Genomic DNA, 57,671 nt, shown 5'->3' on the forward strand with positions numbered 1-57,671 from the left:
AGCAGAAACCGCTCTCGTTACTCGTCGTATATAGTACTCTTTCAAATAAAGAGTCAATATCATTTTTTACTTTTTTTTTAAAATAAAATAGCGCAAACATCTGGTTGTATTTCAATACATTACACTAAAATAAAAAGCATATAAAAGTTCCTTGCTAGATAACAGCGGCTTTCAGATTATAATACCCCTCCCCTCACAACGATTGCAACTTTTCTTACATATCACAATGATGTCATGTAAAAGGCTAAAGATAGAGTACATATTCTATAATCACCATTGCATAAACCTCTTACACGCTTTATGCTTTGCCATGAGAGCAAAAGGAAGATGTCAATGTCATCTAAACTGACGCGTAACCAAACATTGGTTTTAAACACTTTAAAAAATGCAAAAGGGCCTTTAAGTGCTTATGCGATTCTCAATCACTTACGCGAAGAAGGTTTTCGTGCACCTCTCCAAGTTTATCGTGCGTTAGAAAAACTCGTACAGTTAAAGTGTATTCATCGTCTTGAAAGTGTAAATGCCTTTATGGTCTGTTTACACCCTGAAAACTGTCAACATGAACTTACAACGTTTATAATTTGCGAAAACTGTGGTACAGTCAATGAAATACAAAATCAAACGATTGTATCGAGTTTAAAACAGATGGTTCAAGCTGTTGACTTCCAAGCCCACAAAAGCACCCTAGAAGTACGAGGTCTTTGTAAAAAATGCGTAACAGAATAAGACCTTGAACTTGCAAGTTCATATTTTTAGCATTATGTTTCGAAAATTATCTTATTGTTTGAAAAGCTCTTATCGTCCTTGCATGTATATCACCCTAATCTATAGTGATAGGTTTATTATACTCAGTGGAACATAAATATTGAAAGTATAAAATCATGTCCGTAGCTGAGACAATTTTTTCGACCAAAAATTTCAATAAAACGCAACAAAAGAAAGCAATTAAGGCTCTTCTTATTATCTTTGCACTTTTTGTTCTTTGGTTTAGCTATAAGTGGGTAACGCAATGGCGTTATATACTCACAACAGATGACGCCTATGTGCAAGGAGATATAGCAGCTATTGCGACTAAATTAAATGGATATATTGAAAAAATTGCCATTAAAGCCAACCAAGTTGTAAAAAAGGACGATGTTTTATTTTACCTAGACAATGGTGATTATCAAATAGCCTTGGATCAAACAGAAGCGCATCTTAACACACAGAAAAAAACACTTCTACGCATTGATGCGCAAATTACAGCAGCTCGTAGTGCTTTAGATGATGCGCAAGCACAAAAAGCCGCTGCTTCAGCCATAGCAACCAATGCACAACTCAGCTTAAAACGTGTAACAGAACTGAAAAAAAATCGTTATGCTCCTCAATCCGATGTTGATGATGCCAAATCAGCTTATGAACAAGCCATTGCAAATGTTAACAGAGCGGATGCACAAATAGCTGCAGCACGTGCAAATATCCGAGTGCTAGAAGCGCAACGAAGTGAAACGGAAAGCCAAACAAAGAGTTTAGAGCTCACGCGTGAAAAAGCACAACGTGATCTTGATTCGACCATTATACGAGCCCCATTTGATGGAGTTGTAGGAAATTTAACAGCAAAAACAGGAGATTTTGTTGTAAATGGCCAACGTCTTGCGGCGTTAGTCCCCATACATGCACTTTATATTGAAGCAAACTATAAAGAAACACAGTTGCAAAATATTCACCCAGGACAAAAGGCTTATATTGCTATTGATGCCTTCAAAAAGGAGTTTTTTACAGGAAAAGTGCTTTCTATTTCGCCCGCAACAGGCGCTGTTTTTTCTCTTTTGCCTCCACAAAATGCTACTGGTAACTTTACAAAGATTGTCCAGCGCATTCCCGTACGTATTTCTATTCCAGAAGAAGTCTTAAAAAACGGACATATCCGAGCAGGAATGAGTGTTTCAGTGAAAGTTGATACACGTACAAAGCCACAAGATAAAAGTCTCTTATAACAAAAAAGTAGAAGATCTTACGATGACATCTTCCATACCAGAGCCCATACAGTCTCAAGAACGCATCGGATTGCACAAAATTGTAGTTTTTATTGCTATGTCTTTTGGCATGTTTATGGCAATCTTAGATATCCAAATCGTTTCCTCTTCTTTAGCTGAAATTCAAGCGGGGCTTGCAGCAAGCTCTGAAGAAATTTCATGGGTTCAAACCTCCTACCTTATCGCTGAAGTCATCATGTTGCCGCTTTCTGGATTTTTAGGACGATTGCTTTCAACACGTGTTTTCTTTACCTTATCAGCTATCGGTTTTACGATTACTTCTGTTCTTTGTGCAACGGCAACATCTATTGGAGAGATGATTGTGTATCGCGCGCTACAAGGTTTTATTGGTGGTGGAATTATCCCTAGTGTTTTTGTTGCCTCCTATGTCCTTTTTCCTCCTTCCAAACGTCCTATTGTCACCCCTATTGTCGGACTGGTCGCAACATTAGCCCCTACCATTGGTCCAACCGTGGGAGGCTATATTTGTCATCTCTCATCATGGCATTGGCTCTTTCTCATCAATGTACCCTTCGGGATTATCATCTCAATTCTCGCTTGGAAATTAATTGATTTTGATAAAGCTGATCCCTCTTTAATGAAGAAATTTGATTGGTTAGGCCTCATTTCTATGGCTACTTTCTTGGGAACTTTAGAGTATATTCTAGAAGAAGGAGCTCGTCATGATTGGCTGAGTGATAGGCTGATTCGAGATTTTTTCATTATCATGATTCTTGCTGCAGCCTTATTCTTCTGGCGTGCTTTTACAGCAAAAGAACCCATTGTAGATCTCTCTACTTTTTCTAATTTTAATTTTTCAGCTGCATCCATTTTTTCCTTTGCACTGGGAATAGGTCTTTATGGACTCACATATCTCTATCCTGTCTATTTAAGCCAAATCCGCCATTATGATGCCCTCATGATTGGAGAAACATTGTTTCTTTCAGGATTCGCCATGTTATTAACTGCTCCGCTTGCTGGATTTCTTTCAGCACGAATCGATGCACGTTTAATGATGGCAATAGGACTTTTGGGTTTTGCAATAGGCACTTGGATGGCGAGCTCTATCACAGATAACTGGGATTTTTGGCAGCTCTTTTGGCCGCAAATTTTCCGTGGTGCTTCTGTGATGTTATGTATGGTTCCTGTTAATAATATTGCCTTGGGAACACTCCCGCCAGAACGAATGCAAAATGCTTCTGGACTCTTTAATCTCACACGGAATCTAGGTGGTGCTGTAGGGCTTGCCATTATCAGCACTCTCATGACAAAACGCACAGACTTCCATTATGAACGAATAGCCGAAACGCTTAACCACGCAAACAGACAAGCAACTGAAATGCTTTCAAAGCTTACTTTATTTTTCAAAACAGAAACCTTTGATTCGTATACTCTTGCTCTTTCTCAATTGTTTGGTATGGTACGCATACAAGCAACGATTATGGCTTTTAGTGATATTTTCTTTATCATAACCATTATCTTTGGTACTTTGACTTTTATGACCATTTTTCTTAAAAAAATACCACCTCTCATGGATTCACCACCAAGTCACTAAACTTAATTAAAATTGAGAAATATTTTTCATCCTTATGACTTTAGAGCTTCCTATGCACTTTATCTCTTCTCAAGAGACAGTATAAATTAACTTGTGATTCTAAATGATTCTTCTGATGAAAATTCTTTTCAATGCGAGCTCTTTATGCATTTAAAAATAACTTCTCGCATACAAAAATTATCTTAGATGATAATAAACAAAGAGCTTATCTAAAGTGCTCCAAACCATAAAGATAAAGCAGCTATTTCTATAAGATTTCTGATTTATGACCGTAGAGAAAAAAACGTTAAAACAATATTTGCGCCTGTCATTAAATCTCTCATCTATCTCCCCCTTTTTACGCTATTATCCTCATAAAAACTATTCTGTAAGATTCTTTGTCCTTCACTCTTTTGATGCTTACAAGAATATGCATAAAAGATTTATGATTCTTGTGATTTTTATTCACGCATCTATTTCCCTTATAATGTGTAGGATAACGTTTTTTTGATTCTGAATGCAAAATTTTACATGAGAAAATCATTTTGTATTTGATACTTTCATGCCAATTGCAAAACGATTAACCTTTATAGCAAAAAAGTAATGATCTATTTTTTTTCAAAAAAGCTGCCTTTGAACATGTAATTTTATTTTTTACACTCTTTTAAAAAAGCTGATACTTACAATTTTGATTCTACTGCTGCATATTTTTCTTTCTTAAGCCCTTCTTTTTCAACAAGCGCTAAAATTGTATAAAATTTCTCAAAATGTCTCTCTATTGAACCAATAAAAATTATTCGCTTGTACATAAAAAGCAAAGAGATAAAAACTGTTTAAGAAAAAAGTAAAATATCCAACCGTTTTGATGCAAGATTTACCAACGATATTGAAAACTGTATGATGATACCGGCTTTAAAAGAATACAAGATCACTCAAAAATCCGGTTCCTTTAATATTATAAAATAGGACGCTATTCCAAAAAAATGAGCTTTAAATATATTCCTACTCACTTAACTGAAATTATCAAAAATAAGAAATCAACCCCATAAAGAAAAAGTCATATAGTAAAATCGCAATACAACTCCCCAAAAACTTTGTACCGCTAAATACTTTGGCACTCGTCAAAACAGTATGCTCTCCTCAATGCCAGCTGTTGAAAAACAAAATAAACACGATCCTCAAGCCACTTTATGATGCTGAAAACGATTTGAAACTTCTCGTTCTCCACTAGGAACTAAAGTGCCATAACAGCCAGAAAGATAATGTGGTATCAGTTCCAACGCTTGAAAGCGATGCTTTTCATAAGGACCAGGCATTGCCAAATTTTCTGTTAAACTATTTGAAAAGCCAAAACGTTGATAAAATTCACAATCCCCTACCAGCAAAATGGCGCCATATCCTAATTTTTTTGCTGTTTCAATTGCATGGCGGACTAAAATTGATCCTATTCCCAGACCAGCACATTCAGATGCAACAGCCAAGGGGCCCAAAAGTAAAGCATGTTGTGTTTTATTTTTTCCTTTAGAAAAAGAAACATGCCAAAGACGGACACTTCCCACAAGCTCTCCAAGCGCATTTTTAACCACAAAAGAAAGTCCTTGAGCAGCTAACCGACCACGACGTAAAGCCTCTGATGATTTACGTTTACGTCCATACCCCATCGTTGAATCAAGCAAAATTTCTCGATAAGGCTTATCTGCTTCTTGCTCCAATAAAAGTGTAAAACATGCCCCATCTTTTGTTTGAAAATTCATCATGTTCATCTCAATGACCGCCCTCTTATAGCGCCATGACGAGCATAGCAAAAAGTCTAAAAAACCTATAGTTAAAAGGAAACCTCAGATCACATATGATCGTAAAGGCTCAAAACCATTAAAAGCAACCGATGCGTAAGTTGTTGTGTAAGCACCGGTTCCATGAATCAATATTTCATCTCCTATCGTTAGGGATAGAGGAAGCGGATAAGGTGTTTTTTCATAGAGAACATCTGCCGAATCGCATGTTGGTCCAGCCAAAATACAAGGCTCCATAACCTTATCATCATGAGGTGTCTCAATAGGATAACGAATGGCTTCATCCATAGTCTCAGCAAGACCATTAAATTTTCCAATATCAAGATAAACCCATCGTACATTATCATTATCAGCTTTTTTGGATATCAGAACCACTTCTGTACGAATAACACCAGCATTGCCAACCATCGCACGCCCAGGCTCAATAATCGTCTCAGGAATACGATTACCAAAATGCTTTTTCAATGAATCAAAAACTGCTGTACCATAAGCTTGCTCTGTAGGGACATCTTTCAAATAACGCGTTGGAAAACCGCCCCCCATATTCACCAACCTCAGCGAAATGCCTTCTTGTTCCAAACGCTTAAAAACTGTAGCAGCATCCGATAAAGCACGATCCCACGCACTCAGATCAACCTGCTGAGACCCAACATGAAAAGAAACACCATAGGCTTGTAAACCTAATTGGTGTGCCCGTCTTAGAACATCAACCGCCATAGCAGGGACACAACCGAATTTGCGTGACAATGGCCACTCTGCACCTTTTCCATCAGTCAGAACACGGCAAAAAACACGTGCTCCTGGAGCAACCCGCGCAATTTTTTCCACTTCTTCAACACAATCAACTGCATAAAGTGAAACACCCAATGCATATGCTCGTGCAATATCGCGTTCTTTTTTAATCGTATTCCCAAAAGAAATACGCTCTGACGTTGCTCCTACTTTTAAAGCCATTTCAATTTCTGCAACAGAAGCCGCATCAAAAGAAGATCCTAAAGAACTCAGCAAACGCAAGATTTCAGGTGCTGGATTTGCCTTTATTGCGTAAAAAATACGCGACTGCGGCAGAGCTTTTTCAAAATTTAAATAGTTGTCACGAACAACATCAAGGTCAACAATTAAGCATGGACCTTCAGAACGATGTGTTGCAAGAAAATCGCGAATACGTTGCGTTGCCATCTGCAATTCTCCTTGAGGGAAAGCTCCCCCACTCTATGCTTGGACAGCCAAAGCTGCCAAAAGCTAAAGGACAAAAAACACACAACAACTATCCCCATTCTGATTACAAAAAACCAGAAATTAGCATTGTATGCAGCGAAAGAACAGCGCGAAGCCGCGTCATTCTATTTTATCTGCCTTTTTGATTGGAGTTGAGAAAACCACTTCCGCACTGAAGGCAATGAGGTGTGCCTCTATAGTTATCCCAGTATTTAAAACTGGAAGACACCAGAAAGGCCCGCACCGTCGTTGCTTCAAGATGTCCTCATTCTTGCAATTGGCTGTAAGAATGACTGGAGCGGTTAGTTCCAGGTACCGTACCGGTTAATCTCACCATTTGAGAACCAGCGGACACCCACAGGCACGTGCGACTTTGGGCAATGCATCCTATAAAACGAATTCTTGCTCATTTCAATCATTTTTTTAAGTTTAAACATTTTTTAATTCTTAAAGATAAAATGATGCGAAAAAACAACACTCTCCCCCACCAGACAAAACTATCCATCCGCTTTCATGAGATCACACCCCTTACATTATCCGTGCAACATAAATCGCTGTCTTGCTTTTAAAGCCCCTCGTTTCTTTGCCCCATTCTATCTCCTAATATCCGCAGCAGAAAATAACGCAAAATAAATTACTCAACACATTAATTTATAATGATAATTTATTATTTTGCCCTTAAACAAAAATCTCATCATAAAATTCTCTTATTTCACCCCTCTTACAATGAATCAATTAAGATCATTCTTTTGCGCATCACAAATAAAAAACAACTGAAAAAAGAGGACCTCTTATATATCCTCTCAAATGCAAAGATGACTAACATTGAAAACTGGGGATAGTAACGACTGAAGCACTATCATCTTTAAAGATAACGATGTCCTTCCTCCAACAAATACCATTATCTTTCTTATTTACATCCTAAAAAAACATCCCTGTTTCCACATTCATTTCACAGCATCGCTTAAGCAAAATATCATGCAAATTCCCCGTATAATATAACCTGTGTAGTATAGATTAACTACATCTCACCCTCTTTATACTTATGAAATTACAAACCTGTACCCCTATTCTATCTGCCAACTTCCAATATTGCAAAAACTCCTACATTGAAATGTTTCATAACACCTTATCTAAAATGATTTTTGTCCACACGTTTCCCCATTTGTAACGTACAAGTGAATGAGTTTTACATGATTCGTTCTCATCTAATCTGAAAGCAATAAAGTTCATAATATTGAACTCTTTTATTCAAATCAAAAATAAATTATCATTATAAATCAATGCATTATATTAAATTCTGGAATCATAAACTCCTATTATCATTTTATTTTTTCCACCTAGTATCTTCTTTTTCATCTCCTCTTATTAATCACATCTTATTCATACGCTTTTCTCTTAAGCTATAATTCTCCCTCCCCTGCACTGTTGGTGAAGAGAGTTTCTATTTTAAAATGAAAAGTATTTAAATACTCAATCCTATAAAATGTAAGGAGAGCAAACGATCTATAATGATTATTTATAAATCAAATAATTTAACATAGACAAAAAGACCGAATAATATCCGGTCTTATAAAATATTTTCTACCAATATCAAAAAAACTCTTCTCTCTTAAATTTAAGAGAAAAACGCTAAAATTTACAGCCCTACACTGCGCTATCCTTATGTCCCTTGATGAGAATCAATTGCACGCAACTTCAACAATTGAAACTGCCTATGGCGCTCACGAAAGCGCTCTCTATCGGCTTCACTACGCGTGTTATAACAAGCATCACAGGAAACACCTTCCTCATAATGAGGCGATAATTTGCTTTCAGCATTGATAGGGGAACGACACGCGCGACATAATTCGCGTCCACATTCTTCAAGACCATGTTGAACAGAAACACGCTCATCAAAAACAAAACACTCACCCCACCATAAACTTTCCTCTTTTGGAATTTTTTCTAAATATTTTAGAATACCTCCTTTTAAATGGTACACCTGATCATAACCAAGCTCACGAACATAAGCTGTTGATTTTTCACACCGAATACCGCCTGTACAAAACATAGCAATTTTCTTTTTCTTCTTTAAATCAGCTTCATGTTGACGCACCCATTCAGGAAATTCGCGAAATGTTTTAATCTGTGGATCAATCGCTCCTTGAAAACTTCCAATCGCATATTCATAATCATTACGCGTATCGATCAAAATTGTCTCTTCATCTTGAATAAGAGCATTCCAATCTTCAGGGTCCACATAAGTACCAACAACTTTTAGCGGATCAACACCTTCAACCCCCATTGTCACAATCTCTTTTTTCAACCGCACTTTCATGCGATGAAAAGGCATTTTTGATGCCCATGAATATTTAATCTCCGGCGTTTGAAACGCTGGCTCAGCGGTAATAAAATCCACCAATGCCTCAATCGCAGCACAAGAACCAGCAACCGTTCCATTAATTCCCTCTTGTGCTAAAAGCAAAGTGCCTTTGATATCCTTTGCTTGACATAAATCCTGCAAAGGTTTTTGTAATTGATGATAATGCTTCAAATCTGCAAAGCAATAAAGTGCAGCAACTTTAAAATTCTTTTCCATGTGTTTTGCCATAACGCGCGTTTCATTCAATTTCAAGATTTATTCATGTACTCTTTAACATATTGTGCTTAATCAAACGATACAAATAATATCATCTCCAAGAAGAAAAAATATCATGTGCCAAAAAAGAGAAAAGCTTTTACTATATCTCCAAGGACAAACTGTTATACCTGTTTTGCTCATTGACAATCTACAAAGTGCTGTACCCTTAACACGCGCTCTTGTCAAAGGCGGATTAAAAACAATTGAGATCACCTTGCGAACACCAAATGCCCTCAAAGCAATTCAGAAAATTACACAAGAAGTCCCTGAAGCAATTGTTGGAGCCGGAACAATTCTCAACACAACACATTACGAAAAAGCCGAACAAGCGGGAGCCAAGTTTATTGTAAGCCCCGGATTATCAAATGAATTAATCAATTGTGCAAAAAATAGTGAAATTCCCCTTCTTCCCGCTGCAATGACCCCAAGTGAACTCATGCAAGCATTAAACAAAGGCTATTCATATCTCAAATTTTTCCCAGCTGAAGCCGCTGGAGGTATTGCCTTCATCGAAGCTTTAGCATCTCCCTTCTCTGATATCCGGTTTTGCCCAACAGGCGGTATTACACAAAAAAGTGCAACACAATGGCTCCAACTACCTAACGTCTTCTGCGTTGGCGGTTCTTGGATAGCGCCCCAACAACTCATTGCAATAAATGATTGGGATTCGATTACTGCATTAGCATATACTGCATCGCAACTTCCCTCTCCCTCGAAAAAAGCTCTTTCTACAATATAATGTAAAATGCAAGAACATCAGCCCCTTCAACAAAACCAAAGCTTTCACACATCCTTGCGCAATCTTTAACATTGTCATAAAACCACAAATCATCACCCGATCTTCATCGAGATGAATTTAGGAGAGTGCTATTGTTTCAAAGCCGCTTGTTTCAAAAAAGCATCCACTCTCCATAACAGTCGTAGTACGCCCCATATGCTCAGAAAGCTCACGCGTGGTCATAAAATAAAATTTCAACTGTTGTGCATATGCTCCAATGAGTAGATCTTGTTGCAAAGAGGAAAAAAGATCTTTTGCATAAATTAACTCATTCTGCTCACGCATTATTTAAAGTAAGGACAACTTCTGAAAATTTTTCATAAGTATCAGGATCCCGAATAAAGCTTGCAAAAGAAAAAAAAACCGTACCGGTTTGAAAGAAGATAAAGCATCAACTTCCCCACTCATTATCCCACAAAAGCGCGCTCTACAACATAAGTAGCAGGAGCATTATTGGCCCCTTCAACAAGACCAAAACTTTCACACATCCTTGCACAATCTTTTAACATTGCCATGGAACCACAAATCATCACCCGATCTTCATCAGGATGAATTTTAGGAAGGCCAGTTGTTTCAAAAAAGTCCCCACTTTCCATAACAGTCGTAATACGGCCCATATGCTCAGAAGGTTCACGAGTAGTCATAGGATAAAATCTCAACTGTTGTGCATACTCTCCAATGAGTGGATCTTGTTGCAAAGAGAAAACAAGATCTTTTGCATAAACTAACTCACTCTGCTCACGCGTTGTTTGAATAAGGACAACTTCTGAAAATTTTTCATAAGTTTCAGGATCACGAATAAGGCTTGCAAAAGGAGCAACCCCCGTCCCAGTTGAAAGAAGATAAAGACGTTTTCCAGGAATAAGAGCATCAAGAACCAGTGTTCCTGTAGATTTTTTACGCATGAGAACTGTATCACCAATTTTAATTTTTTGGAGATGCTCGGTTAAAGGTCCCCCTGGAACTTTTATCGAAAAAAACTCAAGCTGTTCATCCCAAAAAGGACTTGCAATCGAATAAGCGCGATAAATCGGCTTTTCTGCATTTGGCAAACCGATCATAACAAACTCACCCGAACGAAAACGAAAACTATCCGGACGATTCAAACGGAATTTAAATAACCGATCTGTATAGTGACAAACCTCTTGGACAGTAAGGGCGAACACATTCTCAGGAATCGGAAAATCTGCAACGCTGCTGATGTTTGACGGAACATTGGTAGCAGACGTATTCATACTCTTCCCCATATCTTTATTGAACGTTAAATTTCGAATCCTTGACGTGATATAGTACTTGCATAACCATCTGCCAACAATTTTCTTAAAACAAAAATCTCAAGATTAACACTTTATTAAACGAATGAGGAAAATACGAATACAAATCACATTCAAAGAAAAACAAAAACATTGAGTATTAAACAATCACGGTACTCTTTTCCCCTTTAACACATAATGCATATTTCCATTGTAACGCTATAACACTCTCTCGCTTAACAAAACTTATGACCTAAAACCTTCAAATAAGAGAGATAAAATTTTTGTTGATTGAACGATAACCACACGAATCTCCAACAAGATTTCCGGCATTACATCTATTGTTTTCGTTACTGACCTTTTTACACTGCGCTTTCCATAAATATCCATAAATAAATGAGTCTAAAGCGCTCTATAAGCAACAAAATTGATTTCACTAAAAACCAATCAAACAATAGAAAGTAAGTATTGGATACCCAATCCATCTTGAAAACCAACAACATCCAAATCAACGGGCTTTCTAAATCAACAGTTTTTAATGTATCAGAAAGTGTTTACACACTGTTTTCCATTTAACAAAAATAACTTTAAGTGCATGAGACGACATCCAAAATTGCACAGATAAGTGATCTTTCCCCCATGATAGAAAACTTGTAATGCATTGATTTAGAGTAATTAATTTAATCATTTTACCTTCTCTGAATAAGCAGCCCATGCAATGTTTAATCAAAACAATCGCACCAGCAACAACAGCCTAATCTTGCACTCTTCAAAATGATACAATACAATAAACTATGTTTTATTTTTTTATATGCCTCAACTAAGGAAAATAAGTAAAAAAACAAAAGTCTATGTTTTACAAATTATTAGAAGATACCGTGTTGCTAACAACACAAAGAAAACTAAAATATCTCTTATATCCAGAGTACCATTTTACATAAAAAAACGACTTTAATGGTACATAATTCAGTATAAGCTCCTTATGATTTTGACCATAGAAAATAGTGTCTTTCCCTATATCGTAAAGAACCTCAATGAAATAACCAAAAAACTCCGTATTTCACGAACACAGATAAGCTCTTAAAATGAAAAAATCCATTAATGATGAAATCAATACATCACTCTATGTAGCTGTAGCAACCATCGATGTCAGTGCCATTGTTGCCAATTATATCACTTTAGCCAAACGTGTAGCTCCAACACAATGTTCAGCAGTTGTAAAGGCAAACGCCTATGGATTAGGAGCTCACAAAATTGCTCCTGCCCTTTATCAAGCTGGTTGTCGCACTTTCTTTGTCGCCCAAATCATAGAAGCACTCCAATTAAAAAGCATTTTACCATCAAATGTCACGATTGCCCTTCTAAATGGACTTCCACACTTAGCAGAAGAGTTTGTCGCACAATCTGGTATTGTTCCTGTTCTAAACTCTTGGAATGCCATTGAAAATTGGCAAAAAATTTGTCAAAAAAAAGATAAAAAATTTCCAGCAATTGTTCAAATCGATACCCATATGAACCGATTAGGACTGGATAAAAAAGAATTACAAAAACTCATCAAACACCCTACAATTTTCGAAAAAGCAGAAATAAAATATATTCTCAGTCATCTTTCTAACGGAGAAGATGATACCCACCCATCCAATTATGCCCAATTGGCTACTTTCAAAACTGTCCTTGCGCAATTACCTGCTTGCAAAGTTTCCTTTGCCAATTCTGGAGGTATCTTTCTAGGATCAGATTTTTATTTTGATCTTGTTCGTCCAGGCATTGCACTTTACGGAGTTGATCCGCGGGGGAAACACCCATCACCTCTGAAACCTGTTTTAAAACTTGAAGCCCAAGTCATTCAAAACCGCGTTGTTGATATAGGTACACCTGTTGGTTATGGAGAAAGCTTTATAACCAACAGATCAAGCACTCTTGCAACCATTTCTATAGGCTACGCAGACGGCTGGCTCCGTGCTCTTTCGAATAAAGGAACAGTTTATTTCAACGGGTACAAACTTCCCATGGTTGGGCGGGTTTCTATGGATTCCATTATTGTAGATACGACCGATCTTGATCAAAAACCTCAAACAGGTGACTGGGTAGAACTCATTGGCCCCCATCAAACACTTGAAAAAGTATCTATAGATGCCGATACCCTTCCCAATGAAATTCTAACATCTCTTGGCTCCCGCTATAAATACATTTACACATAAAAACTCTTTAAAGAAATAAATTGATAAAAATCATCATGTTAGAAAATTGAGGGGTTTTTACGAAAGATTTTACAACAATCAATCATATAGAATGATCATAGACACCGCACATTCACAGAAATCTCAAAATAGACAAATTGATGAACTGTTTTATGGAAGTAGCTTTCACCCAAAATATAAAAGCTTAGCCTTTTCCCTATAAATTGACAAAAAAGAATCTACTGCAAAGTTTTTAAAATTAATTGCCCAATTAAACCAAAATATTAATTCTCTAGATATCAAACAAAACATCCAGTCTTGTAAGTTTCTCTTATTTTCAGCTTTGTTCATATTAAAGCAATCAAAATCATTCGCTTGCATACCACAAACTGGACTATGTGTAGATAAAAATGATTTAAGAAAAGAATACCTCTTATGAACCATCTCAAGTGCCAATGGCTATAACATTAAGCGGCTGAAAAAGTGTATGATAGTGCCAACTTCTTCCTTCATAGAGCGTAAAGATTGGGGGGCTCTCAATAGATTTATCATTGCACCATTCACGAGCGACGTCGCGAAATGGGATTGGGAGCGAAATGTCTCTTTAAAACAAACACGTGAATTAACAACCAAAGTATATTCTTTTTGGAGTGTTCTGTTTTACATGAGGGGGTCCCCATTAAAGAACACAATAAATAAAAGCATGGGACAATATGTAATCCCCATTATAAAAAAACATTGCTTTAGATGCTTCTGAAAGCCGTAAAGCTGAAAGGGAGATGACAAACTGAGGATTGAGTTTCACCTTTACGGCTTTATATTTCTCTGAAATTAGATTGTCTTTCAGTTTCAAAAATTACATCAACAGAAATACGCAATCCCCTCACCATCATCTGCATACAAAAGCTTGAACTACTCATAAAGCTCTTTTTTGTCTCAATCTCTGACTTAAAATATGTCGCTGCGTTAAGTTTGGATGTGGATTTACAGGCAACAGCTAAAACACACGGGCTCTTAGGAAAACAACACCGTAAAGTCACAAACTGACTTACAATGGATTGGAAAGATGTGCCGGCTTTTTATAAGACACCCTTAAAAAAAACAACCATAATACATTTGGTTTTGCATTTACTCATTCTGACAGGTGTTCTTGCATATTTTTGCGTCATATTTATAAAAAGCAGATTAAAGAGAAATATTTAGACAATTCTTGACTTAAGAAGATGCAACAACAGAGTTTCGCAGGGCTTTATCATCAAAAGCACTAAATTTGATTTTATTCTTTCTGCAACCGGTCGTAGTCACCTTAGTGAGAGTCGTATGTCACAACACATGCAACAGACTGGACCCTATCCCCTGTAGGTTTCACTCTCGTTTACGTGAATTAGCTGGCTAGACCGATGCGCCTAGTCACTAAAACCATGTCATACGGTAGAAGGCAAAGGAGAGCATGCCTATTACCCACAAAACACAGTTTTTTTGTCGACTTTTCCGATTTTTCTCATGTTATAAAAAACTATGCAAAATTCTAGAAAATAGACAAATAACTCCATAACAACATGATCAATAAGTAAAAAACCCACACAAAATGTGTGGGCTTTTTTGTTTATGTAAATAAACAAAGTAAATACATATTTGTTATTTAATAGGTATTTCCCAATGGCGGACACGAACAAATGAGCATTCTGTCTCCCGCAACATTATCAATACGCGATACAGGAGGCCAATATTTATTCGCTGGATCAAGAGAACTGTTGGGAAAAGCAGCTTCTTGTCGCGAATAGGGTCGTTCCCAAGCATCATCTAAAGTATCTGCCACTGTATGAGGAGCATTCACCAATGGATTATTGTCTTTTGGCCAAACCCCACGACCAACTTTCTTTGCTTCTTCAGCAATAGAGAGTAAAGCATCACAGAAACGATCAATTTCTGCTTTTGGTTCTGATTCCGTTGGCTCAATCATCAAAGTTCCCGGAACAGGGAATGACATCGTGGGCGCGTGGAATCCATAATCAATGAGACGTTTTGCAATATCATCAACACTCACCCCATACTGCTCTTTCAACACACGTGTATCCACAATACATTCATGAGCAACACGTCCATGCTTGCCCCGATAAAGAATGGAATAAGCGGGTGAAAGACGTGCAGCAATATAATTGGCATTTAAAATGGCTATTTGTGTTGCATATTTTAAACCATCAGCCCCCATCATTCGAATATACATCCATGTAATCGCAAGAATAGACGCACTTCCATAAGGAGCTGCCGAAACTGCATGTGTTGTCCCATCCTGTTCATGCCCTGGTAAGAATGGTTTGAGATGCGCTGCAACTCCAATTGGTCCCATACCAGGACCACCACCTCCGTGGGGAATGGCAAATGTTTTATGAAGATTCATATGACAAACATCAGCGCCAATATCTGCAGGACGAGCAAGCCCCACAAGCGCATTGAGATTAGCGCCATCGAAATAAACTTGTCCACCATTTTCATGAATAATAGAACAAATCTCCTTAATGCTTTCCTCATAAACACCATGTGTTGAAGGATAAGTAATCATGAGAGCAGCCAATTTATCCTTATGCAATTGCGCTTTCATTTTGAGATCATCTACATCAACATCACCATCGCTTAAACATTTTACCACAACGACTTCCATACCTGCCATATGTGCCGAAGCTGGATTGGTACCATGCGCAGATGCAGGAATAAGACAAACTGTACGTTGATGTTCTCCCCGTGATTGGTAATATCGTCGGATAGCCAAAAGCCCCGCATATTCACCTTGAGCACCAGAATTTGGCTGAAAAGAAACTTGTGCAAATCCTGTAATTTCGCACAACCACGCATTTAACTGATCGATCATCTCCAAATAACCCGCTGCATCCTCTTGTGAAACAAAGGGGTGTATATTGGCCATACTAGCCCAACTTACAGGCATCAGTTCAGCCGCCGCATTAAGCTTCATTGTACAAGAGCCAAGAGGAATCATAGCACGATCCAGTGCCAAATCCTTATCCGCCAAACGACGCAAAAAGCGCATCATATCTGTCTCTGAATGCACCGCATGAAAAAAAGGTTGGGAAAGAAAAGCAGCATCCCGTTTTTTGCCAAAGAGCTGTGGAGAAACCTGATCACCTAATTGTGCCCCAAAAAGCTGTGCTAAAGCACAAGCATCTTCTTCTGTCGATAACTCATCAAAATTGATTGCAATGGTGTCATCATCGAGAACACGAATAAGGCGTCCACTCATTTTGGCTTGATGTGCAATCTCTTTCGCTTTTCCCTTCACAACAATGCTTACACAATCAAAAAAAGATTCTCCTTCACAAAAAACACCTGCAGCCTCTAAACCAGCAACAAAACGACATGTTAAATGATGAATTCGCTGCGCAATTTCTTGTAAACCTTTCGGCCCATGCCAAACAGCATAAGCGGTTGCCATATTAGCCAACAAAGCCTGAGCTGTACAAATATTTGACGTCGCTTTATCGCGCCGAATATGTTGTTCACGTGTTTGCAAAGCTAAACGAAAACCAACACGCCCTCTCGTATCCACGGACTGACCAACAATACGCCCTGGAATAAGACGCGTTAACGCATCACTCACCGCAAGGTAACCAGCATGTGGACCACCAAAGCCCATTGGAACGCCATAACGCTGCATAGAGCCAACAACGATATCTGCCCCCCATTGAGCAGGTGGCTCCATAAGAGTAAGTGCTAAAGGATCAGCCACAACGATAACTAAAGCTCCCTTTTCCTTTGCCTCTTTTATGATCTCACTGTAATCATGAAAAGCACCTTTTGTATCTGGCCAAGATAAAACAATTGCCGCTGTATTAGAACAAATTTTCCTCTCTTGACTGATACAAATACCTTGTGTTTCAGCACGCGTTTGCGCAACACTTAAAGTCTGAGGATGTAAAAGACTCTGAAGAGAAATTTTTGTTTTTTTCTCACGAGAAAAGCGAAAAGCGAGGGCATTGGCTTCAGCTAAAGCGGTTGCTTCATCAAGAAGGGAGGCAGCAGCAACAGGCAAACCTGTGAGTTCACTCACCAATGTCTGAAAATAAAACAAAAGTTCTAAACGACCCTGACTAATTTCTGCTTGATAAGGCGTATAAGCAGTATACCAAGCAGGATTTTCAAACAGATTTCGTAAAATAACTGGGGGGACATGAGTTCCATGATATCCTTGCCCAATAAAACTTTTGTGCACACAATTACGCTCCATCATCTTGGAGAGTTCTTCCAAGGCTTGTCCTTCACTAGCAGCCTTTGGTAAATTAAGTGAACGTCCCAAATGGATAGAATGTGGAACAGCTTGAGAAATGAGTGTATCAACACAATCAAGCTCTAAAACATCAAGCATTTTTTGTGTTTCATCAGGACGCAGCCCAATATGTCGAGAAGAAAAAGAACGCTCGATCATGATACTCATCCAATCAAAGCCTTATAAGCATCTTTATCCAACAGCCCTTCCAGTTGTGTCTCATCCTGCAATGTCATTTTCCATAACCAGCCTTCTGTTTCGGCTTTCTGATTTACCAATTCAGGATGATCAGCCAATGCTTCATTTATTTCGACCACTTCACCATCAAGAGGAGCATAAACATCTGAAGCGGCTTTCACCGATTCCACAACAGCAGCTGCCTCTCCTTTGGAAAGTTTTGTCCCACTTTGTGGTAAATCAACAAAAACCAAATCTCCTAATTGCTCTTGCGCATAATGCGTAACCCCAACAGTCACCACTTTTCCTTCAACGCTAAGCCATTCATGGTCTTGTGTAAAATAAGTTTTAGACATAAAAAATCATCCTTTAAAATAACGTTGTTCAACAAAGGGAAGTGAATGAACTGATAATACAATCTTTTTGCCTCGCAGTTCTGTAAAGACTTGTGTCCCTTCAACTTTACAATCAACAGGAACATAACCCATCGCGACAGGACCATCAAAAGAAGGACCAAAACCACCTGATGTTACAACTCCAATCTCATTACCTTGATCATCAAGAAGCACCGCACCAGCACGAATAGGTTGGCGCGTTTGGGGTTTTAATCCAACACGACAACGAGCAGGTCCTTTTTGCAGCGCTTCAAGAAAAGCCTTCGCGCCATAAAATTGTGCTTTTTCTCGAACACTTTTAGGAACAGCCCATGTTAGAGCCGCATCAATAGGTGTCGTATCAGGGGTAATGTCATTTCCATGCAAACACAACCCTGCTTCTAACCGCAAGCTATCGCGTGCTGCAAGTCCAATCCACTCAACACGAGAATCACTCAGCAATTTTTCAGCCAACATATGCGCATGCCCTATAGGCAAAGCAATTTCAAAACCATCCTCTCCCGTATATCCAGAACGCGTTATAAACCAATCTTGTTGTGGTTCGAATCCTTGCATAAAGAACAATTCATTCCCTGGTAAATCAGCATCAGCAAGAACAGCAGCCGCTTCAGGACCTTGAAGAGCAAGCAATACCCTTTCAAGAGCAATCACTTGACATTCAAAATCAACCGCACGCTTTTCCAATTCTACAAAATCAGCCTGTGCATTCCCAGCATTGGCGACCAACATAAAACGGCTCTCTTCCAAACGGGTAATGATAAGATCATCAAGAATACCAGCCTGCTCATTAAGCAAGTAATTATACCGTGAGTGCCCAATCTTTAAAGCTGCTGCATCAATGGGAAAAGCATAGGACAAAAATTCCACGGCTTGTGCCCCTTCAACAGCAATCAATTTCATATGAGAAATATCAAACAATCCCGCATGTGCACGCGTATGAAGATGCTCTTTCAAAACGCCAAGAGGATACGTTAAAGGCATGTTCCACCCCGCAAAAGCGCCAAATTTTGCTCCTGCTTTTTCATGCATATCATATAAAGGAAGTGTTTTTAAAGAAGATGTTTCTTGTGCTGTGCCCATAATAACTCCAAAGCTGCGCTAACGCCCACAGAATATGGACGTCTCTGCACCCCTCTGTCATCAACCTGAGAGACTCGCGAAAAAATTTTTCGCTTACACCTTCGGCGCGGGCTCTCCCGACTTTCCAGATCTGCCTTCTTCCTTTTACGGTCCTTAAAGCCTGAGAGATTATGGGCTATTTCCCCTTCGGCGGCAATGCGAAAACTCGCAATCTGCACTCTCCCGCAAAAGAATGAAAGAAACAATAACGCTCTTTCCAGCATGTTCTAATCTATAACCCATCTTTATCACACTGTCATTAGTAAAGTGATGAAAATGTTCTCATTTTAAAACTTGCATAAGCTGCTTCAAAAGATTTATAATAGTATCTTTTTGAACCTTACAAAAATTGCAAGGAACACATTTTAGGAAATTTAAGACAAAAATCAAAAGCTATAAACAAAAATACCTCTTGAAAATCATGCAAAACGTCACACACTAACAAGATCGCAAAGCAATATTCTTTCTCGCGCAGTTCAACCTTAAATATAGGGTTTCATATTCTTTTTTTAGAATAAGGACTTCAAGTATTTTATAAGTATGATTTTAATGCACAAGAAGTGGGTTTTTTTCTTTCTCAATAGTGTCATAAATTGCGACTATTTACAGACTAAACTACCGAACAAAGGTGACAAAATACTCATGAAAGCTGGTAATATCTCTTACAATTGCGAAAATGATCTTCCAAAGCAAATTGCCCTTTTTCCTTTAGAAGGTGCACTCTTACTACCCGGCGGTTTTTTATCACTCAACATTTTTGAACCAGAATCACTTGAAATGATTGAAAACGTAATGGTAACCGATCGTCTATTGGGCATTATTCAACCACTTTCATCGGATACAGACCGCTTCTCTACACAACTTTATAAAACAGGCTGTATAGGGCGCATTACAAACTACAGTGAAACAGGAAATGGACAACTATTCATTATCTTACAAGGTATTTGCCGCTTCACCTTAGAACAAGAATTGACAAACACAAAATCCTATCGAACAGCTCTCATCCAATCAAACATAAAAGACTTGCAAGAATTTGATGTTGAAGAAAGCATTAACCGAGAGAGCTTACTCGACGTTGTAGAAAAATATCTAACCATACATGAAATGGAATATAATTGGAGCAGTATCATAGAAGCCCCTACACCTATATTGGTTAATGCTTTTTCAGCTCTTATCCCCTTTACACCAGCAGAAAAGCAAGCTCTCCTTGAAGCTCCAGATATCGAAAGCCGTGCCCAAACTCTTCTTGCATTAACAGAACGCTCACTCATGAAACAAACAGGTACAGATTACCGTTTAAACTAATAAACGTCAAAACATGAAAAAAATGACCACAGATCCCAAAATGCTCGAATTACTCGTTTGTCCAATAACGAGAAGCACACTCTCTTACAACCGAGAAACACAAGAGCTCATTTCTCTCAAAGCCAAACTTGCCTATCCTATTCGTGATGGCGTCCCCATTATGCTTGCCTCAGAAGCGCGCCCTTTGCAAAACGATGAAAAAATAACCTATAAAAAATAAGAAAATTTCGTTCATTTTTTCTGGAGAAAGCTGTTATCAATCACTGCTCTATGAAAAGCTCTCTTTTGCTTGTGCAATCTTTTTAATATTGGTGCTAATCCACCACACGCCAGCACCAGCATTCTCTTTACCAACTCCCCTCTTTACCAACTTCCAATGTTATACTTACTCTAAAAAGTCTTTTGCTTCTAAATGCGAAAAGACGCTTCCGTTTTTATACAAAATAAATGGATAAAGTCATATAGTTACAATTTTAAACATACCCCATAATGATCACCAAGAAATTGTCCTACATTTCATCAAAATAAAGGGATGCATTGCAACAGTTGCATGTAAACTTTGCAAAAAACAACCAAAACAACTGCTGTCACTCTGGTTGACGATTTAAAGAAATTACCCTATGAATGAGACTTGTGTTTTTGGTCGTATACGCGACGATCAAATAGGGTCTGGAAGCCCGAAAAACTCAAACTAGAAATAAAACCGCTTTTTGCGGATATCCCGGAATTTCCGGGGGCTCTTGTTATGTCCAAGTGCTCTCAGCACTAAAAGCAAGAGGCTGTTTTGAGTCAGCACTTCCAGACCCCGGAATACTAATGCGAGGGCGCTCGCAACCGGAGGGGGAGCAAAGTGCGAGCCAAAAATTTACATTTTTATGACATTTCTTTAGGCAAAAAAATTCGCTTTAGAAGAAACCTCATGGGTTTTTCTCAAAAACAATTAGGGAGTCATTTGGGCGTAACATTTCAACAAATTCAAAAGTATGAGAAAGGTTTAAATCGCGTAAGTGCAAGACGTTTACAAGAAATTGCTCATATATTAGATGTTCCCGTTTCCTTCTTTTATGCTGATAACACAAAAAAAGAAGATCCCTTCTATCATTGTGATGACAGAGTAGAAAGCAAAGCAGAATATTTACTTTTGCAAAGTTTTAGAATGCTGACCCGCAAAAAACAAAGGGCTATTTTGCAGTTGATTTCTGGTGAAAAAAATGACCCCTTATTTTCATAAGTTCACTGAAAGAACAATCAACATCCTTAATAACATTGAAAAGAATTTTGACTGTCTCCCCACACCTCATGAGAACGAAATTTCTTAAATCTAATCTGGTCTGTAAATAGTCCGAATTCTAACGAGTTTAACTTAGCTATAGCGCTTTGATTCATAATGATATATCTAACGTTATGTATATTGAATGAGTGTCTCGAATATCGTAAAATTCTTTCATTTCAAACTTGTTCTATATTGAATCAATCAAAATCACTTATTTGCACACTACAAGCAGAGTTAGCGTGTGAGTAAAAATGTACAAAAAAGGCATACCTCTTAATTGAATCGTCTCACATACCAAGAACTGTAGCCACATTGAGTGCTGGAAAAATGTATGATGATGCTAACTTACTCTTTTTTTAAACATTAAACATGGAGGTGTTCAACGGCTTTCCACTCATATAATCCACTTGAAACAAAAGGCTCGCCAAACAAGCCTAAGAATATTCCCACACACTTAAATATATCAAGAAAGCTTAAAGATCTTATACCACCATACTTCAAATGACGATATTTTATAGCATAACAGGATTAAAGTAAAAAACAGACACGAAAAAACTATATGTATAGCTTTCATAAGAATTTATTTATATAATGGATACTTAAGTTTATCTTGTTGTGCCATAAATTCTATCATTTAAGGTATGAGAATATGAAGCATGCATACCTCTTTGAAACATTCAAATGTTTTTTAGGTGCCAAATGTTTTTTTAAATATTTTTAGGCTTGCTTGTTGAGCCTTAAGTTTCAAGTGAAAAATGGGAAGCCGCTAAAAGTACCGCCAGAATCTGGCTGTTTACAGACTGAATAGGAAGCTTCGCTTTTAAGGGCATAGGGAGAAGATCAAATACTTCAACACTTAAATTCCCCCAACGCGATACGTAATAGCATCCTTAAAAAATTCAAAATAGTGAAGGTAAACAATTGACAGAAGATACGGAATTCACTTAATTAAAGTGCTCTCTAAAAGAGATAACAGTTTAGCGTACAATATTCAATTTTTCAATTCTGAAAGATTAAAAAGACGTATCATTTGAAATAAAACAACTTATTGTGCTGATGATGATTGATGTGTACAAAATTGAGTTGTTGAAAATCAAAAATATAATTTAATGATGTTCCTTGACCAACTCACTCTCTCCTGAGTATAGCACGGGGAATAAACGTGGAGAGACATGAGGAGTATATAGAAAATGAGTTTTAAAGTTGCAATTGTCGGCGCAACCGGAAATGTTGGTCGTGAAATGCTTACAATTTTAGAGGAACGTGGTTTTCCTGCGCATGAAATTGTCCCTCTAGCATCACGACGCTCATTAGGACAAGAAGTTTCTTATGGAGATAAAACTTTAAAAGTAAAAGCACTGGATACTTACGATTTTTCTGACACAGATTTTTGTCTGATGTCCGCGGGAGGAAGCATTTCCAAAGAATATGCTCCTAAAATCGCTGCCGCTGGCTGTGTCGTCATCGATAATTCCTCCACGTGGCGCTATGATTCCAATGTTCCGTTGATCGTCCCTGAAGTCAATGCCGAAGCTATAAATGCCTTTTCTAAGCGTAATATTATAGCAAATCCTAATTGTTCAACAATTCAACTGGTCTTAGCTTTAAAACCTCTCCATGATGCTGCAATCATTAAACGTGTTGTTGTCTCTACATATCAGTCGGTTTCTGGAGCTGGTAAAGAAGGAATGGACGAACTTTTCGAACAATCACGTGCTGTTTTTGTTGCTGACCCAATTACATCAAAAAAATTCACTAAACGCATTGCCTTTAATGTCATTCCTCATATCGATGTTTTCATGGAAGATGGTTATACAAAAGAAGAATGGAAAATGACTGCTGAGACAAAGAAAATTCTCGATCCGAAGATTAAATTAACAGCCACTGCTGTTCGTGTCCCTGTCTTTATCGGTCATGCCGAAGCTGTCCATGTTGAATTTGAAAAACCACTAAGCGTATCTGAAGCACAAGCGCTTCTTCGCGATGCTCCCGGTTGTCAGCTTATCGATAAACACGAAGATGGTGGCTATACCACACCTTATGAATGTACCGGAGAAGATGACACCTTTATTAGCCGTGTTCGTGAAGATATCACCGTTGAAAATGGTTTAGCTTTCTGGGTTGTCGCCGATAATTTAAGAAAAGGAGCAGCATTGAACGCAGTTCAAATTGCTGAATTGCTCATTTCTCGTAATTTGATAAAGCCTAAGTCCGTAAATTAACGCCCTGTCCGAAAGGATGAAGAGCCCTAGCCGGTCTGTCAAAAGTCCGGCTTCTCTTCAGCAGGATCTTCCCCTGCTGGGGATTCATACCGCCAGTCTAAAGGACTGTAATTCGGGGTATTGAAAAATTTTACTCTGAATATCCATGAATACCTCGCCACCTTAATTAATCATCGCCGCCCTAATGCCATTTTACGGTACAATAGGATCAGCAGCATAAGCGTTTTTTGCTTCATGCTGCTGATCCTTTTTATCATTCCGGTTGTGAAATTAACTTACCCTTATCGAGCAGGATAAGTCACAACACGGTAACGTGTTTCATTACGTTCAAAGTTTTTATAATTGACATTATCAGGAAAGAAGGGATTATAAGCATTTACGCGCTTTACAGAAACTCTTTGTGCTTTGGGCGAAGGATTTAAAATTGTCCGTTCATCTCTTTTTTTGACACCTGTAGAATCGATAATCATATCTGTTCTGTAGAGTTTTTGTATGTTTTTCCGTGTTTTTTGAATCGCCGGAAGAGCTTTAAAACCAGAAACAACCTGTTTTACTTTTTCTTTTTTTACTTTTGGCGATTTTCTCATAGCATTTGGCTTTACTGGCATCTTTGTAAAAGCAACGGTAGGAACATTGTTGACATTGACATAACGTGCAGATGCCCAACCAACCTTTCCGTGATAACCAAGAGAACACCAAGTTTTATTGGACAGACAGCCATAAATTTGCACTTTTGCTCCCATTGGAACCATTGTGATTACTTTATAAGCTGTCGCAGGACCTGTGCGTAAAGATACCTGACCTGATGCAACACGAGCAACTGTTCCTGCAATGGTTCCAGCTTCCGCGTGAGAAGCAGTCACAGCCACCCCCGACGCTCCCAAAGCCCATAAAATCATTGTTGTTGATAAAAATTTCTTTCTTAACATTATTTTTCTTCCTCTCTCAAAACATGTGAAGGGCAAAATTTCGCCTTTGCAAAAATTTGCCGCGGTTAAATCCAATGATCAGCAACCTTTATTTCCCGCCCAAAAGCCCCCTCAACATTGCAACAAAATCTCTCTTTATTCCCCTTATTCCCCCTCTACACGAACACGGCCTTTTGATCTTGATTGCGCAGTATGCTCCTCATAAATTTACAGCTAAAGCATCATTTGATTATCTGGTCCTTCAACCAATCGTCCCTTAAAGAAGTTTTTAAAGTGTTATTGGTTCCCTCAACAAATGATTGCAATAAAAGAATTGATTGCCTGAATTTCAGAGAATGAATGATGATAAGCCCCCAAAATACTAAAAATAGGAGGAAAAATAATACTCTTTTAAAAATAAAAGTGATTGAATATTCTCTAAAGCTTGTATAACTTTAAATCTTCCTAAAAAATACAGAGTATAAAAATACAGAGTATATTGAAACTTCCCTCAAAAAAGCTCTTGGAAAAGAAAGTTAAAAGTACATGACATTAAAAATTTTTTCTCGTAGTCGGATTATAGGATTATTCCTCTCTCTCTTTGCACTTTTTTTATCTACGGTTTTTGTCATGGCTACAGACAAATCAAAAATCAAACTTGGTATTATGGAAGGACGGGATGCGATTATTTGGAAAACTGCTGCTGAACAGGCTAAAAAAGCTGGTTTAGATATTGAACTCGTTTATTTTTCTGATTACGCTTTGCCTAATGACGCTGTTAACGCAGGAGAGATCGATGCGAATGCTTTTCAGCACGCTCCTTATCTTAATGAACAAATGAAACAACGTGGCTATAAACTTTCAATTGTCGGCTATACATTTATTGCTCCAATCGGTGTTTATTCGCACAAAATAAAAGACTTAAAAGATCTACGTGATGGTGCACATGTTGGTATTCCAAACGACCCATCTAATGGTGGAAGAGCCTTACTTCTTCTCAATTCTTTAGGTCTCATTAAGTTAAAAGATCCTCATAATATTCTTGCATCTCCACTTGATATTATCGAAAATCCTAAAAACCTGCAAATTCGTGAGCTCGATGCTGGTATGTTAGGGCGAGCTATTGACGATTTTGATCTTGCAATTATAAACACGAACTGGGCTATTGTTTCCGGATTAAACTTCGAAAAAGATGTCGTCGCATGGGAGAGTGCAAAAAACAATCCTTATGATAATATCATCGTTGTACGCACGAGCGAAAAAGATGAGCCATGGGTTAAAAAATTAGTTGCCGCTTACAACAACGATCTCATCCGTGCAAAAATAAAAGAGATTTTTGGCAAAACCGCCCAAACTTCTTGGTAATTGTGCCAAATATCCGAGTAATTGTGAATGGAAAAACCTACTCTTATCTCCTTAAAAAACATCAGCCGTTGTTTTAACAAAACGGCTGGTGTTCCGGTAATTAATAATCTCTCTTTAAATATCCATGCTGGTGAAATCCTTGGGATTATTGGGCGCAGTGGAGCAGGAAAATCAACACTTATCCGCTGTTTAAATGGGTTAGAGAAGATTGATGCCGGGTCCATTTTTTTTGAAGGTGTTGATATTTCAAATCTATCAGAGATAGAGTGGGCACCTTACCGTCAACGAATTGGGATGATTTTTCAACATTTCAACCTTCTCTCATCGCAAAATATTCTTGATAACATTGCATTGCCGCTTAAATTAAGTGGTGTAAGTAAAAAACAACGCCACAAACGTGCCCTTGAACTGATTGAATTGGTTGGGTTATATGGAAAAGAATATTGCTATCCGGCACAATTGTCAGGGGGGCAAAAACAACGCGTTGGCATTGCTCGTGCGCTCGCTGCTAATCCTAAAATATTGTTATCAGATGAAGCCACCTCTGCTCTTGACCCTGAAACAACACAATCTATTCTAGAGCTCCTTGCTGATATTAATAAACACCTCAATCTCACGATTGTGCTCATCACCCATGAAATGGAAGTTGTGCGCACCATAGCGCATCGCGTTGTTGTTCTTAATCAGGGGAACATCGTAGAAGAAGGACGTGTGAAAGACATCTTTACATCACCGCAAGACGATACAACCATAGCCATGCTCAAGCTTGTCACCCCGCAACTTCCTGAAAAATTTGCGAAAAATCTCAAACCAATCGGGCGAGAAGCTGTCATTGAAATCAATATTGCCGGTGAAATTGCCCAGCAGCCTTTTCTTCATCTTCTAGAAAATGAGAGTGGTTTAAAAGCACGTATTTTGCATGGTGGCATTGATACAGTTCAAGATGAAACCATCGGGCGACTCTTCTTGGCTCTTCCTGGAGAAGATAAAGAAGCTTTAGAAAAAGCTGTTCAATGGTTAACGAAAAAAGGACGATATTGTGAGGTCTTAGGCTATGTTTAATGTTTTGTCTCATGAACTTCCCCAAGCTGTTATTGATACAATATTGATGACACTTAGTGCTTCTTTTATGGCATTTATTATAGGACTTCCCCTTGGTCTTCTTCTTCACACAACAGCACGCGGGGGGATTTTTTCCTCATCTCTCATCAATCGCCCTTTAAGCATGATCATTGACAGTATTCGTGCCATTCCCTTTATTATTCTTGCATTTTATCTTCTTCCCGTTACGCGTATCGTTGTAGGAAGAGGGATAGGAATGCCTGCTGTAATTTTTATACTGACCATTTCAGCTATTCCTTTTTATGCACGCATGGCGGAACTCTCTTTTAAAACCGTTGAAAACGGTCTCATTGAAGCGATCCGCTCTATGGGTGCAAGCCGTCTTCAAATTATCAGACATGTTCTTATTCCTGAAGCTCTCCCTAGCCTGATTACAGGTTTTACAGTTATGATCATTTCTCTCATAGGAGCGACCTCACTTGCTGGATATCTTGGTGGAGGCGGTTTAGGAGATATGGCAATCCGCTATGGCTATCAACGCTATAATACCTTCATCATGACCATTGTCATCATTCTTTTGATCATGCTCAATATTATAACCCAATGGACTTCTGATAAAATCGTACAAAAACTTGATAAAACAAAACATTAAAAGACTTAGAATTTCACATACCAATATCATCATCCTCTTTGCCACTTTCCAAGTGCAACAACCCTTGCCTATCGAAAACGCTCATAAGAGATTAGGAACTTTTTTCTTAAACAGTTTTTATCTCTCCCCATCCGTTTGTAACATGAAAGAAAATAGTTTTAACTGATTGAATATAAAAGAGAATGAAATAAGAGATCTCACAGTATGTGAGACTCTCTCTTAACATAAAAATGATAAATTATCATGTCAAATTAAGACATTGGTCACAACCTTTCCCAACCTTAGATAACATATTGAATTTATAATGATAATATGGCGTTATTCATATTGGATGAGAACTCTGAATCCCGTAAAGTCCTCTCATTCCCAATTTGTTCCATATCGAATTAATCAAAATCTCTCGCTTGCATGTTACAAGCAGGAAGAGCCGTGTGAGTAAAAACTATACAAGCAAGGGAGGCGTGCCTCTTATGAATTATCTCAAGCACCAAGACCTGTCTTAACATTGGGTGCTAGCATATAATATGATAGTACCGGTTTTCTTCTTCACAGGCATAAAGACATGGGGATGCTCAATGGCTTTATCGTTATACTCTTCACAGGCGCCATTGCGAAATGGGTGTGACGAGCGTTGAGAGATGTTTCTTTAAAATAAGTCCGTGAATTGGCAACGCAAGTATATTCCATTTGAAACATTCTGTTTTATGTGAGAGCTGTGACCCCATTAAAGAATGCTATAAACAAAAGCGTGAGGCAATGCACTATCTTCACCAAGAAACTCCTCTTCAAAACGATCTAGGAAAGATAGCAATCTGCTATAGCTATCAACGCTATGATAGCTCCAGCATATCTATCACCCTATAGATTATTCTCAATATTATCATTGAAGAAACTTCTCATAGAATTGTACAAAAATTTTATAAAATAAAGTACTCAAACTAATCTAGATATTGGAAGATTTTTCCCCCATCACTGCCACAATAAGCCATTGAGCCGTAAGAGCTGGTTTTTTTAACTGTTCAATTTCCACCGTAACCCCATAATGGAAAACCACTCGACCAGAAGGGCGAATTTCTGCATCATCTAACACAAAACGCGCACGTACCCGTACCCCTGTTTTCACAGGACTCATGAAGCGTACTTTATCGAAACCATAATTAATCCCCATTGTGCTCCCCTCCAACTCTGGAAGCGCCTCATAAGCGAGCGTAGACAAAAGCGATAATGTTAAAAACCCATGAGCAATTGTGCCCCCAAAAGGTGTCTTTTTAGCCTTTTCCTCATCAACGTGTATCCATTGATGATCATCTGTAGCGCATGCAAACTGATTAATCATATCCTGTGTAACAAGACGCCACCCCGATAATCCCACTTCTTTCCCAATAAAACTGGTAACATCTTGTATTGCTATTTTTTGCTGCATAACGCTATTCCTATTTTATTTGATAAAAACGACCACCCCTCTTGCTTTTATAAAATCCATTGATTAGAGCATCAAGAATAAAAGATTAATTGTCTTAAAAACAAATGCACCTTATGAATGAGAAAAGTTCTTTAGCAGAATAGTTTTCAAATGGGAAAAAAGAATGGCAAGCAATGTGAACCTAACAGGTTTAGCGCATGATTTAAAACAACGTGCAGAAAAGCATCCCCCCATCCGTATTGGACTGATTGGTTGTGGTGAAATGGGCACAGATTTATTATCAAGTATCGCGCATATGGATGGTATAACAGTTGCTGCAGTAGCCACTAGGACGCCGTCACGTATTTTTGATGCCGCTACAATAGCCTATGGCGAAGATGGACATGTCTGTGAAGTTGAAAATACTTATGCTCTCACGCAAAGCATTGAAAAAAATTTGATTGCAGCAACAGATGATATTGACCTTGTTTTACGTCATGAACAAATTGATATTATCGTTGATGCAACAGGCTATCCCGAAGCAGGAGCAGAAATTGGTATCAAAGCGCTTGAGAATAACAAACATCTTGTCATGATGAATGTTGAAGCAGATGTTACAATTGGCGCTTATCTCAAACATGAAGCAGAAAAACGAGGACTCATTTATACACTTGGTGCCGGAGATGAACCAACTTCTTGTATGGAACTTATAGAATTTGTTTCAGCCCTTGGACATAAGATTGTTGCAGCGGGTAAAGGAAAAAATAATCCTCTACGCTTTGATGCTACACCTGATGCTTACGAAGAAGAAGCATTCCGGCGTAATATGAATGTGCGCATGTTGGTTGAATTTATTGATGGTTCCAAAACGATGGTTGAAATGGCAGCAATTGCCAATGCCACTGGGCTTCTCCCCGATTGCCCAGGAATGCATGGACCACAAGCGGCGCTGCAAGATTTAAACAAAGTGCTTATTCCAAAACAAGATGGAGGCATTTTACAGCGATATGGTATTGTAGATTATTCAACAGGCCAAGGTGTTTCCCCAGGTGTTTTTGTCATTGCAGAAATAGCACACCCACGTTTACGTGAACGTATGGAAGATTTAAAAATTGGTCAGGGGCCTTATTTCACCTTTCACCGCCCCTATCATTTAACAGCAATGGAAGTTCCCCTCACCTGCGCACGCGTTATGCTTTATGGCAAAAAAGATATGGTTCCTCTTAGCCATCCCGTAGTAGAAGTCTGTGCTGTTGCTAAAAAAGATTTACATCCAGGTGATCAGCTAGACTTTATCGGTCTTTATACTTATCGTGCTTGGATAATGAACATCGCAGAAGCACGCGCTCACCACGCCATTCCTTGTGGTCTTTTAGAAAAAGCAACAGTAACAGCTGCAATTAAAAAAAACGAACTCATTACAACACATAATACTGCTATTCGTGAAGATCAATGGATTGCGCGTCTTCGTGCTAAACAAGACCTTTTACTTCATAACCCTTCTTCCGCTAAGCTATAAACACTCCTTAATTACCTTACTTAACAGCATCTTTCCCTTACACAACGAAACAACCCAGAATACACTTGTATCGCAAATACAAGTGTTTATGTTTTAATAAAGGCATTTTCAACGATGCATATTACCACTTCTCTCTCACAATATGGCGCGTAAATGCTACAATATAAACCACCCCATGATATGACATAAGATTCATTGTGTATCACTATCTTTACTCTATAAAGATACAAACCGGCATCACCATTTATTTGTCAATATTACGACAGCCCTTGAGCCTTAGAGATGATTCATGAGAAGAATTTTTACTCTTTTTTTTAATAATTTTATCCATACACGAACGCAACTTGTGATACGTAAAAAATACTTTTGATGGATTTAACATAAACAACTTTGAAATGATAATTTATCATTTTTCTTATTGCATAAGAGCTATGAATACAGGGATCTTTTTATTTTATCCTCTTATAAAAAATAAAAAAATTTAAAAAGGATAAAATATTCCTTTGATGAATAATCTTCATATGAGAGAAGATAGACAATATTAAAAAGCTGATAAAGATAATGAGTATACTAGCCTTATTACTAGGGAATAAACATAAACTGTAAAAAATCAGGTTACACTATTTTGTAAAAAACCATAAATGTAGGACCTTGAACTTTAATAATGTTAATAAAAGCTATATTTAGTATTAAGAATAGTGATTTTTATCCAATACAGTATAAATAAGTTCAAATATTTATTTTTTCAAAATCATGAAGCGAACAAAAAAATCATCGACTTTGTCGATGATCTTTCTGCTAAAGTGTAGTGAATATTCCCCAAAGAGATACAACAGCACCTAATACATCCCCAACACATAAAGAAGCAAGAAGTGATAAAATACCTATTCCCCCCCAAAAGGCTGCACCTGAAAAAGCAGCAGTTTTTTCAACTTTCCCCAAAGCAATGCCATCTTGTTCCTCAACGCCTTGAATAACAGCTCTATCCACAGCTTTAATAGCTACATTTTTTTCTAGTGTAGAAATAGTAACTGCCACTCTCTCTTGAAATTGATTTTTTACAAAACTTGCATTTCCCTCTATAGTTTGTACAAAAAAGAGAATAAATAGTGTAAAAGTAAATGAACATACACGATTTTTAAATATTTTAAACATAGCTTTCTTTGCTCCTCTTTTCTTCACTGAAAAAATGAAAGAATATTCACATATATAAAAACCAAAACTTATATTTAATCATTTATATAATTACACATAATAAAATATTATATGTAATTATATTTTATATATAACACATTGTGTATTGCATGTAAAGACACAAAAACAACAAATGATAAAAATAATTTATTCCTTTTACACTATAATAACTAAGATCCTAACAGTAATATATTGTCATTGTTATTTATCTACTTCAAGATAATAAAAATTTATCAAATTGCTTATTATAGTAAAGATTAAAAAATAAATTGATTTGAAAATTTATATAATAGAACTTTTATAAATAATTTAAAATGTAATTAAATTTTAAAGAACTATAACATTAAAAACTGTCAACCTAATGATAATTATTCTCTATTATTTCAATAAATATAAAAATGAAATAGTACTTAATGAATTTTTATTATATCGCTCATCAATAAACTTTAAAATAAAATTGATAGCGAAAAAACTCGATCTAAAACAAATCTATCCTAATAAGCAAACCTTAAAATAGTATATTATTTTTCTATAAAACAGTTATAAAATGTAAAAAGAAATTAAGATCTCTATTTTCAAATAGAAAAGACATTAATAAAATGATTCTCAACTTTTACTGATATATAAAGAAAATAGTGCATAGCATCTTCAAAAAGGTAATTTAGCTCCTTTATCTCATACAGCATAAAAAACTCAAAATATTGACTTTCAAACCTAACAAAACAAACGCATAAAATAAATAAATCTATCAGATTTACAAAAATATTATAAGCAACACTAGAGCACCAACAAACTACCTAAAATTACATAAAAAGAGAATCATGAAAAATGAGATGATCCCCCAAAATACTGAAAAATTTTTCTTTCTTAATTTTCATAAAAGTTATTCCATATTTTTCGTCAATATTGTAGAGCGCAGCCCTATTTATATTTTGAATAATTCTATTTACTCTGTATTAGTAAAAATAATTCTCTTTTAAATAAGTTTTTGGCAATATTCACATAACTGTATGCAATTTGTACAAAGTAAATAATAATAAAGAATTGATAAAATACTTGAAAGAAAACTGATATTAAATGATAAATTTATCAACTGATCATTTTAATAGCAGGATAATAATCTATAATAATCATTTATTGTTTTGCATGTTTAATGAGAGAACTAACTATTGTAGGATTCTCTTAATTTTAATGCTGTTTATATTGAATTAATCAAAATTCTTCGCTTTCAAAGCACAAAAGAAAACGATGTGTCTGTGTAAAAAAACTTGAAGAAAGGAAAATATCACTTATGAGATATTTTAACTATCAAGCGCTGTTAACACAGTATTGAAAACTGGCAAAGTGAATGGTGGAGCCCCTTTTTACTTTAAAAATATAAATATAGTATAGTGAATTACAATATATTTTATATTATGAGGCTTTACCATTATACCATTCACGAACAGTGTCGCAAAATAGGCTTGGATACCTTGAGAAAGGTTTCTTTAAAACAAGCGTATCAATGTGCAACACAATAGCGTTCTGTTTATCATGTATCCAACGGTATTTCTTCTTGAATCATCTTATAAACTCATCGAGCTCTCTGAGATTCAAGTTCATCTTACGTGAATTTTTCCCTTTATATTCATTTTTTCTCATGAACACTAAAGTCTGTTAAGATACGATCCAAAGTAAAATCAATCAAAAAACATTTCTATTCTTTTGTACTATACAGATACTTGAATTAAGAATTTAGAACTCCTGATTGCAACCAAAGTCTGTACTATTGCAACAATAGAAATAGTTTTGTTATCCTCGCTCCATAGTAAAAAGAAGAATATGCAACTTACAGAAAAAATTGTGCTTTCAATAAACAATGAAAAAATTATTTTTCATTACATGATGTGAAGTATTTAATCTGTATGAATATTTACTTATTAAAAATGAGAATATGCATCAGAAAGTCTTACCAAAGATAGCTATCTTTAGAAAGCTCGCCTCATATTACAAAAAAATTGAGTTGGCTTTGCTCAATAAAATCTTCACTATTGTTTGACAAAGCTCTCATTTTTATAGCATCCATATGTGATGTAAAAAGACGCCTATTTGCGTTTCTCTTATAGATAGATTAAATAGTGACAGCACTTTTGATCATTTTTTCTGTGTTAACTTCTCTTTTGGGCAATAATTTATGGTATCTGACACGCCTTTTCTCGCTCTTTTACCTTTGGGCGCACACGAATATCACGGAGAGCACCTTCCCTTCGAAACCGACTGGATCATTGCTGAAGCTTTTGCAAAAGCCCTCACTTTACAAACAAAAGAACAATTTCATATCGCACTTTTACCGGTTGAAAAGATTGGCTATTCTATAGAACATATGGATGTTACAGGCACACAAACGCTCACCTTTTCCGACGCTATTGAGCGATGGATAGAGATTGGTGAAAACTGCTATCGCAAAGGAATAAAGCGTTTTCTTCTTCTCAATGCCCATGGAGGCAACTCACCCTTAATGAGCATTGTTATCACCGAATTACGGAGGCGTTTTTCAATGCTTGCGGTAGCAACAAGTTGGAGTCGTTTTGGTTTGCCACAAGGTTTAATGGCACCGTCTCAACAGCATCTTGATATCCATGGAGGATTTATCGAAACCTCTTTAATGCTCTATTTAGCACCGGAAAAAGTTCATATGGAAAAGGCAACAAATTTTCATAATAAACAAGCGGATATGATTGCCAACTATCAGTATTTACGCGCTTATGGTCCTCATGCCTTTGGCTGGACAATGCGAGATCTAAATACGCAAGGTGCAGCAGGAAACGCAAGCAAAGCAACACCACAAGCCGGTGAAGCAATATTTTCTCATGTTCTGTCTCAGCTTCGTGATTTACTTGATGATATCAATCGATTTAACATAAACACATGGCAATAAAGAACAATAAAAGGTCTCTCCATGGAAACGACACACCCAAAAAAACTTCCCGTTACGGTTCTCACAGGCTATCTTGGTGCAGGAAAAACCACCCTTCTCAACCGCATTCTCAGTGAAAATCATGGCAACCGTTATGCCGTCATTGTCAATGAATTTGGTGAAATTGGTATTGATAATGACCTGATCATTGAATCAGATGAAGAAATTTATGAAATGAATAATGGCTGTGTTTGCTGCACCGTGCGTGGTGATCTCATTCGTATTCTGGAAAGTTTGATGAAACGTTCTCATCGATTTGATGCGATCATTATAGAAACGACAGGGCTTGCAGATCCCGTTCCCGTAGCACAGACCTTTTTCATGGATGATACGGTCCATGAAAAAACAGCTCTCGACAGTGTCATCGCGGTCGTTGATGCAAAGCATTTGCCCTCTCAACTGAAAAAAAGTCGTGAAGTTGAAGAACAAATTGCTTTCTCTGATATTGTTCTCTTAAATAAAATTGATCTTGTCAGCGAAGAAGAACGTGCACACGCGCAATCGCTCATTCTTGCAATTAATCCCAGAGCCATAATTTACGCAACAGAGCGCGCTAACATCCCTCTTGATAAACTCCTCAATCGAGGTTTCTTTGATCTCCAACGCACTTTAGATAATGATCCCCATTTTCTTGACCATCAGCACGCAGACCATGTCTGTGGTCCCGATTGTAATCATGATCATGCACATCACCACAAATCCACCATTCATGATATTACAATAACCTCTGTAAGTTTAAAAACAGGTGCTCTACAACCAGAAAAGTTTTTCCCTTGGATCCAACAGATTACGCAGCAACAGGGACCTGATATCTTACGTCTCAAAGGCATTATCGCCTTTCAAAGAGACGATGATCGTTATGTCATTCAAGGTATACACATGCTTCTTGAGGGACAACATCAACGCCCATGGCGTGAAGATGAAAAACGAGAAAGTCGCCTTGTTTTTATAGGACGCTCTCTTGATGCTGAAAAATTAAAAACTGGTTTTGAAAATTGCGCATAAGTGAGTGATAATGCCAAATATTACCCATTATGATCTCAAAAGTTACTGCCTTTCTTGCGGTTTTATAGGCAATAAACCAGCTTTTGTTTCCGTAGAAGGTTTCATTGTTTTGTTTAATCCAACCCCACAAATCTTTGAAGTTCACAAAGGAATAATTTCAAGCCATTTTTCCCATGACAATACCGCGATCATCACAGGTGGAGAAGATGGAAAAGTCTGTCAAACAACCGCAGCGGGACATACAGAAGTGCTAAGCCAAAAAGAACGCAAATGGATAAACAACGTTGCTTTTGGTCCACAAAAAGCTTTTGCTTTTTCCTCCTCACGTTTCGCATTTGTGCATGTTGGAAAAGAACGACAAGAGCTTACACATGAACGCAGTGTAGAAGGCCTCGCTTTTGCCCCAAAAGGTTTACGACTTGCCGTTGCCCATTACAATGGAGTTACTCTTCATTGGTTATCAACGCAAATATCTCCCACCACATTGGTATGGAAAGGAGCTCATTGTGGCGTCACCTTCTCGCCAGACAACCGCTATGTCATTTCTACCATGCAAGAAAACGCCCTCCATGGCTGGCGTCTCACTGATAATCAGCATCTCCGCATGAGTGGCTACCCAAGCAAAGTCAAAAGCTGGTCTTGGAGCGTGAAGGGAAAATGGTTAGCAACATCCGGTGCATCAGCAGCCATTGTCTGGCCCTTTCATACAAAAGATGGCCCCATGGGAAAAACACCACTAGAACTAGGAACACGAGCAAATGCGCTTGTTAGCACCGTTGCATGCCACCCACGCAAAGAAATTGTAGCAATAGGCTTCAATGATGGAATGATTTTGTGTGCACATTTTCATGATGGAAAAGAAGTCCTTCTAAAAGGTTATGGGAAAAGTGCTATCTCAGCACTCAACTGGGATCAGACAGGGTACAACCTCACCTTTGGTAGCGAAAATGGTGAATGTGGTATAATCAATATCACTGATTAAACCAAGCACCAACAAGCGCAACCATCGCTGATAAAAAATGCCTACGCAATCCCCCAGAAGCAATTGCGCATGAAACCCATCTTCCTCTCTAAAAAAATAAACACACTTACGAGGCGTTTTCAATCACAAACCAAAGAAATCATATATTGTGGACCTTTTTCATCAAGACAAAAGAACCATTTAGAAAAGATAAGAGAAGATTTTAATAAAGTAAAAGGCAGCATTTTCTACTGCCTTTTTTATAAAATGACATATCATACTTTGTCAAAAAAGGTGGCGCAAACCAGCAGAGAAACTTGCTCCAGAAAACCCTGCTTTTGTCAGTTTATGCTGATAATTTATATCTCCATAAAGAGAAAGTTTTGAAGAAAGACGCGCATTAAAACCAAGCCCTGCTTCCAAAGAAGAACCAAAAAAACCTAATTGGAAATCGTTTTTAAAAGAAACAAATTGCTTATCTTCAAAACTATGCAAATAAGAAAGCTTACTATAAAAAGAAACGACACGTCCCTCTTCAGAAACATTAAGTGTCTTGCTTAAACGCCCACCAACACGCCCCACCCATTGATGAAATTTTCCTAAATCAACATCAATATTATCAACATCATGTGCCGGATTAAACTGAAGACGCTGATAAACAACCTGAATCTGCGGATCAAAAATAACACCTTTATACCCTGTTGCAAACGTTCTGCCACTTGTTAAAGAACCGCTAAACTGTTTACCCTTTAACGCTACAACCTTGCCCCGTGCTAGTGTCAAAATATCTCCCTTAAAAAGTCCATACGATAATACTCCATCGATATAAAAACCCGTATCATGCTGTAAACTTCCATAGGCTCCAACAGACCATTTATCAAATGCGCTTTTTTTGCTTTGTTCAACATCCTGTGGGTTTAGAGAGAAGTTTCCATAGTTCCCCAAAGCCCCAAAGAATGTACGACTGTATAAACTCTCAGTCTCGTTTAACAAAACACCTGCTTCCAATGCACTATAATCGAGTTCTGCTCCATAGCCATATTCAAAAGCAGATAAATTGGAAGCATAATGATGACTACCACCATAAGCATGCAGAAAAAAGGCTGGCTTTTCATCATCCTTCCAAGAGGAATGAAAAGCATTCCGCATTGTCTCTACCGTCTTATTTTGCGTGGTCATATCCACTAAACCAGCATGAAATAAGGTATTTGGCAAAAGAAGATAAGTTGGCAATTGAGGAACAACAGCTCTAATTTGGAGATTAGACTGAACATTAAGCGACATAGGAAGATTGGATGAAGGTTCAACAGGGTCAGAAGATGTAGAAGGCTTTTGTTCAATAGGAGCAGAAGCAGGAGAAACAGAATCTGCAGATGAAGGAGGTGCCAAAACAGAAGGCGAGTCAGACATCAACAAGGTAGGAAGTGGATCGGGTGGCGAAGGGGGAGGATCAACAGGATCAGAAGATGTAGAAGAAGAAGCTGTGGCAGATGTCAATGACGTAGGAAGTGGATTGGGGGGAGAAGGTGGAGGATCAACAGGATCAGAAGATGTAGAAGAAGAAGGTATGGCAGATGTCAATGACGTAGGAAGTGGATTGGGGGGCGGAGAATTTAAAGGACGAGACAATGAAAACGAAGCCGGTTTAATAAATGGACCATTATAAGTACCTATTCTAGAAGAAATATAGATACCTTCAAGACGGAAATCCCAAAAATCCCCCTCACCTTCCACTAATCTTTGCCTAGCATCCGCTTTTCCAAAGGGCGAATTTGGACCATAACCACGAATACGATATTGATAAGGAAAACCTTTCACTGTAGTATAACTATCATAACCATTGGCGAGTTGAAAAGAACCTGCCTGCGCGGTTCCAGCAACTTGAATAAGTGAAATGCTTTGATCTCTTCCATCATGGACTTCTTTATTTGCAGCTTTTGGAAAATTTAGCACATGAACGAATGTCGTTCCCGAGACATCACCAGAAATCAATATACGATCGGTTTTTTGAGGATCAAACAAACCCTCATCACTCAAAAATGCACTCAACTTAATCTGAGCATTTCCCTCAGCACTGTAAACTTTTTTATCTTTTGATGCGAGAATTCTATCTCCTGCGTCTATATCCGCCCTTTTTCCAATGTGTAGCGTTTGATAACCATTCGATATATCTTCATCATTAAAGAACAGTGTACTATTGGAAAGACTTAGAGAAGAAAGTGATGAAACAGATTCCCGTAAACCATTGTATTTACTTTTAGTAAGATACCATGTTGAATAACGGGTTAACTCTAAATCAATAGTTGATTTATCGTCAACACGCGTACCTCCTGTAAGAGAAGAAGCGCTTGCTTTCACCAATAGAGAAGAGTTATTTTTAGCTTTTAGCAACAAATCACCAGAAATCTTTGTTTCATCAGATAATTCAAGAATACCTTCAGCCCTATAGCCTCTATTCCCCTTCGCATAAATCGCAATACCATCTAGAACTGTCATATTTGTCTGTGATAAATAAACAAATGCCTTCCCCGTGAGAAATTTTTGGGTTTCTAAAACTTTTTCATCATCTCGTTGCCTAACCATCTTAGCAATCTCTTCTGGAGCTAAAACATTAAAATACAGACCATGTGCTCCATCCCCTTTCACAGAAATATCGTTTTTTTCTATCTTAATACTTGTATTCTTAAAGCCATCTGACGAAACATACTTCTGAATTAATTTGCCATTATCGTCTACATAACCTGAAAAATTTTTAATCACGAGTGCATGCATATTATTAAGATGAATAAAAACGTTTTTCAAATAAACATCACCCCCTTGAAAAACCTCAAAAGCTTCAGGCAATCCCCCCATAGCGCCATCACCATCTGTTCTAGCTTCCTCCCTCCTTCCTTGCCCCGTAATACACATAGTATCAAAAATATAGCGCCCCCCAAACCGAGTTGAAAATGAGCCAATCTTATTAAAATTAACGGTACCTCCTGACATTCTAACCATTGCATCAAAACCACTCATAATACCGATCCCTTTTACATTCAAATTATCTGGCTCAATATCGATATTCACACTCTCTAAAGAAATATCCGTTTCTCTCCCCCATGCATAAATAGCATGTGAAGCACCCTTAATTTCCCCTACTGTCATGCTAATAACTGCATTTTGAGCACGAAGAGCAGGTATGTCCTTGAAATCTGCAGCTGTTAGATTAAGTTTTCCACCATTTCTTACATACGCCCCATAGGCAGATATTTTATCTGAATTATCGCCATAAACTGTTATCTGAGAGGCATTAACAACAGTGCCATCTTTTTCTACATATATAGCTGCAATAGGCGCAACCTCCTGAGAATTTTTTAAGTAATAAACTTTATCTGCGAGAAAGTGTGTTTTTCTATCATCGCATTTATAAAATGCTTCTCCTGCATCACTTGAAGATCCTGCAGCATTAACATAAGTAACCTGAAAAAAATAAAGAATAGCTGTTGTAAAGTTGCACAAAAATACATGTTTTTTAAATACATAAACCATAACTCTTCCCGACTCCTATTCCCTTATTTGTATTCATTTAAGAATAATATCTATATTTAAACTAACAAACTTCTTAAAATACAATAAATATAAAACTAAAGAGCTACTTTTAATACTTAATATAACAATATATACTTATATATAAGTTACTATATAGTTTATGTATAGCTAAAAATGATAATGTAACCCGCCTGAAAAAATGGTCTCTGAAAAACCATCTTTGCTAATTTGCTAAGACAATGTTGATAAGTTACATCTCCATGCAATGCAAAATGTGAAGACAACTGAGTATTCGACCCAACTCCAGTTTCTAGAAAAAAACCAAAAGCCTCTCATTGGAATTCATCTCCAAACTGTACACGTTGTTTTCCTCCAAAACTATTGGCAAGATGAAGCTTGCCATTGAAAAAAACAGTAATCCCCTCTTCAGAAACAGAAAGCATCTTTCTTAAAGACCCACCAACACGCATCCCCCACAAAACAAGTTTTCCATTTCAATATTAAAACCATCAATATCAGACACCTTATCAAACCGCACATTTTGATAAATAACCTAAACCTGCGGATCAAAAATAACCCCTAACTATAATTGTAATTGTAACAAATATGAGTGTTCAGAAGAATCTGAACACATTTAAATTAACGACATGAACTTGGGTCATGAAAAAAAGGCTTATGAAAAAATAGAGAAAGGCAGAAACGAACTATCCCCTTTATGTCCTGTCATAAATGACTTACCCGCAATCAATGAAGCACTCAAAGGTGTTCCTCTTCAATGTTGTTGTCTTGCCTCTTGCTTTCGTGAGAATATCCCCCTTAAATAAACCATAGGAAAAAAGGACATCTATATAAAAGCCTGTGTCATGCTGCATACTGCTATATGCTGTAATAGACCATTTATCAAATGTACTTTTTTGCTTTCTTCAATATCTTGAGGTTCTAGAGAATTTTTTCCATCATTCCCCATTATTCCAAAGCTCAAAGTGTGATGTATATCCTCAATCGCATTGAGCAAGACACTTGCCTCTATAGCGTTATAATTCAAATTTCCGCCATAGCCATATTGAAGCTCAGGTGGTCAAAAACATAATGATAACTTCCACCGTAACCTCGCGCAAAAAGTGCAGGATTTTTTTACCATTTTCCCCTAAAGCCCCAGCAGCGATACGCAATGTTTCCAGCTGTTTGTTGTGATTGTTCATATCCATCAAACCAATATGAAACAAAGCATGGGGCATCGACAGATATGTTGAAACTTGCGGGACCACCGCTTTAACGCCCTCTTCAGAATAAAGAACAAAAGCATCATGATCAGCGAAAACATTATTATGATGAGTATAAGTGCTTAAAGAACGAGACACATCATTTTCCAACCGAATATGACGCAGATGAGAAAGTTTCTGAACATATTCAACTTCAAGTCGATAATTCCAAAATTTCCATTATACTCAATATTTTTCTCTTTAACGGATCCATTCCCACCTTTTACCTATCTATGAGAAGAATTTGGACCATTAGCACGAAAACACTATATCGATAAAGTGCTCCTCTTAAAGCAACATAATCTGTTGCCAGTTTAAAGGGATCCTCCGCAGCCTTTCCATAAACCTGAGCAATTGAAACACTGAGGCTATCTTTTTATCGTCTTTTTGCTTACCTTTGCTATGGTTCTTTATCTTTTTGAAGCCACTAAACCATCGACAATATGCACCTTAGTTTTTCCATAAACATCACCATAGATTAAGAAGTTTATCAGCTTTTATTCTCTTGCTTTTACCATTTACAGCAAGATGTGCATTAACATATAAGCGCGCGTCCCCTCCTGCAACGTAAGCATAATCTAAACCATGATCATCATCCAATCTCCTAATACGAAGTGTCTGAAAAAAATCATTTCTTGGTTTTCTGAAAAAAATAGAAATATCAATAAGCCTTAAAAAGGAAAGAAATGAATCTACAAAATATGGAACTTTTTTATGATTATTTTTAAGCGCATTTTTATTTGCTCTTACAGTCCATTGAGATTGATTGAACAACGCAACACTACCATAAGAACCTTTCTCAACATGTGCTCCTCCTACAAGAAAAGACGCATAGGCATCAAGTGCGACAAACGAATTATTTTTGACATCTAATAACCGATCAGCAAAAAATACGCGAACCCTCTAATATCGTAATATAAGGAGACCTCCTAGCATCGTTACTATAAATAGCCGTATCATCGGGAACGTGAAGAACAGTCTTTTTAAACCGAAATTCACCTAAACTTGTAAGAAGCTCTCCCCCTTGATATTCATATTGCGAAGGAACTCCTCTAAAATACAAACCGTGACCCCCTTGTCCTTTAAGAAGGATCTCTGTGTTTTCAAAAAAATCTCAGACACAAGACCATCCTGCAACTCATATGATCTTTCCTTAAAAACAGGCTCGGCACTTTCAACCGCTATACCGTGAACATCAGAAACCTAAATCTTACCTTCATCAAAGGAAAAAAATCGCCCTGCTTCACGCCAAACACAGATTGAGATAACATGGCATTTCTACCACTTTTCTTTTCGCCATTTCCTGTAATAGAACTCTTTTTTAAAAGAAGTTTTATTACCTTTTGACGCAATCACTGCTGATTAATTTTCTCAAATCTATTTAATTCTAAAATTCCACCAGTTCCTGAAACGCCTTTTTCCCTTTTACTTTTTTTCAGCAAAATAACTATGTTATGGGATTGTATTGTAAAAATAACATCTGTAGTTTTCCTATCCAATCCACTCATATATAACTTACCACTACTTCCAAAAGTACAAGCAGCATCAACTGTATCACACGAATACGATTTAAAAAGAGAATGACATGAGGGTTTATAATCTTCTGCACTCACATCTATATTGTGCGCGAAGAAAAAATAGAGGTCGAAAGAGAACACGCACATGGCATTTTAATACTTGAATTATAATTTAGTCTAAACTTTCTTTATTTTATCTTCATAAAAAACCGAAACGACACATCTAGTTCATCCACTGATTATTCTTATTATGTGTCATCCACATAATTTTCTTTATATTATATATGAAAATCAGAAATCAGAAAAAATAATACAATAAAACTATGTTTTGTGCTTATAATTTTCACAAAGGATGTATTAAAGAAAATAACAATTAAAAATGATAGCTTAATCCACCAGAAAAATGCGTTCCAGAAAAGCCGGAATTCGTAAATTTATGCTGATAAATCAGATCACTATGAAAAATAATTTTTGGAGATAGTTGCGAAAAAACACCAAATCCAGCCTCTAACGAAGACCCAAAGGAACCAAGCTGGAAGGCATCTTTAAAATACACAAATTGTTTATCATCAAAACTACGAATGAAATGAAGCTTTCCATAGAATGAAAGGACATGTGCATCTTTAGTAAATGTAAGTGCCTTCGTTAAATACCCACCAATACGCATTCCCCAATGATCTGGGCTTTGCATATCAATATTAAAATTATCAATATCACGAGTCTTATGAAACTGGAGATTTTGATAAACAAACTGAACCTGCGGTTCAAAAATAAAATATCGGCTGCCTATCATAAACGTTTTACCAGCAGTTAAGGAAACACTTAGGGGCTTACCTCTCAATGCAGCCGTTTTACCTCGCTCAAGTGTGAGAACATTTCCATTAAACAAGCCATAAGAGAAGAGACCATCCATATAAAGACCCGTATCATGCTGCATGCTTCCATATGCTGTGATTGTCCATTTATCAAATATACTTTCTTGACTTTGTTTAATCTTTCGAGGCTGCAAAGAAAGCTTGCCATAATTTCCCATAATTCCAAAGGATGTCGTACTATATGCACTTTCGATTTTCTTGAGTAAAATACTTGCCTCTAGTGCATTATAATCAAGCTCACCGCCATAATCACCATATTTAAGTGCAGATAAATTTGAAGTATAACGATGATGTCCACTGTAACCGCGCAAAAACAAAGCGGAATTTTCGTCATTTTTCAACAACCGACCAGAAACAGTTCGCAGCGCTTGCAACTGCTTGTTTTGATTACTGATATCCATCAATCCAGCATAAAATAAGGTATTTGGCACAAGAATATAAGTCAGAACCTGTGGAACAATGACTCTCACATTTGGTTCAAAATGAGAAGAAGGCTCAAAAACAGATGGCGGAACAGGTGAACCAGATGAAACTGGGGCAACAACAGAAGTGGGGCGAGAAACAGGTGGCGGAACAAGTGAACCAGACGCAACTGGGGCAACAACAGAAGTGGGGCGAGAAACAGGCGGCGGAACAGGTGAAGCAGACGCAACTGGGGCAACAACTACAGAAGTGGGGCGAGAAACAGGCGGTGGAACAGGTGAACCAGACGCAACTGGGGCAACAACTACAGAAGTGGGGCGGGAAACAGGCGGCGGAACAGAAGGACCAGATGAAACTGGGGAAACTGGTTTAGATTCAGCAATAGCGGGAACAACAGGTGCAAGAGAGGAAGGAGGATTGGGGATCTCAAGCACAACAACATCAGGTACATTAGGTGTGGTAGTAAGATGAAAGTCCCTATCAGGAGAATCTACAGGAGAAGAAAGACTTGGCTCCTGAGGTTTTTGCTGAGAGTTAGAAGCAATAGAACCATCCTCACCTCCAGTCATATTAGGATGAATTTTAGGAAAAGAAGGAATATCGTCAGAAGAAGGAGGGACAACCAAATCAAGAACAGGAAAAACTTTAGTGGAATCGAGAGAAGTAGAATCAACAAATTGACTTTCGAGGCGAAAATCCCAAAATGTTTCAGTATTTTTAAGCACTCTTTGATTGGAATCTGCCGCCCCTAAAGCAGAGCTTGGACCATAACTCTTAAGATGATACTGATAGGGAGAGGCTTCAAGTGTGACATACCCCCCATTTAACTGAAAAGAATCTTCAGCGGCTTTTCCATAAACCTGAATAATGGAAATCCCCTGATCATTACCACCATCTCCCGTCAATGCCCCTGAGCTTCCAGGAACACTATACACATGGACTGTCGTTTTTCCTTCAAGATCACCATTAATTAAAAGCCTATCCGTTTTTTGCTCTTGCAGAGCACCTCCTTTATCCAAATATGCATTAAGATAAAGACGCGCATCGCCTTGTGCACGATAGACAGTCCCTGCCCCTTTTCCGATAAGAAGTGTCTGATAACCATCTGTCGTTTTGGATTTTAGTTCTTCAAAAATAAGAGAACTATCCGTAAGATTGACCGATGAAATGAAGGAATAGTCCCCTAACTTAGAACCAGAAGCATCGGAGTTGTGAAATTTGTCAACTTTTGGTCGCGATAAAATCCACTTTGAACCATTTTTTAACTCTATCTTAGCTGCAGAACTTTCATCAACATGTGCAACTCCTACAAGAGTAGAAGCATCAGCCTCAATCTTTACATTGGAATGCTCAACAGCTTTAAGGAGTGAATCTCCAGAAATTTTTGAATGTTGTGAGAGTTTAACAGAAGTTTCGAATTGGCGGCTATAAATAGCCGTACTTTCTGGAGCCATAACGGTTGTCTTTATCAAATGGACAGACCCTTTTCCAGGTATAATTGTTTTTTGATCATTTAAGACAGCTTCCCAAAAAAAGCGCATGCCATTAAATGCATTCCCTTCCACAAAAATATTGGAATATTTGATATGGGCATCATTATTATCATTCCCCTGCAATACAATGCCATGAGCATTGTTAACATCAACGTTTCCCTTCTGGAAATTAAGAGAGCCTTTCCCCTGCAGCATACTAAAAGCAGAAGCTTCACGATGATTATCTGTATTTATCCCCTGTTTCCCCCTCCCAGTAATAGAAACACCATCTAAATTAATTTCTCCTTCTCCTCCTGTTTGAACACCAATACCATCAGCAAAGTTAATTTTCCCTCCTTTCATATAAATTTTTGCACCATTAGAACTCAAAAGACCTATCGCATCAGAAGATGTCTTAATCTCTGTCTTGGTCAAAGCAACAAACGACCCTTTACCAGCAACACTGATCCCCATTCTGGTTGCTTTAATCACCCCATCCTGCATCTCAAAAGCTCCCTCATCATTAACATCAGCCCCTATCGACACATCATTTAACATAGAATAAAATAGAGCAACACCTCCCCCATTTGAGGACTTTACAGCTGTTGTCCAAGCATTTGTTTCTGAATGGCCATTTGCATTCGAAACACCGTTAATGATTATAGCCTCTCCCTCAATAATTGTATCTTCCCCTGATGCCTCTATGGCAGCATCAGAACTTGCACCCGTAAGTTGATAAGTTTTCTTGGAAATTTCATGCGGTTGACCATCATTACAGCGATAAAATGAGGCACTTTCGTTACATGAATATGGCTTCTTCTCAGCGGGAATCTCACCTGCATCAGCATTGTATACAATGAAAAAAATAACCGTTGTAAAACGACATAAAGAGAGATGATTTTTAGGCATAATTTTTTACAAACTTTCTTCCCCTTCTCTAAAAACAAAAAAACACGCGTTCTGTTTAATAACTTTGGTTACGCGTGATAATTTAAAATACGTTTTGTATTTTATATATCCACTAAATGTTTTATGTAAAGCCAGAACCCCAAAATATCACAATTTAAAATTGTATTATTTATAAAAACGCGTAAAAATATAGATAAAAATAAAAAATCCACCCCAAAGCGGTGATTTAAAGAGAATTTAATAAAAATACACTAAAGGAAGAAAAACAGCATAAGAAGCAAGAACTGCAAACCAGAAATCCTTATCTCGTTTCTAAAAAGAAACAAACTTGCTCATGCAAAAAACATTTTTTAAAAAAGCTTATTTTAAAAGTTGCAAACAAATAATAAAAAACCACAAGCTATGCTTGTGGCTTTTTAAACAACTTACCCCAAGATGATCATTCTAAAAACGATAGCGCAACCCACCAGAAAAACTGATCCCAGAAAAACCACCTTTGCTCAACTTATGCTGATAAACCAAATCACCATGAAGCACAACTTTTTGAGACAAGCGAGCATTAAGACCTAATCCAGCCTCTAGAGAAGAACCAAAAGCCCCTAACTGGAAAGAATCTTTAAAGCGCACAGCTCTTTCTTTGCCAAAATCATGGGCAAAATGAATCTTTCCATAGAAAGAAACATCACGATCTTTTTCAGACGCAGTCAGGGTCTTCATCAAACGCCCCCCCATACGCACCATCAATTGATCCAGTTTACCCATCTCAATATTAAAATTATCAATATCACGAGCCGCATTAAATTGAAGATGTTGATAAACAACCTGAACCTGTGGATCAAAAACAACACCTTCATATCCTGTGGCAATTTTCTGACCACCCATTAAGGAAACACTTAAAGGGTTACCCTTCAATGTTGCAGTCTTACCCCGAACAGTTGTCAGAACATCTCCCTTAAACAGACCATAGGATAAAAGACCATCAACATAGAATCCTGTATCATGCTGCATACTGCCATATACTGTAGCAGTCCATTTATCAAATGTACTTTTTTGGCTTTGTGCAACATCTTGAGGCTGTAGAGAAAGCTTTCCATAAGACCCCATAACCCCAAAGGATATAGTACTGTCAACATTTTCAACAGTTTGTAGCAAAACACCTGTCTCTAGCGCATAGTACCCTAGATCCCCTCCATAACCATATTCAAGCGCAGATAAATCTGAAACATAACGATAACTCCCACCATAGCCACGCAAAAATGAAGCAGGATTTTCACGAATTTCCAACATTCCACCCAAATTAGTCCGTGCTGTCTCCAGCTGCTTGTTTTGATTGCTAATATCTATCAAACCTACATGGAACAAACTATTTGGCAAAAGGAGATAAGTTGGTACCTGAGGAACAACAGATCTTACACCTCGTCGAGACGGAGAAACATTTTCAATTTTAGAAAGACTATCCGCAGAAGGCGCTGGAACAACATCCGCAGAAGGCGCTGAAACAACCTCCTCAGAAGATTCTGGAACAACCTCCTCAGAAGGCGCTGGAACAACCTCCTCAGAAGATTCTGGAACAACCTCCTCAGAAGATTCTGGAACAATATCCTCAAAAGAAGCACGTGCAGGAGGTGTACGTTTAGAAACCATAGGAGTACTTTTAGAAACATCAGATGTTTGAACATATTCATTTTCTAAACGAAAATTCCAAAATGCTCCTCCATTCAAAGCAAATCTCTGTTTAACATGCTCCTCCTCTCCAGTAGCTTTTGGTCCATAAGAACGAAGAACATATTTATAAGGCGCGCCATCCAATGCAACATACTGCCCATTCAGTTGAAAAGAGTCATACGACGCATCTCCATAAACTTGAATAATTGAAACACTGTGCGCTTTTTCATTTTTTCCTTTTACCCCCCTCGCAACCCCTTGTATATGGACTATAGTTTTTCCCGAAACATCACCATGAATGAGAAGCCGATCCGTTACCTGATTACCACTTGTATCACTAGGATTTAAACATGCATTCAAATGAACCCAAGAACCTCTACCAGCCTGATAAACAACACCTGTTCCTTTTCCAATATAAAGCGTTTGATATGCATTATCAGTACTGGACTTTGTTTTTTTTAAAATAATAGAACTATTAGAAAGACCTACCGATGAAATAAACGAAACACCTCTATAATTAGGATCTTCTAATTTTTTATGTCTTGGTTGTAATAAAACCCACTGTGAATTATTTTTCAATTCAAGGTCAGCTGTAGAACTATTATCAACCTGAGTTTGACCGACAAGTGCAGAAGCATCAGCAACAACCTTTATAGAAGAGTTACTATCAGCCTTCAGCAACAAATCTCCAAAAAGCTTTGTTTCCTTTAAAAATATTTTAGACTTTCCAGATTTACTGCTGTAAAGAGCTATGCTATCTGGAACGACAAAACGCGTTTTTCTCAAATCAACACGCGATAATTCTTTCTCTAACGAACCATTTGATGCTGCCTTACCTTCAAAATTTATACCATAAAATGCATTACCTTTTACTGTAATATTGGAATCTCCAATATTAATCTGAGGTGCGTTACCTCCCTGCAATAAAAGCCCATGAGCATCAGTAACATCAACAGACCCTTTCATAAACTCAACATAACCATCTTCAGATATGTGAAAAGCTGCTTGACGACCTGTATCCAGCCCTTGATCATCCTTGCCAGTACTCCCCTTGCCGGTAATAGAGCCCCCCTCTAAAATAAGATATCCTTTTTCTCCTGCTTTAACCCCAACACTCCCTAGCCTAATTTGCGTATTCCTTAAATAAACTGAACTTCGAGATTTTCCTCCGGCAAAAGCCCCCACTTTAATTGCATCAATCGATCCACCAGATATTGTGAGGGAACCACCTTGAGCTTCCACCCCCACTAAAACGCCACTCAACGTAGAATCGCTCAGATAGACGTTCGCATGTTCTGATGCCTTTACTCCATATTTCCAAAAATTCTTTTCCGAATTATTCTTTTCATCCAAAATACCCTTAACAGTTATATTCTTGCCACGAATAGTTGTACCTTTCTTAGACGCCTCTATGGCTCCATAAACACTATTAATATTTTTATCCGTTCGTGAATAAACTTTATTATTAATTTCATGCTCTCTACCATCAGAACATTGATAAAATGCTGCATTCTGATCACATGAAGACTGCTTTTTTTCAGAGGAAACTTGAGATTCAGCATTGTGTGCAAAAACATCAACATTGTGTGCAAAAAAGAGACATGCTGTTGTAAAAGTACATAAGGAGAAACGATTTTTAAATAGATTTACCATAATTACACCATAATTCTGCCCCATCATAGAGCAATGCATAACGTATCAAGAGATTTAACCAGAAAATTTAATACGTTTTGGTTTAAAGATAGGAAGTCTATTAATATTTTTTGTGTTTTATGTAAATATGGAATTAAAAAATTACTCAAAAATACAATCTAGATCTGTTGCTTTTACAAAAAAAATTGCAAAAATATAACTGAAGAACGACAGAAAAATCACCTTTAAAGTTGTTATTCCAAAATAGCCTTAATCGGTTGACATGCATTAAAAACGCCTGCTTTAACTGCTGTCTAATCCCACCAGAACGGGTATAACCAACATCCTTACGATAGAGATATTATATTGAAACAATATGTATTTGTAAGCAGACAAAACATATACCAAAATTGAAAAACAAGAGTTTACCTATACCTTTTTAGGCAAACTTCGTGGCAAGACAGCCTAATAAAGAGTAGGAACGTGTAAAAATCAGTTCCTATTTTTACTACCTCCTTTTAATGTAACTTGATAACATTTAAACGCATTCAGAGCCGGATCTTTAAAAAGTAAAGATTATACATGACTTCATCCTGGTATTTATCGCATTCCTTTTAAGAAAACACATTTTCCAAAAACAATATGTCATTATGTTTCTCATCCATCAGTTTTCTCAGATATCTCTCATTTTTTCCATCCCCATTTCACAACGACAGCGGATATAATATAAAGTTCATCGGATATAGCTCTCATTGCGCTTGAGTATCTTCTTTTCCTTTGCCAATTTCTAATATTGTAAATCCTCTCCTCTTAACATAATCCTCCAAAATTATATTGACTCCTTTCTTAGACAATTATCCACTTGCCAATCTTACATAATATGCAAAGGAATGCTTTTTATGGGTTCATCATAAGAGCATTGAAAATATTTCCGCATCCTGAATTAAAAAACATCTTTATCAATCGGCATATAACAAATAATATAATAATCACTCTGAAATACGCGTTTTGAAACCATAACGTACAAACTCTTCAAACTTTTCAAAAAAATGAAAGAAGTCCAACCCAAAAGCATATCAAAGATATGCGAAGTTACACTCTCGTAAAAAGGCTATAACACAAAATGAATAGAGAATGAGAAAAAGCCACAAGCATAACTTGTGGCTTTTTCAAAGATTAATCAGAAACAGCAACAAAACTAGAAATGATAACGCAAACCACCAGAGAAACTAGTTCCAGAAAAACCAGCTTTCGTTAGCTTGTGCTGATAAACCAAATCGCCGTAAAGCGCAAATTTTTGAGACAATTGGGCATTAAAACCTAATCCAGTTTCTAACGAAGAACCAAAAGAGCCTAGCTGAAAAGCATCTTTAAAATGCACAAATTGTTTTCCTTCAAAACCGTGAGCAAGATGAAGCTTGCCATAGAAAGAAACAACTTGAGCCTTATCAGTTGCGACCAGCTTCTTTGTTAAACGCCCTCCAACACGCCCTATCCACTGATGAAGCTTTCCCAGCTCAATATCAAAGCCATCCACATCAGGCACTTTATTAAATTGAAGATATTGATAAACAACTTGAACTTGCGGATCAAAAACGAAACCGTTCTCCCCCACCATAAACGTTTTACCAGCAGTCAATGAAGCACTTAAAGGATTTCCTTTTAATGTTGCCGTCTTGCCACGTGCAGTTGTTAGAACATCACCTTTAAACAAACCGTAAGACACAAGACCATCAACGTAAAAACCCGCATCATGCTGCATACCACCGTATGCTGTAACTGACCATTTATCAAATGTACTTTTTTGACTCTGCTCAACATTCAAAGGTTGCAAAGAAAATCTCTCGTAGGCCCCGATAATTCCAAAAGAAGTGGAACCATACATATTTTCGATTGCTTTCAGCAAAACGCCTGCCTCTATGGCATTATAATCAAGCTCGCCGCCATAACCATATTCAAGCGCGGAAAGATTTGAAGTATAACGATGATTGCCGCCATAACCGCTCACAAAAAAGAAAGGATTTTCACGACTTTCTAATAAGCCCCCAGAAGAAATTCGTAAAGCTTCTAATCGCTTATTTTGATTGCTCACATTCATCAAACCAATATGACGTAAGGCATTAGGCAAAAGGAGATAAGTCGGAACCTGTGGAACAACAGCCTTAACTCCCGGCTTAGGATGAGGCTCTGGAGCTGGTCCTGGAATTGGGTCAGGAAAAGGCTTCGGAGCAGGATCTGGTTTAGGTTTAACATCAGAATCTATAGATCTACTTTCAAGGCGAAAATCCCAAAATTCTCCGTTCCCTTCAACTAATCTTTGATCCATGTTTGCTTTTCCTAAATGAGACCCTGGACCATAACTATAAAGCTTATACTGATAAGGTAATTTATCTAGTGCTACATAACCACCTTCCAACTGAAAAGAATCTTGCTCTGCTTGTCCAGAAACCTGAATGATTGAAATACCTTCATCATTTCCTCCCCTTCCCGTGTATCCTCCTGGACTTCCTGAAACTCCATGCACCTGGAGCTTCGTTTTTCCCGAAACATCACCATGAATTAAAACACGATCAGTCTTTTGATGATTAAGAGCACCACCAGTATTCAGATAGCTATTAAGGGAAATAGAGGCACCGTCCCGTGCTTTATAAACTTCACCCTTTCCCTTTCCAATACGAAGAGTTTGATAATCATCAGCAGAAGAAGATTCATGTCTTTTAAAATTAATAGAGCTCTCACCCATAAGACTAACGAGTGAAATAGAAGAATCATGTGCAGCCCCATGTTGATCTTTTTGCAACGGTTGTTGTAAAATCCATTTAGAACGGCCTCCCAAATAAAGTTCGGCATTAGAATTTTTATCAACGTGTGTGCGACCTTCAAGAGTAGAAGCATCAGCCAAAACTGTTATAGAAGCACCTTCCTCAGCTTTTAATAAAAAATCCCCTGAACGAAGAGTACTGTGCACCAACCCCACCACACCAGAAATAATGTTTCTACCATAAAGAGCCGCATCATCTAAAACAGAAAACTCTGTTTTATCCAAATTAACAACTTCTAATCGTGGTAAAGTTTCTTCTTCCTCTGATGAAATTTCTTCTTTTTTATCCCCACCTTCACTCCATGGCTTCTCTCCCCGCAAATAGATACCATAAGATCCCTTACCCTTTACAGTAACAGAAGAGGATTTCATATTAACTTCAGTCACAGGAATCTTTGAACCAGAATCTTCATTTGATAAATCTTTAACTTCCTGCAGAGGAATAGAATCGACTGTATTTTCTAATAATATGCCATGGACATCCATAGCACTAACAATAGTACCCTCTAAATTAACAGCCCCCCCTAAATCTGTATGCACAACCGCACGATCCTTACCTTTGTCACCTTTCCCAGTAATTTTAACATTCTCGAGATTCACCTTCCCACCTAACGTCGAAGAAACCCCATGGCTGTTCATAAAATCAACTGCCCCACCTGACATCCAAATTTCTGAATGATCATAACTTAAAAGACTTGCATTCCCATTAGCGGTCTTAATTTCTGTATCTTCTAAAAGAACAAACGAGTTCTCTGCTGCATCAACACCCTCATGACTTTCCTTAATCTTTCCATTTTTTACCTCAATCACGCCATCACTCGCACGAAGGGCTATAACTGTATTTTTGATAATCGGATCTTTCAAAACAATTTTACCGTTCTCTAATACATGCACACCCACTAGAAAAGTTTTATCAGCAACTTGACTACTAACCGTCACATCCTCCCCACTAACCCTTGTGCCTATTCCTTTTACCGTTATAGCAGTAGGATCATCAGGATAATTGGAAACGTTCTTATTCGTAATTTTATAAGATTTATTATCAATTTTGGATTCCCCGCAATTATCGCATATATAATACAATCCATTATAGTAATAAAACCCAGGATTCACATCTCTTCCATCAGAGTCTGCATCTTTAACAGAGTTATCTACATTTTCCTGATGTCTGTTCGCTCCATCCACTCCACTCAGCTTACGATAATCACTCCTCCCACGAATACCCTCATCGTTGTCGCCAACATGAATCATATTAGGAGGATAATAATTATCCCCATTCTCTCCACTAAGAGGAAGCTTATGCCTATTACTCCCGCTAAGATGAGGAGAAGAATTAGTAGAGACAACTGGGATAACCTTTATAACATAAGATTTACTATCCTTCCCCTCTGTAGCCGCATAAACTTCTCTTCCATTTTGGAATAAAGAGAGGATAGCTGTTGTACAAGCACACAAACATAGATGATTTCTAAAAACTTTAATCATAGTTCCCTCGAAACTTTTCTTCCCCTCTCATTAAAAATAAAAGCACCTGCAAAACATCCCATTGCACACCTCAAAACACGAAAAGTGTAACAAAAAGAACATGCCTCATGCTCATCTGAACTGTGCAATGAATCATCCCAATACATTTGGCAGAAGCTCTACGCCAAAACCACCTATAAGAGAACAATTAATAATTACACTTTATAGGTGTATAATGCATTCTGTATTTCGTGTAAAGAAAAAATAAAATCAGTGCGTGCAATTAATTAAAAAAAACAACTAAACCTTGTGAACTTTAAAAATTAATCCACAAGGAGATAAATAAAACAATGAGTTAAATCAGTGGAAAACAAACTCTCAAAAACGAGTTTTAGAAAACATCAAATATTATATTAGATAATATCAATCAGTACCAAAAAGGATAACCTAACGCATACTGGACTACTGAACGCTTAAAAAGCCGATAAAAGTGAGACACTCTATCGTATCAGTAGCAGCATAAACTTTAAAAAATTCGCTTTAGCGTAGAAAAGTGCTCTCATACATAAAACAAACTATGTCTTTTTTGCTCAATCAAGAAGATGAAAAGTTTTTAAGAACAACACAAGTTGCTACAAAGAAAAAAGGCAGCACATTGTGCTGCCTTTTTTAAAAAATACATACTGTACCTTATATTAAAACTGATAACGCACTCCTCCGGAAAAACTTGTTCCCGAAAAACCAGCCTTATTAAGCTTATGTTGATAGAGAACGTCAGCATGTAGAGAGAACTGTGGCAACAATTTGGCATTAAAGCCTAATCCAGCCTCTAATGAAGAACCAAAAGCCCCTAACTTGAAAGCATCCTTGAAATGCACAGACTGTTTTCCTTCAAAACCGTGAGCAAGATAAAGCTTACCGTAGAAAGCAACAGCATCCATGCCTTCAGAACCTATAGGAGTCTTGGTTAAGCGTCCACCAACACGTGCCACCCACTGATCAAGGTTACCCATTTCAATATCAAAGTTGTCGATATCACGGGCTTTATTAAACTGGAGATGTTGATACACAACTTGAACCTGCGGATCAAAGACAAAACCCTTATATCCTGTAGCAATTGTCTGACCACCTGCTAAGGAAACACTCAAAGGATTGCCTTTCAATGTTGCTGTCTTACCCCGTGCAAGAGTGAGAACATCACCTTTGAACAGCCCATAGGATAAAAGACCGTCGACATAGAAGCCAACATTATGCTGCACGCTACCATATACTGTAGCAGTCCATTTATCAAATGCACTCTTCTGACTGTGCTCAACATTCACAGGCTGCAGAGACAGTTTTCCATAAGTTCCCATAACGCCAAAGGATATAGCGCTATCAGAGTTTTCAATAGTTTGCAGCAGAACACCTGCCTCTACACCATTATAACTAAGATCACCGCCATAACCATATTCAAGTGCTGATAAATTCGAAGCATAACGATAACTTCCACCATAGCCGCGTAAATATAAAGCAGGATTCTCACGAACCTCTACCCTTCCTGTAGAAGTCATCCGCAATGTCTCCAACTGCTTGTTTTGATTACTGACATCCATCAAACCAGCGTGGAATACACTATTAGGCAAGACAAGATAAGTTGGAACCTGTGGAACAACAGACCTTACAAATTGTTCAGAAAGGGCAGCAGATCTCATAGACTTAACATACTGATTTTCTAGACGGAAGTTCCAAAACTCTCCACCATCCTTAACAAACTTCTGCTGAACATGCTCCTGTTTCGAAGTCGCTTTTGGAGCATAAGCATGAAGAGTATATTTGTAAGGTGAGTTTCTCAGTGCAACATAATTGCCATCGAGTTGGAAAGAGTCTTTCTTCGCTTGACCATAGACCTGAATAACTGAAACACTGTGAGCAATCTTTCCATTCGCTCTAGCATCTCCTACATTGCCCGCATCACCTCGTACATGTATTTTTGTTTTTCCAGAAACATCACCATGAATGACAAGTCGATCCGTCACTTGTTGATCACTCGGATCATGGGGATTCAAACGTGCATTGATATGAATTACAGCATCACCCTGTGCCTCATAAACTGTGCCGTTCCCATTTCCAATATGGAGAGTCTGATATCTCCCTTCAGATTCGGAAGATCTAAAATCAATAGCACTATTTATAAGTCTCACAGAAGGAACGCATGAACCTACACATCCTAAATCTGGAGTACCCAAATTCTTCTGCGCACTTCTTTTTAGAACCCACCGTGAACTATTAGCCAAATCTAATTTTGCATAAGAACTTTTATCAACGCGAACATCGCCTGTAACAATAGAGCTATCAACCGAAACTGATATATTAGAATCATTTTCAGCCTTCAATAATAAGTCACCAGTAAGAGTTGTTTTATTTTCTAATAAAACATGACCACTGGAATTATTACCATAAATCGCTGTACCCTTTGCAACTTCAAAATCAGTTTTCTTCAACGAAACTGTCCCTGCTATGCCTATAGGTGTTTTCTTCTGTTCGGATACAACGCTCCGCTTAACAACAATTGCTTTCTCAGTTGTTAAATCCTTACTTCGATTTTGTTGACTCGCTTCTTTCTGTATTACCCCATCAAAATATATGCCATAGGTTCCATCTCCTTCCACTCTAACAATAGAAGACTCAATATTCGCGTGATTCACGGTAGGACGAACCTCAGAAGATCTCTTCTTCCTAGAAGAACCCGTTTCAACCACATCATCACCCTTTATAACCCACAAAGCATGAGCATCAGTAACAACATTTCCATTCTTAAAATCAACAGAAGCATTATCACTCAACAGAAAAGCTGCACGTGCAAAATTATCTGCAGAATCTAATTTTTTTGCTGCTTTTTTCACAGTAATGTCCACTTTATCTAACCTAACGCT

At 37.6% G+C, this 57,671-nt stretch carries 36 protein-coding genes, 1 pseudogene and 1 riboswitch (1 of these 38 running past the window's edge); of the genes and pseudogenes, 16 read left to right on the plus strand and 21 right to left on the minus strand.

Annotated features, from left to right (window positions below; translation table 11 throughout):
- The first annotated feature begins 333 nt into the window (after positions 1–333).
- The 3 genes from ACFIJQ_RS06290 to ACFIJQ_RS06300 all read left to right on the plus strand — a co-directional run bounded on the left by ACFIJQ_RS06290 (position 334) and on the right by ACFIJQ_RS06300 (position 3,570).
- On the plus strand, positions 334–726 hold the full coding sequence (locus tag ACFIJQ_RS06290; RefSeq protein WP_273788586.1) for a Fur family transcriptional regulator: 393 nt from the start codon (positions 334–336) through the stop codon (positions 724–726).
- A gap of 155 nt (positions 727–881) precedes the next feature.
- A complete protein-coding gene (locus ACFIJQ_RS06295; protein ID WP_375629152.1) occupies positions 882–1,976 on the plus strand; it encodes an HlyD family secretion protein in 1,095 nt (364 codons plus the stop codon).
- A gap of 22 nt (positions 1,977–1,998) precedes the next feature.
- Positions 1,999–3,570 carry a DHA2 family efflux MFS transporter permease subunit gene (locus ACFIJQ_RS06300; protein ID WP_273788588.1) on the plus strand — a complete coding sequence of 524 codons (1,572 nt, stop codon included), beginning with the start codon at positions 1,999–2,001 and terminating at the stop codon, positions 3,568–3,570.
- A 1,157-nt stretch (positions 3,571–4,727) separates the two neighbouring features.
- Here the strand turns inward: ACFIJQ_RS06300 and ACFIJQ_RS06305 are convergent.
- From ACFIJQ_RS06305 to ACFIJQ_RS06315, 3 genes are all read right to left on the minus strand, one after another.
- Complete coding sequence (locus tag ACFIJQ_RS06305; RefSeq protein WP_273788589.1) at positions 4,728–5,312, minus strand: GNAT family N-acetyltransferase; 585 nt, start codon at positions 5,310–5,312, stop codon at positions 4,728–4,730.
- A 75-nt stretch (positions 5,313–5,387) separates the two neighbouring features.
- Positions 5,388–6,521 carry a type III PLP-dependent enzyme gene (locus ACFIJQ_RS06310; RefSeq protein ID WP_375629157.1) on the minus strand — a complete coding sequence of 378 codons (1,134 nt, stop codon included), beginning with the start codon at positions 6,519–6,521 and terminating at the stop codon, positions 5,388–5,390.
- 1,702 nt (positions 6,522–8,223) lie between these two features.
- Positions 8,224–9,141 carry a rhodanese-related sulfurtransferase gene (locus tag ACFIJQ_RS06315; protein WP_273788598.1) on the minus strand — a complete coding sequence of 306 codons (918 nt, stop codon included), beginning with the start codon at positions 9,139–9,141 and terminating at the stop codon, positions 8,224–8,226.
- 115 nt (positions 9,142–9,256) lie between these two features.
- On the opposite strand from ACFIJQ_RS06315, the gene eda reads away from it, so the two are divergent.
- Complete coding sequence (gene eda / locus ACFIJQ_RS06320; RefSeq protein ID WP_273788591.1) at positions 9,257–9,922, plus strand: bifunctional 4-hydroxy-2-oxoglutarate aldolase/2-dehydro-3-deoxy-phosphogluconate aldolase; 666 nt, start codon at positions 9,257–9,259, stop codon at positions 9,920–9,922.
- On the opposite strand, the pseudogene ACFIJQ_RS06325 reads toward eda, so the two are convergent.
- Both ACFIJQ_RS06325 and ACFIJQ_RS06330 read right to left on the minus strand, forming a co-directional pair.
- Positions 9,901–10,334, minus strand: a pseudogene (locus ACFIJQ_RS06325) (ferredoxin--NADP reductase); the annotation flags it as partial. The gene eda and the pseudogene ACFIJQ_RS06325 overlap by 22 nt on opposite strands.
- Before the next feature lie 34 nt (positions 10,335–10,368).
- The gene (locus tag ACFIJQ_RS06330) at positions 10,369–11,196 is read right to left on the minus strand and encodes a ferredoxin--NADP reductase (protein WP_375629160.1); all 828 of its coding nucleotides are present in this window, start codon (positions 11,194–11,196) and stop codon (positions 10,369–10,371) included.
- 1,103 nt (positions 11,197–12,299) lie between these two features.
- On the opposite strand from ACFIJQ_RS06330, the gene alr reads away from it, so the two are divergent.
- Positions 12,300–13,415, plus strand: a complete 1,116-nt coding sequence (alr, locus tag ACFIJQ_RS06335; RefSeq protein ID WP_375629163.1) for an alanine racemase — start codon at positions 12,300–12,302, stop codon at positions 13,413–13,415.
- 1,621 nt (positions 13,416–15,036) lie between these two features.
- On the opposite strand, the gene gcvP is transcribed toward alr, so the two are convergent.
- Genes gcvP through gcvT form a run of 3 tightly spaced genes read right to left on the minus strand, consistent with a single transcriptional unit; the run spans position 15,037 to position 19,325 of the window.
- On the minus strand, positions 15,037–17,832 hold the full coding sequence (gene gcvP, locus ACFIJQ_RS06340; protein ID WP_375629255.1) for an aminomethyl-transferring glycine dehydrogenase: 2,796 nt from the start codon (positions 17,830–17,832) through the stop codon (positions 15,037–15,039).
- Between the two features lie 5 nt (positions 17,833–17,837).
- The gene (gene gcvH / locus ACFIJQ_RS06345) at positions 17,838–18,206 is read right to left on the minus strand and encodes a glycine cleavage system protein GcvH (RefSeq protein ID WP_015856760.1); all 369 of its coding nucleotides are present in this window, start codon (positions 18,204–18,206) and stop codon (positions 17,838–17,840) included.
- A gap of 6 nt (positions 18,207–18,212) precedes the next feature.
- Positions 18,213–19,325 carry a glycine cleavage system aminomethyltransferase GcvT gene (gcvT, locus tag ACFIJQ_RS06350; protein ID WP_375629166.1) on the minus strand — a complete coding sequence of 371 codons (1,113 nt, stop codon included), beginning with the start codon at positions 19,323–19,325 and terminating at the stop codon, positions 18,213–18,215.
- Between the two features lie 137 nt (positions 19,326–19,462).
- Positions 19,463–19,560, minus strand: a riboswitch (glycine riboswitch).
- 446 nt (positions 19,561–20,006) lie between these two features.
- Between gcvT and ACFIJQ_RS06355 the strand changes: the two genes are divergently transcribed.
- The 4 genes from ACFIJQ_RS06355 to ACFIJQ_RS06370 all read left to right on the plus strand — a co-directional run bounded on the left by ACFIJQ_RS06355 (position 20,007) and on the right by ACFIJQ_RS06370 (position 24,164).
- Positions 20,007–20,669, plus strand: a complete 663-nt coding sequence (locus ACFIJQ_RS06355) for an LON peptidase substrate-binding domain-containing protein (protein ID WP_273788596.1) — start codon at positions 20,007–20,009, stop codon at positions 20,667–20,669.
- Positions 20,670–20,682: 13 nt separating this feature from the next.
- A complete protein-coding gene (locus tag ACFIJQ_RS06360) occupies positions 20,683–20,889 on the plus strand; it encodes a Trm112 family protein (RefSeq protein ID WP_273788597.1) in 207 nt (68 codons plus the stop codon).
- 630 nt (positions 20,890–21,519) lie between these two features.
- Entirely contained in the window at positions 21,520–21,900 is a 381-nt protein-coding gene (locus tag ACFIJQ_RS06365; RefSeq protein ID WP_375629171.1) for a helix-turn-helix domain-containing protein, read from the plus strand.
- Positions 21,901–23,132: 1,232 nt separating this feature from the next.
- On the plus strand, positions 23,133–24,164 hold the full coding sequence (locus tag ACFIJQ_RS06370; protein WP_273788252.1) for an aspartate-semialdehyde dehydrogenase: 1,032 nt from the start codon (positions 23,133–23,135) through the stop codon (positions 24,162–24,164).
- A gap of 281 nt (positions 24,165–24,445) precedes the next feature.
- Here ACFIJQ_RS06370 and ACFIJQ_RS06375 read toward each other — a convergent pair whose 3' ends face one another.
- Positions 24,446–25,093 carry an SH3 domain-containing protein gene (locus ACFIJQ_RS06375; RefSeq protein ID WP_026500587.1) on the minus strand — a complete coding sequence of 216 codons (648 nt, stop codon included), beginning with the start codon at positions 25,091–25,093 and terminating at the stop codon, positions 24,446–24,448.
- Positions 25,094–25,618: 525 nt separating this feature from the next.
- Between ACFIJQ_RS06375 and ACFIJQ_RS06380 the strand changes: the two genes are divergently transcribed.
- From ACFIJQ_RS06380 to ACFIJQ_RS06390, 3 genes are read left to right on the plus strand one after another with little or no spacing between them, the layout of a single operon-like run.
- Positions 25,619–26,437, plus strand: a complete 819-nt coding sequence (locus ACFIJQ_RS06380; protein WP_273788251.1) for a MetQ/NlpA family ABC transporter substrate-binding protein — start codon at positions 25,619–25,621, stop codon at positions 26,435–26,437.
- A gap of 27 nt (positions 26,438–26,464) precedes the next feature.
- On the plus strand, positions 26,465–27,499 hold the full coding sequence (locus tag ACFIJQ_RS06385) for a methionine ABC transporter ATP-binding protein (protein WP_015856779.1): 1,035 nt from the start codon (positions 26,465–26,467) through the stop codon (positions 27,497–27,499).
- Positions 27,492–28,151: a methionine ABC transporter permease gene (locus ACFIJQ_RS06390; RefSeq protein WP_375629177.1), complete on the plus strand. Its 660-nt coding sequence runs from the start codon at positions 27,492–27,494 to the stop codon at positions 28,149–28,151. Before ACFIJQ_RS06385 ends, ACFIJQ_RS06390 begins: the two co-directional genes overlap by 8 nt.
- Positions 28,152–29,094: 943 nt before the next feature.
- On the opposite strand, the gene ACFIJQ_RS06395 is transcribed toward ACFIJQ_RS06390, so the two are convergent.
- Positions 29,095–29,574 (minus strand): MaoC family dehydratase, encoded by a 480-nt coding sequence (locus ACFIJQ_RS06395; RefSeq protein ID WP_273723586.1) that lies wholly within the window; start codon positions 29,572–29,574, stop codon positions 29,095–29,097.
- Between the two features lie 163 nt (positions 29,575–29,737).
- Between ACFIJQ_RS06395 and ACFIJQ_RS06400 the strand changes: the two genes are divergently transcribed.
- The gene (locus ACFIJQ_RS06400) at positions 29,738–31,072 is read left to right on the plus strand and encodes an NAD(P)H-dependent oxidoreductase (RefSeq protein ID WP_273788248.1); all 1,335 of its coding nucleotides are present in this window, start codon (positions 29,738–29,740) and stop codon (positions 31,070–31,072) included.
- Between the two features lie 798 nt (positions 31,073–31,870).
- Here ACFIJQ_RS06400 and ACFIJQ_RS06405 read toward each other — a convergent pair.
- Positions 31,871–32,227, minus strand: a complete 357-nt coding sequence (locus ACFIJQ_RS06405; RefSeq protein WP_375629181.1) for a hypothetical protein — start codon at positions 32,225–32,227, stop codon at positions 31,871–31,873.
- A 2,212-nt stretch (positions 32,228–34,439) separates the two neighbouring features.
- Here ACFIJQ_RS06405 and ACFIJQ_RS06410 point away from each other — a divergent pair.
- From ACFIJQ_RS06410 to ACFIJQ_RS06420, 3 genes are read left to right on the plus strand one after another with little or no spacing between them, the layout of a single operon-like run.
- Complete coding sequence (locus tag ACFIJQ_RS06410) at positions 34,440–35,183, plus strand: creatininase family protein (protein WP_273788246.1); 744 nt, start codon at positions 34,440–34,442, stop codon at positions 35,181–35,183.
- A 21-nt stretch (positions 35,184–35,204) separates the two neighbouring features.
- Positions 35,205–36,227, plus strand: coding sequence for a CobW family GTP-binding protein (locus ACFIJQ_RS06415; protein WP_375629184.1), 1,023 nt, complete (start codon positions 35,205–35,207; stop codon positions 36,225–36,227).
- 10 nt (positions 36,228–36,237) lie between these two features.
- Positions 36,238–37,209, plus strand: coding sequence for a WD40 repeat domain-containing protein (locus ACFIJQ_RS06420; RefSeq protein ID WP_375629187.1), 972 nt, complete (start codon positions 36,238–36,240; stop codon positions 37,207–37,209).
- 264 nt (positions 37,210–37,473) lie between these two features.
- Here ACFIJQ_RS06420 and ACFIJQ_RS06425 read toward each other — a convergent pair whose 3' ends face one another.
- The 10 genes from ACFIJQ_RS06425 to ACFIJQ_RS06470 form a co-directional block, all read right to left on the minus strand.
- Positions 37,474–40,716, minus strand: coding sequence for an autotransporter outer membrane beta-barrel domain-containing protein (locus ACFIJQ_RS06425; RefSeq protein ID WP_375629190.1), 3,243 nt, complete (start codon positions 40,714–40,716; stop codon positions 37,474–37,476).
- Between the two features lie 332 nt (positions 40,717–41,048).
- A complete protein-coding gene (locus ACFIJQ_RS06430) occupies positions 41,049–41,195 on the minus strand; it encodes a hypothetical protein (RefSeq protein WP_273788242.1) in 147 nt (48 codons plus the stop codon).
- A 591-nt stretch (positions 41,196–41,786) separates the two neighbouring features.
- On the minus strand, positions 41,787–42,077 hold the full coding sequence (locus ACFIJQ_RS06435) for a hypothetical protein (protein ID WP_375629194.1): 291 nt from the start codon (positions 42,075–42,077) through the stop codon (positions 41,787–41,789).
- Positions 42,078–42,446: 369 nt separating this feature from the next.
- Positions 42,447–42,752 carry a hypothetical protein gene (locus ACFIJQ_RS06440; RefSeq protein ID WP_375629197.1) on the minus strand — a complete coding sequence of 102 codons (306 nt, stop codon included), beginning with the start codon at positions 42,750–42,752 and terminating at the stop codon, positions 42,447–42,449.
- 106 nt (positions 42,753–42,858) lie between these two features.
- Positions 42,859–43,041, minus strand: a complete 183-nt coding sequence (locus ACFIJQ_RS06445; protein WP_375629200.1) for a hypothetical protein — start codon at positions 43,039–43,041, stop codon at positions 42,859–42,861.
- A 289-nt stretch (positions 43,042–43,330) separates the two neighbouring features.
- The gene (locus ACFIJQ_RS06450; RefSeq protein ID WP_273788241.1) at positions 43,331–43,591 is read right to left on the minus strand and encodes a hypothetical protein; all 261 of its coding nucleotides are present in this window, start codon (positions 43,589–43,591) and stop codon (positions 43,331–43,333) included.
- Between the two features lie 277 nt (positions 43,592–43,868).
- Positions 43,869–47,174 (minus strand): autotransporter outer membrane beta-barrel domain-containing protein, encoded by a 3,306-nt coding sequence (locus ACFIJQ_RS06455; protein WP_375629204.1) that lies wholly within the window; start codon positions 47,172–47,174, stop codon positions 43,869–43,871.
- A 444-nt stretch (positions 47,175–47,618) separates the two neighbouring features.
- Positions 47,619–50,492 (minus strand): autotransporter outer membrane beta-barrel domain-containing protein, encoded by a 2,874-nt coding sequence (locus tag ACFIJQ_RS06460; protein ID WP_375629207.1) that lies wholly within the window; start codon positions 50,490–50,492, stop codon positions 47,619–47,621.
- A gap of 1,177 nt (positions 50,493–51,669) precedes the next feature.
- Positions 51,670–54,777, minus strand: a complete 3,108-nt coding sequence (locus tag ACFIJQ_RS06465) for an autotransporter outer membrane beta-barrel domain-containing protein (RefSeq protein ID WP_375629209.1) — start codon at positions 54,775–54,777, stop codon at positions 51,670–51,672.
- Positions 54,778–55,451: 674 nt separating this feature from the next.
- Positions 55,452–57,671, minus strand: the end of a protein-coding gene (locus tag ACFIJQ_RS06470) for an autotransporter outer membrane beta-barrel domain-containing protein (protein ID WP_375629212.1). Its footprint extends 4,077 nt past the window's final position; only the last 2,220 of its 6,297 coding nucleotides appear in the window; its start codon lies off the right edge, out of view — the gene reads right to left on this strand; the stop codon is at positions 55,452–55,454.

Source organism: Bartonella sp. TT67HLJMS (assembly GCF_042193375.1).
In the GTDB taxonomy this organism is placed as follows: Bacteria; Pseudomonadota; Alphaproteobacteria; order Rhizobiales; family Rhizobiaceae; genus Bartonella; species Bartonella grahamii.

Excerpts from the sequence above, each read along its gene's own strand:
- ACFIJQ_RS06290 (WP_273788586.1), top strand. The coding sequence starts at position 334 with ATGTCATCTAAACTGACGCGTAACCAAACATTGGTTTTAAACACTTTA.
- ACFIJQ_RS06295 (WP_375629152.1), top strand. The coding sequence starts at position 882 with ATGTCCGTAGCTGAGACAATTTTTTCGACCAAAAATTTCAATAAAACG.
- ACFIJQ_RS06300 (WP_273788588.1), top strand. The coding sequence starts at position 1,999 with ATGACATCTTCCATACCAGAGCCCATACAGTCTCAAGAACGCATCGGA.
- ACFIJQ_RS06305 (WP_273788589.1), bottom strand. The coding sequence starts at position 5,312 with ATGAACATGATGAATTTTCAAACAAAAGATGGGGCATGTTTTACACTT.
- ACFIJQ_RS06310 (WP_375629157.1), bottom strand. The coding sequence starts at position 6,521 with ATGGCAACGCAACGTATTCGCGATTTTCTTGCAACACATCGTTCTGAA.
- ACFIJQ_RS06315 (WP_273788598.1), bottom strand. The coding sequence starts at position 9,141 with ATGGAAAAGAATTTTAAAGTTGCTGCACTTTATTGCTTTGCAGATTTG.
- eda (WP_273788591.1), top strand. The coding sequence starts at position 9,257 with ATGTGCCAAAAAAGAGAAAAGCTTTTACTATATCTCCAAGGACAAACT.
- ACFIJQ_RS06330 (WP_375629160.1), bottom strand. The coding sequence starts at position 11,196 with ATGAATACGTCTGCTACCAATGTTCCGTCAAACATCAGCAGCGTTGCA.
- alr (WP_375629163.1), top strand. The coding sequence starts at position 12,300 with ATGAAAAAATCCATTAATGATGAAATCAATACATCACTCTATGTAGCT.
- gcvP (WP_375629255.1), bottom strand. The coding sequence starts at position 17,832 with ATGATCGAGCGTTCTTTTTCTTCTCGACATATTGGGCTGCGTCCTGAT.
- gcvH (WP_015856760.1), bottom strand. The coding sequence starts at position 18,206 with ATGTCTAAAACTTATTTTACACAAGACCATGAATGGCTTAGCGTTGAA.
- gcvT (WP_375629166.1), bottom strand. The coding sequence starts at position 19,325 with ATGGGCACAGCACAAGAAACATCTTCTTTAAAAACACTTCCTTTATAT.
- ACFIJQ_RS06355 (WP_273788596.1), top strand. The coding sequence starts at position 20,007 with ATGAAAGCTGGTAATATCTCTTACAATTGCGAAAATGATCTTCCAAAG.
- ACFIJQ_RS06360 (WP_273788597.1), top strand. The coding sequence starts at position 20,683 with ATGAAAAAAATGACCACAGATCCCAAAATGCTCGAATTACTCGTTTGT.
- ACFIJQ_RS06370 (WP_273788252.1), top strand. The coding sequence starts at position 23,133 with ATGAGTTTTAAAGTTGCAATTGTCGGCGCAACCGGAAATGTTGGTCGT.
- ACFIJQ_RS06375 (WP_026500587.1), bottom strand. The coding sequence starts at position 25,093 with ATGTTAAGAAAGAAATTTTTATCAACAACAATGATTTTATGGGCTTTG.
- ACFIJQ_RS06380 (WP_273788251.1), top strand. The coding sequence starts at position 25,619 with ATGACATTAAAAATTTTTTCTCGTAGTCGGATTATAGGATTATTCCTC.
- ACFIJQ_RS06385 (WP_015856779.1), top strand. The coding sequence starts at position 26,465 with ATGGAAAAACCTACTCTTATCTCCTTAAAAAACATCAGCCGTTGTTTT.
- ACFIJQ_RS06390 (WP_375629177.1), top strand. The coding sequence starts at position 27,492 with ATGTTTAATGTTTTGTCTCATGAACTTCCCCAAGCTGTTATTGATACA.
- ACFIJQ_RS06395 (WP_273723586.1), bottom strand. The coding sequence starts at position 29,574 with ATGCAGCAAAAAATAGCAATACAAGATGTTACCAGTTTTATTGGGAAA.
- ACFIJQ_RS06400 (WP_273788248.1), top strand. The coding sequence starts at position 29,738 with ATGGCAAGCAATGTGAACCTAACAGGTTTAGCGCATGATTTAAAACAA.
- ACFIJQ_RS06405 (WP_375629181.1), bottom strand. The coding sequence starts at position 32,227 with ATGTTTAAAATATTTAAAAATCGTGTATGTTCATTTACTTTTACACTA.
- ACFIJQ_RS06410 (WP_273788246.1), top strand. The coding sequence starts at position 34,440 with ATGGTATCTGACACGCCTTTTCTCGCTCTTTTACCTTTGGGCGCACAC.
- ACFIJQ_RS06415 (WP_375629184.1), top strand. The coding sequence starts at position 35,205 with ATGGAAACGACACACCCAAAAAAACTTCCCGTTACGGTTCTCACAGGC.
- ACFIJQ_RS06420 (WP_375629187.1), top strand. The coding sequence starts at position 36,238 with ATGCCAAATATTACCCATTATGATCTCAAAAGTTACTGCCTTTCTTGC.
- ACFIJQ_RS06425 (WP_375629190.1), bottom strand. The coding sequence starts at position 40,716 with ATGGTTTATGTATTTAAAAAACATGTATTTTTGTGCAACTTTACAACA.
- ACFIJQ_RS06455 (WP_375629204.1), bottom strand. The coding sequence starts at position 47,174 with ATGCCTAAAAATCATCTCTCTTTATGTCGTTTTACAACGGTTATTTTT.
- ACFIJQ_RS06460 (WP_375629207.1), bottom strand. The coding sequence starts at position 50,492 with ATGGTAAATCTATTTAAAAATCGTTTCTCCTTATGTACTTTTACAACA.
- ACFIJQ_RS06465 (WP_375629209.1), bottom strand. The coding sequence starts at position 54,777 with ATGATTAAAGTTTTTAGAAATCATCTATGTTTGTGTGCTTGTACAACA.